This is a genomic window from Streptomyces sp. NPDC012888 (assembly GCF_042900645.1).
In the GTDB taxonomy this organism is placed as follows: domain Bacteria; phylum Actinomycetota; class Actinomycetes; order Streptomycetales; family Streptomycetaceae; genus Streptomyces.
In genome coordinates this window covers 1-57,671 of the sequence record NZ_JBIBBM010000002.1, presented here as the reverse complement: position 1 = coordinate 57,671, position 57,671 = coordinate 1, and the positions used below count along the sequence as shown (strand labels likewise).

Sequence of the window (57,671 nt, the reverse complement as noted above, 5' to 3'; positions counted from 1 at the left end):
CGAGCACCGTCAGCGCGACCGACGCCGAGCTGGTCGTACGGGTCCGGGTCGGCTTCCCCGTGCTCCGGCTCGGTGACCTCGCCCGACGCCAGCTGGCCTGTACCGTGGGCCGCGCCGGCCCCTCCCCGATCGCCATGGACGGCGACATCTCCGCAGTGGTCGTCACCGGCCCCGACGGCAGCCTGCCCCAGCAGCTCTGCGGCGCCGGCGGCGAAGGGCCCGGCGCCGGCGGCTGACGGCGCCCTTGCGGCCGGCGCCGCCCGCCGCCACGGTGGCGGCCATGGAACCCGCCGCCGCCCCCGCCCCGGTCCCCGACCCCGCCGCAGGCCCCGCCGTCCCCGTCCCTGACGTCTTCGACCCGCGCCTGTACGCCCGCGGCGTCCCGCACGACCGCTACCGGCTGCTGCGCACGCACCACCCCGTGGCCCGGCAGGCCGAGCCCGAGGTGCTCGGCTGGCCGGCCGGCCCCGGCTTCTGGGCGGTCACCCGGCACGCCGACGTGGTCCGCGTCCTGCGCGACCACCGCACGTACTCCTCGTACCTCGGCGCCACCCAGATCCGCGACCCCGACCCGGCGGACCTGCCCTTCATCCGCCGCACCATGCTCAACCAGGACCCTTCCCCGGGGCCACGCCGGCCCGGGGAGGCCCCCAACGACCACGGCCGGCTCCGCCGCATCGCCGCCCGCGCCTTCACCCCGCGCCGGACCGAGGCCTTCGCCGGCCGCGTCCGGGACCGTGCCCGCACCCTCCTCGCGGCCGCCCGGGACGCCGCCGAGGACGGCACCGCCGACATCGTCCGGACCGTCACCGACGAGTACGCCCTGCTCAACCTCACCGACCTGCTGGGCGTGCCGGCCGCCGACCGGGGACTGCTGCTGGACTGGACCGTACGGATCATCGGCTACCAGGACCCCGAGGACGCCCCCGAACCCGTCCTCGGCCCCGACGGCCGGCCCGTCAACCCCCGCTCGCCCGCCCTGCTCGGCGAGATGTTCGGCTACGCCCGCGAACTCGCCGCGCACAAGCGCGCGCACCCCGCCGACGACCTGATGACCGCGCTCGCCTGGGCCGGCCTCGACGGGCCCGAACTGGAGATGTTCTTCTTCCTGCTGACCGTCGCGGGCAACGACACCGTCCGCAGCGCCGCCCCCGGCGGCCTGCTCGCCCTGGCCGGCGACCCGGACGCCTACCGGCGCCTCGCCTCGGGCGCCGCGGACACCGGCCGCGCGGTCGAGGAACTCCTGCGCGTCCACCCGCCCGTGCTCAGCTTCCGCCGCACCGCAGCCCGGGACACCGTCCTCGCCGGGAGGCACGTCCGCGCGGGCGACAAGGTGGTGGTCTTCCACGCCTCCGCCAACCACGACGAACGCGTGTTCACCGACCCCGGCCGGATCGACCTCGACCGCGCCCCCAACCCGCACGTCTCCTTCGGCGACGGGCCGCACGTCTGCCTCGGCGCCCACTTCGCCCGGCTCCAGCTGCGCACCCTCTACGAGGAGTGGCGCGCCCTGATGCCCGCCCCCGAACTCGCCGCCGAGCCCCGCCGGCTGGTGTCGAACTTCATCAACGGCGTCACACGGCTGCCGCTGCGGGTGTCCGGGTCTGCCGGGTGACGTCCGCGACCAGCTCCGTCACGTCGGGGCCGTACGCGTCCGAGTTGACCACCTTCAACACCAGGCAGAACGAGTCCGCCCCGTACGTCCTGGCCAGCCGCTCGTGGTGCCGGGCCAGGTAGCGGGCGGCCGCCTGGTTGCTGACCGCCGTCTGGCCGGACAGCAGGAACACCGGCCGGCCGCCGTCACCACCGGTCAGCCGGGCCAGCAGCACGTACTCCTCCTCGCCCTTGCGCCACCGGTAGGTCTCCCCGCCCACGACGATCGCCCCGCGGTCCTCGTGCTGCTCGGTGTCGACGTTCACCCGCACCCCCGGCAGCATCGACGCCAGGTGCGCGACCGTACGGGCGTTGGAGGAGGGGCCGCCGACGCAGAACTCCGCGCGCTCGCCGAAGCCCTGGCGGGCCTCGTCGTGCGTGACGATCCGCACGTTCGCCCCGCAGTCCTTGATCAGCGCGGATATCTCCAGCAGCGCGAACGCGTCGTAGCGGTGCACGGAGGTCTCCGCGCCGCCCCGCTGCCGGTTGACCACGAACAGGCAGTCGGAGCCGCTCGGCAGCCCGAAGAACGCCTGCTTGCGCCGCAGCCTGCGCCGCCACAGGTACGTACGGGCGAACCACCCGAAACCGCCGCTGAGTGCCGCGGCCACCACCCCGAGCAGGATGTCGCGCACGTCGTCGTTCATGCGGCGGATCGTATCCGCGCCCGTGCGCTCCTGACGCGGGGGGTGCGGTGAAGTTACAGTGCCGAACCTGGCTCTGACCGGCCGTCGACTGGAGGTACGGGATGCGACGTCCCGCCGCACGTCAGTTAGCGCTCGCCGCCGCCCTCGCCGGGGCGCTCGTCTCCACCGGGGCCGCCGCGCCCCCGTCCCCCGCCGCCGGCCCCGCCACCGACCCCGCCAAGGTCCCGGTCGCGGTCGGTCACGGCGGGGCCGTCGCCAGCGTCGACGCGGACGCCTCGGCGGCCGGCATCGCCGTCCTGCGCTCCGGCGGCAACGCCGTGGACGCGGCCGTCGCGACCGCCGCCGCGCTCGGGGTGACCGAGCCGTACTCGGCCGGCATCGGGGGCGGCGGGTACTTCGTCCACTACGACGCCCGGTCGCGCCGGGTGCACACCATCGACGGCCGGGAGACCGCCCCCGCCACCGCCACCGCCGGGCTCTTCCAGGAGAACGGCCAGCCCATCCCGTTCGCGGAGGGCCAGACCAGCGGCCGGGCCGTCGGCGTGCCCGGCACCCCGGACACGTGGCGGGCCGCTCTCGACGCCTGGGGCAGCCGCCCGCTGGCGCAGCTCCTGAAGCCGGCGGAGAAGCTCGCCCGGGACGGCTTCACGGTCGACTCCACGTTCCGCGCGCAGACCGCGGCCAACGAGGCCCGGTTCCGGGACTTCCCGGCCACCCGCGAGCTGTTCCTGCCGGGCGGGGCGCTGCCGGTGGTCGGCTCCACCTTCAAGAACCCCGACCTGGCCGACACGTACGCGGAGATCGCACGCAAGGGCACCGGCGCCATGTACCGGGGGCCGATCGCCGAGGACATCGTCCGGACCGTCCGCACACCGCCCGTGGACCCGGCCGCCACCCGGAACGTCCGGCCCGGGGACCTGACGGCCGGCGACCTCCGCGGCTACCGGACCGAGTGGCAGGAACCGACCCGGGTCCGCTACCGCGGCCTGGACGTCTACAGCATGGCGCCGTCCTCCTCGGGCGGCACGACGGTCGGCGAGGCCCTGAACATCCTGGAGCGCACCGACCTCGCCGGCCTGACCGACGCCCAGTACCTGCACCGGTTCATCGAGGCCAGCCGGATCTCCTTCGCCGACCGGGGACGCTGGGTCGGCGACCCCGCCTTCGAGGACGTGCCGACCCGCGGCCTGCTCTCGCAGCGGTACGCCGACTCCCGCGCCTGCCTGATCCGGCCGGACCGGGCGCTGACCAGCCCGCTCGCCCCCGGCGACCCCCGCCACCCGGTCCCCTGCGCGAGCACCGGGCAGACCGCCCCCACCACGTACGAGGGCGAGAACACCACCCACCTGACGGTCGCGGACCGCTGGGGCAACGTCGTCTCCTACACCCTGACGATCGAGTCCACCGGCGGCAGCGGCATCACCGTCCCCGGGCGGGGCTTCCTGCTGAACAACGAGCTGACCGACTTCTCCTTCGCCCCGGCCGCGCCCGGGGTGCCCGACCCCAACCTGCCGGGGCCGGGGAAGCGGCCGCGCTCCTCCATGTCGCCCACGATCGTGCTGGAGCACGGGCGGCCCGTCCTGGCCGTGGGCTCGCCGGGCGGCGCGACCATCATCACCACGGTCCTGCAGACGCTGACGGGCCACCTCGACCGGGGGCTGCCGCTGGTGGAGGCGATCGCCGCGCCGCGGGCCAGCCAGCGGAACCAGACGACCACCGAGCTGGAACCGGGGCTGTGGGAGAGCCCGTTGCGCGCGGAGCTGGAGGCGCTGGGGCACGGCTTCCGGGCGAACCCGGAGATCGGGGCGGCGACCGGTGTGCAGCGGCTGCCGGACGGCCGCTGGCTGGCCGCCGCGGAAAAGTCCCGCCGGGGCGGCGGCTCCGCCATGGTGGTCCACCCCAGCCCCTGACCGTCGCCGTGTGGCCGCCACCGGACACCCGCCGCCGCCCGGGCCGGCTGCGCCGCCGGCCCGGGCGCCGGGCCGCCGCGGTGTGGGCCCGGCCCGGGCGCCGGGGCGGGCTACGGGCCCCCGGGCCCGGGGGAGTACCCCGGGGCGGGGGCCCCGCGCGGGCGGGCCGGGCTGCGGCCGGTCAGGCGGTGAGGACGCGGGGACCGGCCGGGGTGATGGCGACCGTGTGCTCGGCGTGAGCCGCCCGGCTGCCGTCCACCGTCCGCAACGTCCACCCGTCCCCGTCCGTCACGTAGTCGTCCCCGCCACCCCCGATCACCATCGGCTCGATCGCCAGCACCATCCCCGCCCGCAGCCTCATCCCCCGCCCCGCCGGCCCCTCGTTGGGCACGCCCGGGTCCTCGTGCATGGAGCGGCCCACGCCGTGCCCGCCGAACCCGTCCGGGATGCCGTAGCCGGCCCCCCGGCACACCCGGGCGACCGCGTGCGCGATGTCCCCGATCCGCTTGCCGGGCCGGGCCTGCTCGATGCCCGCGGCCAGCGCGGCCTCCGCGGTGCGGATCAGGCGGAGGTCGGCGGGCCGGGCCCGGCCGACGGCGAAGCTGACGGCCGCGTCCCCGACCCAGCCGTCCAGCTTGGCCCCGCAGTCGACGGAGAGCAGGTCCCCGTCCCGCAGGCGCCGCCCGTCCGGCACGCCGTGGACGATGGCGTCGTTCACGGAGGCGCAGATCACGCCGGGGAACGGCACCGGGGCGAACTCGGGCCGGTACCCGAGGAAGGGCGACTCCGCTCCCGCCTCCCGCAGGACCTCCCTGGCCACCGCGTCCAGTTCCAGCAGGGACGCGCCGGGCCGTGCGGCGGCCCGCACGGCGGCCAGGGCCCGGGCGACGACCCGGCCGGCCGCCCGCATCCGTTCGATCTCGCGTTCGGTCTTCAGTTCCACCATTCCAATAACTATACCGGTATAGAAATCCCGTCCGGACGCGCTAGCATGGCCGCATGGTCCGAACCCCCCTCACCCCCGAAGAGCGCGAGCGTGGCGAGCGGCTGGGCGCGCTGCTGCGCGAGGCGCGGGGTGCCCGCAGCATGGTCGAGGTGGCCGCGGCCGCCGGCCTGTCCGCCGAGACCCTCCGCAAGATCGAGACGGGCCGCGCCCCGACCCCCGCCTTCTTCACCGTCGCGGCGCTCGCCCAGGCCCTGGAGCTGTCGATGGACGACCTGATGCGCCGCTGCGCCCTCGTGGCGGCGGCCTGACGGGCCGATCGGCCCAATCGGCGGTGACCGGCCGGGCAGGCGGGGCACACCTCAAGCCGTGTCTGCAATGAACACGGCCAAACGGCTCGGTCTCGGACTCATCGGCGCCCTGCTCGCGGGCGGTCTCCTGGTCGCCGCCTGCGCGGCCCCGGAGGACCGCGGTCCCGACGACCCCGCACGCACCGGCCGGCCCAGATGACCCGGACGGGCCCTAGGGTGGACGCCATGGACCCGAACCCGACCGCGACCCTCGAAGAACTCGGCAGGGGCAAGTACGTCAGCCTCACCACGTTCCGCAAGGACGGCACCCCCGTCGCCACCCCGGTGTGGGCGGTGGCCGACGGCGGCGAACTGTACGTGTGGACCCGCACCGACAGCTGGAAGGTCAAGCGGATCCGCAACGACGCGCGGGTCGCCCTGTCACCGTGCGACGTGCGCGGCCGGGTGACGGACGGCGCGCCCGTGGCGGAGGGCACGGCCAGGCTGCTGGACGACCAGGGCCTGCACCGGGTGCGGAAGCTGATGGCCCGCAAGTACGGCTGGCAGTTCTGGATCGTGGACGTGCCGGCCGCCCTCGCCCGGCGCGGGCGGCGGCCGCACACCGGTATCGCCGTGAAGCTTTGAGGTTCCCGTAGCCCGCCCGTAACACGGGTGCGCTGCAATGCCGCCATGGAGACCGCGACTTCCCCGGACGGCGCGACCGCGATGGCCCGCCTCGCCCTGAGGCTCCGGGCGCTCACGGAAGCGCTCGACCCGGCATCCGGCTGGTACGGCGAGTTCCTGCGGCGGGACCCCGAGGGCATGCGGGCCTGCCTGGACGCGGTGGCGGTGCCGCCCTGGGACGTGCTGGAGTCACTGCTGGCCGACCTCGCGGCGGCCCTCGGCCCGGAACACGCGGCGGCGGAGGCGGCGGTGCTGGCCCCGCTGCGGGCGGCCGCCGCGGCCGCATACGACCGGCGGCCCGCCGCCGCCGGGGAGTTGCGCGGCACGCTCGCCCGGACCGGGGCGCAGCGGGCCGCCTCCGAGGCCGCCGTGCACGGCCTCGCGGCCCGGCTGGCGGCGGCGGGGGACCCGGAGGAGGCGCGGTTCCTGTCCGGGGAGCTCGCCTGGACCCGCGACGACCTGGCCCGCGCGGAGTCCCGCTGCGCCGATCTGTCCGCCCGCCTGTCCGCCCTCGCCCGCCCCGGGCCCGCCGCACGGGAGGCTTCCCCCCGGGCCGCCGGCCCGCCGCCCCGGACCGGCCTCCCGGGCGTACCCGCCCAGCCGGGCCCCACCACGGCCCCGGACTCCACCCCGACGCCCACCCCCGGCGCCCCCCAGGTCCCCGCCCCGGCACACGAGCTCGCCCGGCCCCCGGGCCCCGGTCCGGACCCCGACCCGGGCCAGACGTACGGGTCCGGGTCCGGGTCCGGGTCCGGGCCCGGACCCGGCGCCGGCGCGGCCGCCGCCGGGCAGCCCGTGCCGCGGCTGGTGGCCGGGCTGACCGCGTTGCGCGGGCAGGGGCGCACCGGAGAGGCGCACGCCCTGCTGTGCGAGGCCGCCGGCTGGCCCGCGGCCCTGCTGCCGGGCCTCGCCCGGGAGCTGGAGCGGGCCGGGCTCGCCGCGGACTGGGCCACCCTGCTGTGGGAGGCGGCGGCCGGCCTGCCGCCCGAGCGCCTGGCCGAGTCCGCTGCCGCCCTGGGCGCGGCTGGCCGCGAGGAGGACCGGGACCGGCTGCTGCGCCTGGGCGTGGCCCGCCCGCCCGCGGAGATCGCGGAGGCCGCGCTGGCGCTGGACGCCGCCGGCCGCGCGGCCGAGGCGGAAGCGCTGCTCGACGCCTTCGTACGGGTGCGGACCGCCGAGGAGGCGGCCCGGCTGGCCCGCCGGGACCCGCAGTGGTTCGGCCCCCGGCTGCTGGAGGCGGCCCGCCGGGCCTCCGGGAACCGCCACCGGGACCTGAAGCACGCGCTACGGGTGGCGGGGATCAGGTAGCGGGACCCAAGAGCCATCCGCTGCCCGGCCGTTGACCGGATCCGACCACCGCGGGACCTGATCTGATCGACTACTCCGACCGTGCGCGGTGGTCTTGCCCCGGAGTGTGACGAGGCTTACGGTCTCGTACCTACGCACACCGTCTACGTGCGTAGAGGCGAGGAGCAGCTCATGGCCCACATCGTCCGCGCCGCGCTGGTCCAGGCCACCTGGACCGGCGACACCGAATCGATGATCGCCAAGCACGAGGAGCACGCACGCCGGGCCGCCGCCCAGGGCGCGCAGGTCATCGGCTTCCAAGAGGTCTTCAACGCGCCGTACTTCTGCCAGGTCCAGGAACCCGAGCACTACCGCTGGGCCGAGCCCGTCCCCGACGGCCCGACCGTACGGCGGATGCAGGACCTGGCCCGCGAGACCGGCATGGTGATCGTCGTACCGGTCTTCGAGCTGGAGAGCGCCGGCTTCCACTACAACACCGCCGCCGTGATCGACGCCGACGGCCGGTACCTCGGCAAGTACCGCAAGCACCACATCCCCCAGGTCAAGGGCTTCTGGGAGAAGTACTACTTCCGCCCCGGCAACCTCGGCTGGCCGGTGTTCGAGACCGCCGTCGGCAAGGTCGGCGTGTACATCTGCTACGACCGCCACTTCCCCGAGGGCTGGCGCCAGCTCGGCCTCGCCGGCGCCCAGCTGGTCTACAACCCGTCCGCCACCCACCGGGGCCTGTCCTCCTACCTCTGGCAGCTGGAGCAGCCCGCCGCGGCCGTCGCCAACGAGTACTTCATCGCCGCCATCAACCGCATCGGCCAGGAGGAGTACGGCGACAACGACTTCTACGGGACCAGCTACTTCGTGGACCCGCGGGGCCAGTTCGTCGGCGACGTCGCCAGCGACAAGGAGGAGGAACTCCTCGTCCGCGACCTGGACTTCGACCTGATCGACGAGGTCCGCACCCAGTGGGCCTTCTACCGCGACCGCCGCCCCGACGCCTACGGAGGGCTCGTACAGCCGTGACCGCCGCACCACACAGCCCCGTCGCCCTGCACTCCCGCCACCAGGCGGTGCTCCCCGACTGGCTCGCCCTGTACTACCAGCGCCCCATCGAACTCACCCACGGCGAGGGCCGCCACGTCTGGGACGCCGAGGGCAACCGCTACCTCGACTTCTTCGGCGGCATCCTCACCACCATGACCGCCCACGCCCTGCCCGAGGTCACCAAGGCGGTCGCCGACCAGGCCGGACGGATCATCCACTCCTCCACCCTGTACCTCAACCGGCCCATGGTGGAACTCGCCGAGCGCGTGGCCCAGCTGTCCGGCATCCCGGACGCCCGGGTCTTCTTCACCACCTCCGGGACCGAGGCCAACGACACCGCCCTGCTGCTCGCCACCGCCCACCGCCGCTCCAACCAGATCCTGGCGATGCGCAACAGCTACCACGGCCGGTCCTTCGCCACGGTCTCCATCACCGGCAACAGGGGCTGGTCCCCGACCAGCCTCTCGCCGCTCCAGACCCACTACGTGCACGGCGCGGTCCGCACCCGCGGCCCCTTCGCGCACCTGGACGACGCCGCCTTCACCGCCGCCGCCGTCGCCGACCTGGAGGACGTGCTAGGCCAGACGCGCGGGGGAGTGGCCGCCCTGATCGCCGAACCCGTCCAGGGCGTGGGCGGGTTCACCTCCCCGCCCGACGGCCTCTACGGAGCCTTCCGGGAGGTCCTCGACCGGCACGGCATCCTCTGGATCAGCGACGAGGTGCAGACCGGCTGGGGCCGTACCGGCGACCACTTCTGGGGCTGGCAGGCACACGCCCAGAACGGCCCGCCGGACATCCTGACCTTCGCCAAGGGCATCGGCAACGGCATGTCCGTCGGCGGGGTCGTCGCCCGTGCCGAGATCATGAACTGCCTGGACACCAACTCCATCTCCACCTTCGGCGGTTCCCCCGTCACCATGGCCGCCGGACTCGCCAACCTCGGCCACCTCCTGGAACACGACCTCCAGGGCAACGCCCGCCGGGTCGGCGGCCTGCTGCTGGAACGCCTGAGGGCCGTCGCCGCCGCCGTGCCCGCCGTACGCGAGGTCCGCGGCCGCGGCCTGATGGCCGGCATCGAGCTCGTCCGGCCCGGCACCGACGAGGCCGACCCGGAAGCGGCCGCCGCCGTACTCGAAGCCGCCCGTGAGGGCGGACTGCTGATCGGCAAGGGAGGCGGGCACAACACCAGCGTGCTGCGCGTCGCCCCGCCGCTGTCCCTCACCGTCGCCGAGGCGGACGAGGGCGCGGACATCCTCGAACAGGCCCTGCACAGCCTCCGGTAGAGGGGGAACCGTGACCAACCGCACCCTGATCCGCGGCGGCCTCGTCATCACCGCCGCCGACGAACTCCACGCGGACGTCCTGATCGAGGACGGCCGGGTGGCGGCCCTGGCAGCCACCGGCTCCGCGGCCGCGGCGAGCTGGACGGCCGACCGCACGATCGACGCCACCGGGAAGTACGTCATCCCGGGCGGGGTCGACGCCCACACCCACATGGAACTGCCCTTCGGCGGCACCTCCGCCTCCGACACCTTCGAGACCGGCACCAGGGCCGCCGCCTGGGGCGGCACCACCACCATCGTGGACTTCGCCGTGCAGAGCGTCGGCCGGCCGCTGCGCGAGGGACTCGACGCCTGGTACGCCAAGGCCGACGGCAACTGCGCCGTCGACTACGGCTTCCACATGATCCTCTCCGACGTCAACGAGCACACCCTCAAGGAGATGGACCTGCTCGTCGAGGAGGGCGTCAGCTCCTTCAAGCTGTTCATGGCCTATCCCGGCGTCTTCTACAGCGACGACGGGCAGATCCTGCGCGCCATGCAGCGGGCCTCCGGCAACGGCGGGCTGATCATGATGCACGCCGAGAACGGCATCGCCATCGACGTCCTCGTCGAACAGGCCCTGGCCCGCGGCGAGACCGACCCCCGCCACCACGGCGAGGTCCGCAAGGTCCTGCTGGAGGCCGAGGCCACCCACCGCGCCGTCCAGCTGGCCCGCGTCGCGGGCTCCCCCCTCTACGTCGTGCACGTCTCGGCGGAGGAGGCGGTGGCGGAACTGGCGGCGGCCCGCGACAAGGGGCTCCCCGTCTTCGGCGAGACCTGCCCCCAGTACCTCTTCCTGTCCACCGACAACCTCGCCGAGCCCGACTTCCAGGGCGCCAAGTACGTCTGCTCCACCCCGCTGCGGCCCAGGGAGCACCAGGCCGCGCTGTGGCGGGGGCTGCGGACGAACGACCTCCAAGTGGTCTCCACCGACCACTGCCCCTTCTGCTTCCGCGGCCAGAAGGAGCTCGGCCGCGGCGACTTCTCCAAGATCCCCAACGGCCTGCCGGGCGTCGAGAACCGCATGGACCTCCTCCACCAGGCCGTCCTGGACGGCCACATCACCCGCCGCCGCTGGATCGAGATCGCCTGCGCGACCCCGGCCCGGATGTTCGGCCTCTACCCGCAGAAGGGCACCATCGCGCCGGGCTCCGACGCCGACATCGTCCTCTACGATCCGCACGCCGAGCAGGTCATCTCCGCCGAGACCCACCACATGAACGTGGACTACTCGGCGTACGAGGGCAAGCGGATCACCGGACGCGTCGACACCGTCCTGTCGCGCGGGCGGGCCGTCATCGACGCCCGGCAGTACACCGGCAAGGCCGGCCAGGGCGCCTTCGTCCACCGGTCCACCTGTCAATACCTGTAAGGCTGCACCGTCCTAAGGAACTGGCATGGACTTCGGTCTCGTCCTGCAAACCGACCCCCCGGCCTCCCAGGTCGTCAGTCTGATGAAACGCGCGGAGCGCAACGGCTTCCGGTACGGCTGGACCTTCGACTCGGCCGTGCTCTGGCAGGAACCCTTCGTCATCTACAGCCAGATCCTCGCCAACACCCAGAAGCTGACCATCGGTCCGATGGTCACGAACCCGGGCACCCGCACCTGGGAGGTCACCGCCTCCACCTTCGCCACCCTCAACGACATGTACGGCAACCGCACCGTGTGCGGCATCGGCCGCGGCGACTCCGCCATGCGGGTGGCCGGCCGCAAGCCCAACACCCTGGCCCGGCTCGGAGAGGCCATCGAGGTCATCCGCGACCTCGCCGAGGGCCGCGAGGCGGAGGTCGACGGCAACCCGGTCCGCATCCCGTGGATCAGGAACGGCAGACTGCCCGTCTGGATGGCCGCGTACGGCCCGAAGGCCCTCGCCCTGGCCGGCGAGAAGGCCGACGGCTTCATCCTCCAGCTCGCCGACCCCTACCTCACCGAGTGGATGGTCCGCGCGGTCCGCGAGGCCGCCGTCCGGGCCGGCCGCGACCCGTCCGCGATCACCATCTGCGTGGCCGCCCCCGCGTACGTCGGCGACGACCTGGCCCACGCCCGCGACCAGTGCCGCTGGTTCGGCGGCATGGTCGGCAACCACGTCGCCGACCTGGTGGGCCGCTACGGCGAGCACTCGGGCATGGTCCCGGACGCCCTCACCGACTACATCAAGGCCCGCCAGGGCTACGACTACAGCCACCACGGCCGCGCCGGAAACCCCTCCACGGACTTCGTCCCCGACGAGATCGTCGACCGCTTCTGCCTGCTGGGCCCGCCCGAGGCCCACATCGACAAGCTCCGCGCCCTGCGCGACCTGGGCGTCGACCAGTTCGCCGTCTACGACATGCACGACGCGAAGGAGGCGACGATCGACGCGTACGGGCAACATGTCATCCCGGCGATCAACGGCTGACGCGGACCCCTGCGCGGGGGTGGCCGGCCGTGGCCGCGGGAACGCCTGTGCGGGGGTCGGGGCCGGCCGGCACCGGCGACGGGGACCCCGCCCACGTGGACGGGCTCGTCGAGGTCTGGACGCGCGACTGAACGGACGAGGGGGTTCACCCGCCGTCCACCCGGAGCGGTGGGGTTCGTCGGCCCGGCATGGTGTGATGGACCCATGATCGATGAATTTCTCGCCAGCCGGCTCGGTGACGTCGAGGAGGCCGTCCGCAAGGCGGCCGCGGTCGAGATCATGCCGAGGTTCCGGCAGCTCGCCCGGCACGACATCGACGAGAAGAGCGGCCCGCACGACCTGGTGACCGTCGCCGACCGGCGGGCCGAGGAGCACCTGACCGCCGCCCTCACCGCCCTCCTGCCCGGCTCCGTCGTGGTGGGGGAGGAGGCCGTGCACGCCGACCCCACCGTGTACGAGGCGCTGCGCCGTGAAGCGCCCGTGTGGGTCGTCGACCCGGTCGACGGCACTCGGCAGTTCGTCAACGGCGACCCCGCCTTCTGCACCCTCGTGGCCCTCGCGCTGCGCGGGGAGGTCCTCGCCTCCTGGACGTTCGCCCCGGCGCTGGAGGAGCTGGCCACCGCCGTCCGCGGACAGGGTGCGTACCTCAACGGCGAGCGCCTGGCGGCAGGTTCGCCCCGGCCGGGCGACGAGCTGCGGGTCGCCATGGCCCACCCGCTCTACACGAGCGAACATGACAAAGCGGTGCTGGCCCGGCTGGAGGTCCCCGGCGTGGCGCCGCGCCCCTGCGGATCGGCCGGCCTGGAGTACCTGAAGGTGGCCCGAGGGGACGTCGACGCGCTGGCGTTCACCTGGCCCTCGGCCTGGGACCACGCGGCCGGACTCCTGCTCGTCGCCGAGGCCGGCGGCGCCCAGACCACCGTGGCCGGCGAGCCCTTCCGCATCGACCGGGACAACGTCCTGCCGTTCGCCGTGGGCCGGGACGAGGCCACCGCGCTCCGCGTGCGCGACCTGCTGCGCGGAGACCGGTAATACCCTTGAGCCCCAGCCGCCGGGCAGGTGAAGCAGACGAGCAGGCGAAGGAGTCGTATGGTGCCGTCCATCCTCGATGCGGTCGTCGTGGGGGCGGGCCCCAACGGGCTGACGGCCGCCGTCGAACTCGCCCGGCGCGGTTTCTCGGTGGCCGTGTTCGAGGCGGCGGACGGCGTCGGCGGCGGTGCCCGCACCGAGGAGCTCACCCTCCCGGGCTTCCGGCACGACCCCTGCTCGGCCGTGCACCCCCTCGGCGCCGGCTCGCCCGTCTTCAAGACCATGCCGCTGGCGCGCTACGGCCTGGAGTGGGTGCACGCCCCGCTGCCCATGGCGCACCCGTTCGACGACGGGCCGGCCGCCGTGCTGTCCCGCTCGGTGGCCGAGACCGCCGCCTCCTTCGGGCCGCGCGACGCAGGTGTCTACCGCCGTCTCGTCGAGCCCTTCCTCGGCCGCTGGGACACCCTGGCCAGGGACTTCATGTCCCTGCCCTCCACCGCCCTGCCCCGCGACCCGGTCACCCTGGCCCGGTTCGGGCTGGCCGGCCTGCCCCCGGCCACCTGGCTGCTGGGCCGGTTCCACGAGGACCGTGCCCGCGCCCTGTTCGCGGGCCTGGTCGCACACGTCATCGCCCCGCTCGGCGGGATCGGCACCGGAGCCGTCGGCCTGGTCTTCGCCCTCGCCGCCCACGCCGGCGGCTGGCCGATGGCCCGCGGCGGGTCCCAGTCCCTCTCGGACGCCCTCGCCGGATACCTCCGCGACCTCGGCGGCACCGTGCACACCGGCTTCGAGGTCAAGCGGCTGGACGACCTCCCGCCGGCCCGCGCGTACGTCTTCGACACCTCGCCCACCGCCCTCGCCAGGATCGCCCGGCTCGGCCGGGCCTACGAGGGCTACCGCTACGGCGCGTCCGTGTTCAAGCTCGACTACGCCCTGTCCGGGCCCGTCCCCTGGACCGACGAGGCCGCGCGCCGCGCCGGCACCGTCCAGATCGGCCCCCGCACCCGGGACATCGACGCCGCCCTGCAACTGGCCTCCGGCGGCCGGGCCCCCCGCACCCCGTTCCTCATCACCGCCCAGCCCAGCCTGGCCGACCCGAGCCGCGCACCCGAGGGCAAGCACGTGTTCTGGGCCTACGGGCACGTACCGCACGGCTGGGAGGGCGACCTCACCGAAGCGGTGGAACGCCAGCTCGAACGTTTCGCCCCCGGCTTCCGCGACCTCGTCCTCGCCCGCGCCACCGCCGGCCCGCCCCAGCTCGCCGCCCGCAACCCCAACTACGTCGGCGGCGACATCGCCTGCGGCGCCGCCTCCGGCCTCCAGCTCCTGCTGCGCCCCAAGCTCTCCGCGTTCCCCTACGAGACCTCCCACCCGGCCGTCTTCCTCTGCTCCTCCGCCACCCCGCCCGGTCCCGGCGTCCACGGCATGTCCGGCCACAACGCGGCCAAGGCGGTCTGGCGCCACCTGCGAAAGGCCCGCTGATCCCGATGGTCCGCATCACCCTCGTCCAGGGCGACATCACCGCCGAGAAGGCCGACGTGATCGTCAACGCCGCCAACTCCTCGCTGCTGGGCGGCGGCGGGGTCGACGGCGCCGTCCACCGGCGCGGCGGACCGGAGATCCTCGCCGCATGCCGGGCCCTGCGCGCCTCCCGCTACGGCAAGGGGCTGGCCACCGGGCAGGCCGTGGCCACCACCGCCGGCCGCCTCCAGGCCGGGCACGTGGTCCACACCGTGGGCCCGGTCTGGTCCCGCGAGGAGGACCGCAGCGCGCTGCTCGCCTCCTGCTACCGCGAGTCCCTGCGCGTCGCCGACGAGCTGGGCGCCCGTACGGTCGCCTTCCCGGCGATCTCCACCGGGGTGTACGGCTGGCCGATCGACGACGGCGCCCGGATCGCGGTGGAGACGGTACGGGCGAGCGGCACCGCGGTGGAGGAGGTCCGCTTCGTGCTGTTCGACGAGCGCGCCTACGCGGCCTTCGAGGCCCGGCTGGCCTGAGCCGCGCCCGCCTCCGGGCCGGTCACCCGGGCCTGCCTCCGGGAGTGCCTCCGGGCCTGCCTCCGGGAGTGCCTCCGGGCGTGCCTGCGGCCGCGGCGGCGGGTGTTCGTGGGACGGTCGTGGGGGCGACCGGAACCGGTCTGCCGAGGGCGCCGACGGGCGGCGGAAGCCTCGCCCCGGCCTACGGACGGGATGGCTGTATGGCGGGATCGGCCGCAGGGGAGGCCGCAGGGCGTGCGCCGGCGTCGCGCCGGGTCCTCGCCCCACTGGCGTTGGCCCAGTTCATCTGCAGTTTCGCGGGCTCGAACATGAACGTGATGATCAACGACATCAGTGATGACCTGGACACCACCGTCCAGGGCGTGCAGGTCGCGATCACGATCTTCCTGCTGGTGATGGCCGCGCTGATGATCCCGGGCGGCAAGCTGACCGACAAGTGGGGCCGCAAGCGCTGTCTGATGACGGGCCTCGTGGTGTACGGGGTGGGTACCGTGCTCAGCGCGGCCGCCCCGGGACTGGGCGTGCTGATCCTCGGCAACTCGATCCTGCAAGGGGTGGGGACGGCGCTGCTGATCCCACCGGTCTACGTCCTCACCACGCTGCTGTTCTCCGACACGGCCTCCCGGGCCCGGGCCTTCGGCGCGATCATGGCGATGGGCGGCATCGGCGCGGCCGCCGGCCCGCTCATCGGCGGACTGATCACCAGTGCGATCGGCTGGCGCGCGGCATTCCTGTTCCAGGCGCTGGTGGTCGTGGTGATCGTGGTGCTGTGCCGGGGGCTCGACGATCCGCTGCCGCCCGATCCCGCCCGGCCCTTCGACACTTTCGGGGCCGTGCTGTCGGCGGCCGGCCTGGTCATGCTGGTCACCGGCATCCTGGCGGTGGACGACGACGGCCGGCTCGCCCTGGGGCTGCTGCTGGCCGGTGCGCTGGTCCTGGCCGGGTTCTTCCTCTGGGTGCGCGGCCGCGAGCGGGCCGGCCGGGAGGCGCTGCTGTCGACGTCGCTGTTCCGCGACCGCACCTCCGACCTGGGCCTGGTCACCCAGAACGCGCAGTGGCTGCTGCTGATGGGCGTCTCCTTCACCGTCGCCGCGTACCTGCAGGTCGTCCGCGGCTACGACGCGATCGGGACCGGGGTCATCTTCACGGCCGCGACACTCGGCATCCTCGCCTCCTCGCTGGCCGCCGGGAGGCTGGCCCGGCGGCGCCCACAGCGCACCCTGATCATGGCCGGCTTCGTCACGACGGTGGCCGGCATCGCCGTCCTGCTCGCCCTGGTCGCCCGGACGCCCGGTGCCTGGGCGTTCGCCCCCGGTCTGCTGCTGATCGGGCTGGGCCTGGGCGTGATGCTCACCCCCTCGGTGAACGTGGTCCAGTCGTGCTTCCCCGAGTCACGGCAGGGCGAGATCTCCGGACTCTCGCGCAGCGTCTCCAACCTGGGGTCCTCGCTCGGCACGGCCATCGCGGGCACCATCCTCGTCGCGGGTCTCAGCGGCAGCGCGTACGCCGCGGCGATGGCGGCCCTCGCCTTGGTGGGCCTGGGCGGGCTGGCCGCCGCGGCGCTGCTGCCGCGCGCCCGACCGCCCGCGGCGGCCGGACCGGGTTCCGAGGGGTCGTCGGCGGCGCCGTCCGGGGGGCGGTGACGCCGGCGGCGCGGTCAGGAGGTCAGCGGGGCAGCCGTTCGGCGCGGTCGAGTTCGTCGTCGAGGGCGAGGGCGGCGTCGATGAGGGCGAGGTGGGTGAAGGCCTGCGGGAAGTTTCCGAGCTGCTCGCCCGAAGGGCCGATCTCCTCGGCGAACAGGCCGACGTGGTTGGCGTAGGTGAGCATCTTGTCGAAGGCGTAACGGGCCTGGTGCAGGCGTCCGGCGCGGGCGAGGGCCTCGACGTACAGGAAGCTGCACAGGTTGAAGGTGCCCTCGGAACCGCGCAGGCCGTCCGGGGAGGCGGCGGGGTCGTAGCGGTAGACGAGGCTGTCGCTGACGAGCTCGGCGCCCATGGCGTCGAGCGTGGTCAGCCAGTCGGGGTCGGTGGGCGTGAGGAAGCCGACCTTCGGCATGAGGAGCAGGGACGCGTCGAGGACCTCGGTGTCGTAGTGCTGGACGAAGGCGCGGCGGTTCTCGCTCCAGCCGCGGTCGGTGATCTGGCGGAAGACGGCGTCGCGCACTCCCCGCCAGCGGGAGAGGTCCCCGGGGCGGGAGTGGGTGGTGGCCAGGCGGACGGCCCGGTCGAAGGCGACCCAGGTCATCAGGCGGCTGTAGGTGAAGTCCTGTCGGCCGCCGCGGGTCTCCCAGATGCCTTCGTCCGGCCGGTCCCAGTGCTCGGTGAGCCAGTCGACGACATCGGTGAACGCACGCCAGCCCCTGATGCCGCCGATGTCCTCGGCCTGGGCGAGGGCGTAGGCGGCCTCGCCGTAGATGTCGAGCTGGATCTGGTCGGCGGCGGCGTTGCCGGCGCGCACCGGCCCGGACCGCCGGTAACCCTCCAGGTGGTCCAGCACCTCCTCGCCGAGCTGCGGATCGCCGTCGACGCGGTACATGATCTGCAGCGGTTCGCCGGAGGTGGTGCCGCCGGCGGCCAGGCGCTCCCGCAGCCACCGGCGGAAGGCGTCGGCCTCCGCGGTGAACCCGAGGTCGATCAGTGCCCGCACCGACAGCGAGGCGTCGCGCACCCAGGTGTAGCGGTAGTCCCAGTTGCGCTCCCCGCCGATCTGCTCGGGCAGGCCCATGGTGGCGGCGGCGATCGGGGCCCCGGTGGGGGCGTACGTCAGCAGCTTGAGGGTGATCGCGGAGCGGCTGACCATCTCGTGCCAGCGGCCCCGGTAGCGCGAGGACCGCAGCCAGGACAGCCAGAACGCGCTGCACGCGTCGAACTCGGCGAGCACCGCCTCGGTGGTGGGGACCGGACCGCCGGGCCCGCCGCCGGGTTCCGGCGGTCCGCCGCTCTGGCTGGTCAGGACGATCGCGGCGCGCTCCCCGGCGTGCAGGGTGAACCGCGACGAGACGTCGGTGCCGTCCGGGTGCAGCACGATCGGTGTGGTGGCCTGGAGGTGCAGGTCCGTGCCCGGGCCGCGGAACAGCACGGACCCGTCGTCGAGGCGCCTGAGGTCGTGCGGCGCGCGGCCGTAGTCGAAGCGCGGCCGGCACAGCAGCTCGAACGGGAGGCTGCCGCGCACCACCCGGGCGGCCCGGACCAGGCGGTGCCGGGCGGAGGGCGTCCGGGTGGTGTCGGGGGGCATGAAGTCGACGACCTCACCGACCCCGCCCGGTGCCATGAAGCGCGTGATGAGGACGGCGGTGTCGGGCAGGTACAGCTGGCGGACGGCGGCTTCCTCGCCGACGTCGGCCCGCAGGCGGCACTGCCCGCCCCGGTCGCTGTCGAGCAGCGACGCGAACACGCTGGGGGAGTCGAACCGGGGGGTGCACCACCAGTCCACGGTTCCGTCCGCGGCGATCAGCGCCGCGGTCTGCAGGTCGCCGACGATTCCGTGGTCCGCGATCGGAGGGTAGTCGTTCACAGCGCCTCCTCGGCCGTTGCGCCGACCGGGACGGGCGACCACAGGGGTCCACACGGCGGGTGGCGCCGGACGGGCCGGGTGCCGTGCCGTGGGCCGGTGTTCCGCGGGGAGCGGCCGCCCGTCTCGAGCGGGTCGGGGGCGTCGGCCGGTCTGCCCATCATCGCCGCGGCGGATGTTCCCGGCCACTTCGCGGGCCGGTGCCGGCCCCGCGGGCGCCCCTAGCGCGGCCGGCCCGCGGAACGCGGCGACGGCCGGGGGTAGGTCCGGGACTGCTTGACGCTGCCGTAGGCGAAGCTCGACTCGATCGACGCGATCCCCGGAATGGCGTGGATCCGGTCACGGACCAGCGACTCGTACGCTTCGAGGTCCTCGATCACCACGCGCAGCAGGTAGTCGCTGCTGCCCGCCATCAGGTAGCAGTCCTGGATGTGCTCGATGACGGCGACGTGCTCCTCGAACAGGCGGACGGCCTGCGCGGTGTGGCGCTCCAGCCGGATCCGCACGAACACGGTGATCGGCAGGCCGAACGCGACCTGGTCGACCACGGCCGTGTAGCCCCGGATCAGGCCCGCCTCCTCCAGCCGGCGGACCCGGCGCAGACAGGGTGACGGGGACAGCCGGACGCGGTCGGCGAGGTCCTGGTTGGACAGCCGCCCGTCGGCCTGCAACTCCCGCACGATCTGCAGATCGACCGCGTCCATGACCACTCCTCGGCGTTTCTCGGCGTTTCTCGGCGTTCCTTGGCATTCCTTGGCAGATTCTGCCCCAAACGTATGTCCGAGCGGCAGAACTGGCAATCGGCTGCCCCGGCGGAGGACCTACCGTTGCCTGGAACGGACGGACCGGGTCTCTAGAGGGCGGAGCACACTCCTTGGCCGCGACCAACCCCACCGGCGTGGCGACGCCTCCCCCCGCCGCGCCCGCCGACCCGGTAGTCGCGCCCGCCGCGCCCCCGGACCCCGCCGCGCCCCCGGACCCCGCCGCGCCATCGGACCCCGCCGCGTCCGTCGGCCCCGCCGGCCCGCGCGCCGGGGTCGCCGCCCGCCTGCGGATGTCCCCGCAGGCCGTGGGCATGGCGGCCCTGCTGGCGACCGTGGCGATCTGGGCCGCCTTCGCGCTCAGCGCCCGCGCCCTGGGCTCCTCCACCCTGCTGCCCGCCGACGCCGCCCTGCTCCGGTTCGGCGTCCCGCTGCTCGTCCTGGCCCCGGCGCTGTGGCGGCGCCGCCGGCGCATCGCCGCGGTCCGGCCCGCCGCCGCCGCGAAGATCATCTGCGGTGCCGGAGTGCCGTTCTTCCTCGCCGCCATGCACGGCGGCTCCCTCACCTCGGCGGCGTTCGTCGGCTCGATCGTCCCCGGCATGGTCCCGCTGTTCGTCTCCGCGATCATGGTCGCCGGCGGGCGGGGCGCCCCCCGCGGCACCCAGGTGGCCGGCCTCGCCCTGATCGCCGCCGGTGTCACCGCCCTGGTCTGGCGCTACGTCGTACCGGTGGACACCGACGTCCTGGCCGGCTCCGGCACGCTCCTCGTCGCCAGCGGACTGTGGGCCCTGTACACGGTCGGCCTGCGCGAGGTCGACCTCGACCCGGTCGGCTCCATCGGCCTGCTCTGCCTGCCCTCGTTCGCCGTGATCGCCGCCCTGGCCCTGACCGGCGTCCTGCCCACCGGACTCGCCCACGCCGCCGGCTCCGACGTGCTGCTCTTCCTGGTCGTCCAGGGCCTGGGCGTGGGCCTGTGCGCGGGCCTGCTGTACGCCTTCGCCATCCGCCGGCTGGGCGCCGAGCGCGCCTCCACGGTCGGCAGCCTGAGCCCTGTCGCCGTCGTGCTCCTCGCCGTCCCCCTGCTCGGGGAGACCCCCACCGCCGCCGTGCTGATCGGCGTACCCCTCATCACCGCGGGCGTCGTGCTCGCCAACCGCCGCCCGCGTCCCCGCCCACGACCCGAGGTTCCCGCAGATGCTTGAGCTCCTCCCGCCGCCCCCCGCCGACCCGCTGTGGGAACTCACCTCCGAGTACGGCACCGACCCGCGCCCCGAACGCCTCGACCTCGTCCTCGGCGTGTACCGCGACCACACCGGCGGCACCCCCGTCATGGCCGCCGTCCGCGAGGCCGAGATCCGGCTCGCCGAACGGTCCGAGTCGAAGGAGTACCGGGGCCTGTCCGGCAACACCGCCTTCAACACCGCCCTGCTGGAGCTCGTCCTCGGCGCGGACGGCCCGACCGGGCGGGCGGCCGCCGTACAGACCGTCGCCGGCACCGGCGCCCTGCGGCTGCTGGCCGACCTGGTCTGCCGCACCCGCCCCGGCGCCACCGTGTGGATCAGCGACCCCGCGTACGTCAACCACCGGCCGATCCTGGAGGCCGCCGGGCTGAAGGTCCGCACCTACGGCCTGCCCGGCGCCGAAGGCGGCTCCGACACCGCCGGCATGCTGCGCGACCTGCGCGGCGCCGGGCGCGAGGACGTCGTACTGCTCCAGGGCTGCTGCCACAACCCCACCGGCGTCGACCCCTCCCGCGAGGAGTGGGAGGAGCTGGCCGGGCTGGCCGCCCGCAACGGCTGGGTGCCGTTCGTGGACCTCGCCTACCACGGCCTCGGCGACGGCCTGGAAGCCGACCTGTGGGCCACCAGGATGCTCGCCGACCGCCTCCCGGAGGTACTCGTCGCGGTCAGCTGCTCCAAGAACTTCGGCCTCTACAGCGACCGCACCGGCTGCGCCATCGTGCTCGGCGCGTCCCCGCAGGCGGTCCGGCACGCCGAGACCGCCCTGCAGAACGCGGCCCGCACCCTGTACTCCATGCCCCCCGAGCACGGTGCCGCCGTCGTCACCACCATCCTCCGGGACCCGGGCCTCCGTCTCGCCTGGCGGGCCGAACTCGACGCCATGCGCGGCCGCATCGAAGCCAACCGGGCCGACCTCACCGCCCAGCTGGGCGCCCTCGGCCGGGAAGCGGAGGCGCGGGCGCTGGCCAGGCAGAAGGGCATGTTCTCGATGCTGCCGCTCACCGCGGACCAGATGCTGCGGCTGCGCAAGGAGTTCGCGATCTACGGCACCACCGCCGGGCGGATCAACATCGCGGGCATCCCCGCCCACCGCATCCCCTGCCTGGCCAAGGGCGTCGCGGCGGTCCTCGCCCGCTGACCCGGCGGGGACGGAACGGCCCGGACCGCCACGGCGCGGGCCCAAGGCGTTCCCTTGGGCCGAAATCGCTCTAGCCGCCCTCCGCCAAGGGTGATCGAATCGTTGGTGTGACACCGGGACGGACGAGGACGGAGGGCAGACGGCTGAGGCGGCGCCTCAAGAAGGTGCGCCGCAGCTGTGAACTGCTGCTCGGCCAGTGGGGGATGGAACACGGCTGCGGGATCGAGGAGTTCCGCGCCTACCTCAGTACCCGGCGCCGGCGTCCCATCCACCTGCTGCCCACCGCGTTCCCCGACCCCCACCTCTTCGGCATGTGGCTGAAGATGGACGACTTCGACATCGTCGCGTTCGAGGAGTCGGCCTCGCCGTCGCACAAGGAACACATCATCGCCCACGAACTGGCCCACATCGCCCTGGACCACAACGGCACCGCCCTGATGCGCTCCAGCTACAGCGAGGACGAGGAGCAGGAGGCCGAGACCATGGCCTCCCTGATCCTCGCCCGGGCCGCGAAACGGTGGGCCGAACCGGCCTGGGGCGTACCGGCGGAAGCCGCCGACGTCGTCGCCCGCATCGAGGAGGGCCTCGGCAGGAACGTCGGCGCCGGCGGCAACGGCCCGGGCAACCTCGGCACCGGTGGCAACGGCCTCGGCGCCGACGGCCCGGGCGGCAACCTCGGCGCCGGCGCCAACGGCCTCGGCGGCAACGGCTCCGGCGCACCCGGGCAGGGCCGCGCGTGATCTACACGGTCCTCGCCTGGATCTGCACCGCGGTCGGCCTCGCCGCCTTCGCCTACCGGCTGCCCGACCTGGTCCGCCGCCCGCACGACATTGCCCTGTGGGCGCTGTGCGTGTACTTCCTCTGCTCCGGCATCAGCTTCCTCGTCGACCTCGACCTGCTGCGGCTGCACATCTCCGCCTTCTTCGGGCTGCCCAACATCACCTCGCTGATCACCCAGGTCGCGGTGGTGGTGCTCACCGCCGCCCAACAGGTCGTCCTCGTGCACTGGTCCGCCCCACCGGACCGGGCCCGCCGGATGGCCCGCAACCGGGTGCTGTTCTTCGGCACCGCGCTCGTCGTCCTGGTCGTCGCCTCCTTCGTGGCGGGACCGGTGTCCCACTCCGAGACGGCGACCTCCACCATCCTGCTCAGCATCCAGAACGCCGACTACGCCCTCTACATGACCTTCTACCTGGTCATCTGCGCGGTGGGGCAGTTCGAGACCGTGCGGCTGTCGCTGCGCTTCACCAAGGTCGTGGGCCGGCAGTGGCTCAAGGTCGGCATGCTGACCGTGACCGTCGGCGCGAGCCTGATCCTCGTCTACTGCGTCACCCGCGGCATCCAGATCGCCGGCACCCGCCTCCACTACGACGCGGCCGTCCTCGACCCGATCCAGTGGACCTGCGGCAGCGTCGGCGCCCTGCTCCAGGTCACCGGCTGGACCATCCCCTCCTGGGGCATCCACGTCACCAAGGCCCTGGGCTGGTTCCGCAGCTACCGCGCCTACCTGCGGCTGCGGCCCCTGTGGTGGGCCCTGCACCAGGCCACCCCCGACATCGCGCTGGACCCGCCGCGGTCCTGGCCGCGCGAACTCGTGCCGCCCCGCGACCCGCACTACCGCCTGTACCGCCGGGTCATCGAGATACGCGACGGGCAGCTCCTGCTCCGCACCTCCCTCTCCCTCGCCGAGTTCGCCCGCATGGCCCGCGCCCTTGACCTGCCCGAGGACCCCACCTCGCCGCTGGGCGAAGCCCTCCAGGTACGCGCCGCGCTGAGCCGCTGCGCCGACCCCGCGCCCCGCACCGAGGCGGACGGCTCCGGCTCCGAGATCCCCTCCCGCCCGCCGTACGAGGACTTCCGCGACGAGGTGGAGTGGCTGACCCGGGTGGCCACCGCGTTCACCGCGCTGGACCGGCGGCGCGGCACGGCCGCGGACGCGACGTGGTGACCGGCTGGGCGGCCCGCACCACCCGGCACCTGGTCGCCCTCGACGCCGCGCACGGCGCCACGGCTGCCGAGCCCGCCGCCCGCGCCGCCGTGCGCGAGGCCGCCCGCCACCTGCCCGGCCCCGCGGCCGCACCGCGCGCCACGGGGAGCGACCGGCTCGCCGCGCTCGCCGAGCTGTACGAGGTGGCCGGCTGGATCCTGTTCGACGCCGGCCGGTACGGTCCGGCCCGCCGGCTCAACGCCCGCGCGCACGCCCTGGCGGAACGCTGCGGCGACCGGTGGACGGCCCGCCTGGTCGAGCTCAACCACAGCATGCTCCAGGCCCACACCGGCCGGCCGCGCGCGGCCCTCCGTACCGCGGCCAGGGTCACCGGAGCGCGCCCGCTCCCGCCCCGCGTGGAGAGCCTCGTCCTCATCCGCCGGGCCCACGCGACGGCGATGCTGGGCGCCCACCGGGAGCCCCTCGACCTGATCGCCCGGGCCCGCAGCCGGTTCCTGGACGGCGTCTCGGACCGCGACCCGCACTGGGCCTGGTGGATCGACCGGGCCGAACTCCGCGGCCACCAGGGCTGGGTGGAGGCCCGGCTGCGCCGCTGGGACCGCGCCGTACCCCTGCTGCACGAGGCGGCCACCGCCCCCGGTCCCTCCTACCGCCACCTGTTCACCGCGGAACTCCTCGCCGCGCTCGCCGCGGCCGGCGCCTGGCGCGAGACGGAGGCCCTGATCGCGGACATCGCCCCGCGCGCCGCCGGCATCGGCTCGGTGCGCACCACCGAGTCCCTGGCCCGGACCGCGCGCATGCTGCGCGACACCCCGGACCGGATCCCGCCCGCCCTCCGCGACGCGGCGTTCCACCTGCTCGCCGAACTCCGCACAGCCCGGTTACCCCACCCACCCGACGAACTCCCCGGACTCACCCCCGGGGGCCACAGATAGGGACCCCATGCGCCACATCCGCGTCTCCGTGCCCACGGCCGCCGCCTTCGCGGCGGCCTCGCTCTTGCTCGCCGCCCAGGGCCCGGTCTCAGGCCTGCTCCAGGACACCCCGCCGGTGGCGGCAGCGGCCGCACCGGCGGCCGCGCAGCCGACCGCCGGCCGCGGCAGCCCGTACGTCTCCACCCACCTCTACTTCGGCACCGGCCGCCACGACGGTCTCCCGCCCATCACCGACGAACAGTTCATGAAGTTCGTCGCGGACGTCGTCACCCCGAGATTCCCGTCCGGCCTGACGCTCCAGGAGGGCCGCGGCCAGTGGCGCGACAAGGAGGGCGACATCAACCGCGAGCGCTCGTACGAACTGACCGTCCTCTACCCGGCCGCCGAGTTCCGCCGCCGCGACACCGACATCGAGTTCATCCGCCGCCTCTACCGCGAGACCTACGGCCTGGAGTCGGTCGGCCGCGCCGACGTACGCGCCCAGGCCAGCTTCTGACCCTCCGTCACCAACCGTACGGCCGGAGCCCGGCCGGGACGCCGCCCCGGCCGGGAGCTCCGGCGCGCGTACCCGCTCCGGCCCGGCCGCAAGGATCCGACCGGAAGCCGGACCGGAAGCCGACCGGACGGGTCCGGCCGGTGACCGGAGTGCGACCACCGCGGACCGGAGGATGGTCCCAGGAGGGCCGGATCAGGGTTGTCGGGGTGGGGTGGCGGTGCGATCCTTTGCGCCATGTCGCTGAGTCAACTGCCGGATCACGGGGCGGTCCTCTCGGAGGTGAGGGAAGTGCGGCGGGCCGGGATCGTGCGACTGCGGGAGCTCCGGCTGCCCGTGCTCGCCGGACTCGCCGGATGCGGGGACGAGCCGCACTTCCCCGCCGTCGAACGGCTGCTGCGCGCCGCCGTCGCCGCGCTGGACGACGGCACCCTGCGCGAGGCCGCCGAGTACAGCCTCGGGCTCGCCCGGGGAACCCGCGACTGGCCCGGCTCCGACCGGCGCAGACGGGCCGCGCAGGTGTACGGGCTCAGCGTCGAGAGGTTCCGCCGGGACCCCGAGCGGCGGGTGCTCGGCCAGGTCGCCGAGCAGCTGCTCCGGCTCGCCGCCGGGGAGGAGGGCGAGGCCACCGGTGCCGGGCCCGGACTCGCGCCGAGGCACCGGGAGTTATCCGTCACCGCGGGCCGGCGCACGGCCCGCGTCACCCTGCACGTCCACCCCGTCGACCTGCTCCGCGACATCGACGCCGTCGTCTCCCCGGTCAACACCCACCTCGCGCTGCCCGAGCCCTACAAGTCCTCCGTCGCCGCCTCCCTCCGCCGCGCCGGAGCCGACCGCGACCCGGCCGGCCGGATCACCGAGGACCGCATCGGCGCCGAACTCCGCGCCTGGGCCGCCCGCAACGCCCCGCACGGCCTGCCCGTCGCCGCCGGCACCGTCGCCGGCACCGGCGCCGGCGCCCTCGCCGCCCAGGGCGTCCGCCGCGTCTACCACGCCGCCGTCGCCGTGCCCCGCCCCGGCACCAACGACTACGACGTCCTCCCCGGCGACGTCACCCGCGCGGTGACCCGCGTGTTCCGGCTGCTCGCCGACGACCCCGGCGGGCTCCGCTCCGTATGCCTGCCGCTGCTCGGCGCCGGACGCGGCGGCCTGAGCCCCGCCGCCAGCTTCGCCGCCGTCTGGGCCGCCGTCGAGGCCGAACTGGCCCGCGGCGGCCCCTGGGACGTGCACTTCCTGGTACGCCGGCCCGAGCGGGCCGACCTGCTGGCCCGGCTGCTGCCGGCCGCCGCACCCGGCCCGAGCGGAGACCGACCGTGACCGACCCCTACGCCCGTCTCGCCGCCGCGGCCGCCGAATGGGACCTGCTGCGACCCCGCCTCGACGCCGAGGCCCTCCACGGGCTCGAACTGCTGCTGGCCGCCCTCCGCACCGCCGGGGACCAGCCCGCCGGCCACCGCGCCGCGCTGCTCGCCGCCCGGCTGCTGGGGGAGCGGCTGCCCGACCGGTTCCCCGGCGAGAGCCGGCTCACCGCCGCCCCGCCGGACCGCCCCGTCGGCCACCTCGGCTACTCCGCCGAGGACCTGGCCGTGCTGGTGCTCGACGGGCACCGGATGGTCGGCCCGGTGCTCGGCGAGGTCCGCGACCGGCTGCTGGCCGCGCCCGCACGCGGCGACGCCGAGACCCTGGAACGCGGCAGCGACCCGTACGCGCCCGGTCTGATCCGGCTGCGCGGCCCCGGCGGCCTCGTCCGGCTCCCCGACTTCCAGTTCACCGCCGACGGCACCGTCCACCCGGTGGTCCGCGAGGTCAACCTGCTGCTCGACGCCGACGAGGACCCCTGGGGCGCCGCCGACTGGTGGCTCTGCCCGAACGCCTGGCTGGACGCCGTCCCCGCCGCCCTCCTCGGCACCCCGCACGAAGCGCGCCTTCCCGACACCGCCCGGCTCCTGACCGAGGGGGAGTAGCCCGTGCCCAACTACCGGCCCCCGGCGAAACCGGCCGGCAGCCCCGCCCGGCTGACCCTGCCCGCCGGCACCCCGCTCTACCGGGTGCACTCCGCGCGCCGCACCGCCGACGCCTTCAACCCCGTCCCCGCCCACTGCCTGTACGGCGGCGGCCGCTTCGACGCCACCGCCTGCGACCCGTACGGCTACCTGTACGCAGGCCTCACCGCCGGCGCCGCCGTCAGCGAGACCCTGCTGCACTCCCTGCCGTTCGACCCGGACGGCGGTGCCCGCCTGGTGCCCCACGCGGCGTTCACCGGCCGCCGCCTGTCGGTACTCCGGCCGGCCGCCGACCTGGAACTGGTCTGCCTGGTCACCGGCCCGGACCTGGCCGCCGTCCACCAGGACAGCTGGCTGGTGCAGGCCGAGGCCCGCGACTACCCGTACACCCGCGACTGGGCCCACTGGATACGCGGCCACACCGGCCCGTGGGCCAAGGGGTTCCTCTGGGCCTCCAAGCGGGACCCCGGCGAGCGGGCCCTGGTGCTGTTCGCGGACCGCTGCCCGCCCGGCCTGCTCACCGCGGCGACCGCCGAGGACGGCGTGGACTTCGGCACCGAGCAGGGCCGCGCCTGGCTCGACCAGGCCCTGCTCCCGTACCACGCGCGGCTCGCGCCCTGACCCGCCCGCCCCCGACCCATCGGAGCGCCCGTGGACGACCCTGCCGAGCTGCGCGCCCGGCGCGAGGCGATCCTCGCCGAGCTCACCACCCTGCGCGCGACGGACCCGGCAGCCGCCGAACTGTGCGCCGAGGCGGGGGAGATCGGCTACCGGCTCGTCACCCTGCACGGCGAGACCGGGGAAGCCGACGCCGCCGCCGAGGCGTTCGCGCACGCCTTCCGGAACCCCGACGGCCCGGCCCCGCACTGGCCGGTCTGGCGGATCCTGTACGGCCACGTCATGGCCTTCCAGTACGACCTCCACCCCGACCCCGACCTCGTGGACCGGGCCTCGACCCTGCTGTCCGACGGCCTGGCCGGCCTCGCCGGGGGCGGGGACCTGGAGACCGACCCCGACCGCGTCGCCACCGCGGCCCTGGCCCGCCGCCTGCTCGCCAACCTCGCCTGGGTCCGCTGGTTCGGCGCCCAGCACGACCAGGACCTGCTCGCCGCCGCCCTCCCCCTGAACGAGCGCGCCGCCGCAGCCGATCCGGACGACCCGGACCTGCTCCTCCACCTCGCCCACATGCGGCTCGTCCACGGGTCGCTGACCCGCGAGGCCGACTCCTACGCCGAGTCCGCCCGCCTGTACGCCCGGGCACTCCCGGCCGCGGCGGCACATCCGCCGCACCCCGAGCGGGAACCGGAGGCCATCCGGTACGGGCGCGCCGTCGCCCTGACCATGCTCGGCACCCTCACCACCGACCGCTCCGACCTGGAGGCGGCCCGAGACGAGGGCCTGCGCACCCTGGCCGCCGTACGGGCGCGGGGCGCCGGCAGCCCCGTGACGGAGCGCGACGTCCGGCTGCTGGTGGCGCAGGCCCGCGCGCTGATCGACGACGACCGGGAACGGGAACTCGCCAGGGCGGACGTGGCCGCACTCACGGCCACGCCCGAACAGATGGACGCCCTCGACGACTTCCGGCTCGACCTCTTCGGCAGGCTGTTCTGGCAGGCCGGTACGTTCCAGGCCGCGGCCGACGACCTGGAGCGCGCCATAGCCCTGCTCACCAGGGCCGTCGACCGGCAGACACCAGGGAGCGCGCCCGTCCCGAACGTGCCCGCGATGTACCTCGCCGGCGCGCAGTACTTCCGGCACCAGCACGACGCGGACCCGGCCCGGCTCCCGGTGGCCATCCGCGCCGCCAGGCTCGTCCTCCAGGACGACGGAATCCCTTCCGGGGTCCGCGCGGGGATGACGATGCTGCTCGCGGTCGCCCAGCACCTGGCGGGCACGGAACCGGACCTGTCCTTCGCGGAACTCCTGCCGCTCTACCAGCAATGGCGGCGCGGACTCGACGCCGCCGGCAACCCCTACGACTTCGGGCTGTACCACCCCACCCTCGCCGACAACCCGCAGGCCCGGGCGAACTGGGAGCGGAACTTCACCACCATCCTCATGCGGGAATGGCGCGACGACGTCCCCGAATCCCTCCGGGGCGAGTACGCCGCCCAACTGCTCGAAGTGGGGGACTGGCTGGACCCGCACCGCGACCGGCTCGGACCGGAACGCGAGGCCGAGTTCGTCGACGCCGTCATGCGCCAGGCCGAACGGGACCCGGCCTGGCGCGCCCGCGGCCGCGCCGTCCTCGGGCACTACCGGCTCGCGCAGGGCCTCCAGGGGTCCGACGCGCTCCTGGAGGAGGCCCTGGCCCACTTCGAGGCGGCGATCGAGGCGGGCAACGACAGCTCCTCCGTGGAGTTCGGGGCGCGCTCGGCCGCGGCCCTGCTGCAACGGAGGCAGGGGATCATCGGGGGTCCGGCAGCCGAGGACGACTGGGAGGGCCTGTTCTCCGCCATGCACGAACAGCCGATGCTGGCCCGGCGGTACAGGTGCGCACGGGAGCGGGACGCCGCGGTCCTCGCCGGGCACCGTGGCGATCTGGCCGCCGTCGACCGGCACCTCGCGGCCATCGCCGGTCACCTGGCCGGCCTGGCCGGGGACGAGGACATGCTGCGCGTGGAGGCATGGGCGATGCTGGAGGAAGTCAGGGTGGTACGCCGCCCGCTGGCGGAGCGGCTCGGCCACCCGGCCCTGCCCCCGTCCCAGGGCCGGCCCACCATGGACGAAGTACGCGCGACGGCGGCCAAGTTCCCCCGGGGCCGGCGGGCCGACCTCCTCGCCTCGTTCTCGCGTGCCTGGCGGGTCGAGGCACTCGACTCCGACGACCTGGTCCTGTTGCGCAGCACGCTCGCCCTCAGCGAGGAGGCCCTGTCCCTCACGGCCGCGGGCACCGACGACTGGACCGACCTGCTCACGGACCTGGGCACCTCGTACTGCGCCCTCGGCACGATGGAGCCCGATCCCCGCACCGGACGGCCCGGCCCCGACCTCGACCAGGGCATCTCCCGGCTGGAAACCGCCACCGAGGCCATGCGCGGCCCCGAGCACCGCCTCTGGGCAGTCGCCGCCGGCACGCTCGCCAAGGCCTACCGGATGCGCCACCCCCACGCCCCCGCCGAACTCGCCCGCGCCCGCCGCCTCGGCCTGGACGCCCTCCGCGGCATCGCCTGGTCCGCCCTGCTCCAGTCCGGAGCGGACGACGTGGCCGCCGCCGTCCGGGAGGCCACCTTCCTCTCCCAGCAGGTCACCGCCTGGTGCGTCGCTGACGGCGCCCCCGGGGACGCCGTGCGGGCCCTCGACTCCTGCCGGGCCCTCATCCTGCACGCCGCCACCACCGGCCGGTCCGTCACCGAGCGGCTGACCGCCGCCGGCCGCACCGACCTCGCCGACGCGTGGCGGCGGGCCGCCGCCGAGTCCGGTCCCGACGGCGTGCCCGGCCCGCTGCGCCTCCAGGCCGTCCGGGCCCTCACCGAGGGCGGCGACCGGCTCCTCGTCCCACCCGACGTCGCCGAGATCGCACGCGGACTGCGCGCCCAGCGGCAGGACGCCCTCGTCTACCTGGTCCCCGGCACCGCCGAATGCCCCGGCACCGCCTACGTCGTCACCTCCGCCGGCGAGGTCCGCGAACTGCCCCTGCCCCGGCTCCTGGAAGACGCCCGGCCCCTGCGCGAGTACCGCCCCGCCGGCCGTCCCGGCCGGCGCGACCTGCTCCCCGTCCCCGGCTACGGCGACGGGCCGAGCCCCGCCCCGCCCCTGCGCGACCAGCTGGACCGGCTCTGCGCCTGGGCCTGGCGGGTCGCGGTCCGGCCGCTGCTCGACCTGTTCGAGACCCCCGGACGCAACCCCCGCCTGGTGCTCGTACCCATGGGTGCCCTCGGCCTCGTGCCCTGGCACGCCGCGTGGACCGGGGCCGACCCCCGGCCGGGCGCCGACACCGGCACCGGCCGCCGGTACGCCCTCCAGGACGCGGAGTTCTCGTACGCGGCCTCCGCCCGGCTGCTGTGCGAGGTCGCCGCACGCCCCGCCGCACCCCACACCGGCACCGCCCTCGTCGTGGGCGACCCGACCGGCGACCTGCCGTACGCCGGCGAGGAGGCCGCCGCCGTCCAACGCGCCTTCTACCCGGACGGGACCTTCCTCGGCCTGCGCACCGGCGACGGCACCCCCCGGCAGGTCACCGACTGGCTGCACCGGCACGGCGACGGCGGCGGCGTCCTGCACCTGGCCTGCCACGGCACCGTCGAGGAGAACCGGGCCCACAGCTCCTACCTCACCCTCAAGGGCGGCGAGCTGCCGGCCGAGGAGCTGGCGGCGTCCCTGCCCGGCCGGCTCGGCCTGGTGGTGCTCGCCGCCTGCCGCAGCCAGGTGTCCGGCCGCGGCAACAACGAGGCGTACAGCCTGTCCTCGGCCTTCCTGGCGGCCGGCAGCCGCTCCGTGATCGGCTCGCTGTGGCCGGTCCCGGACGACGCCACCTCGGTGCTGATGTACATGACCCACCACTACCTGCGCCGGGAGGGCGAACCTCCCGCCCGGGCCCTGCGCCGCGCCCAGTTGTGGGTGCTGGACCCGGCCCGCCGGGCGCCGGACGGGATGCCGCCCGTCCTCGCCGGGCGGCTGCACCGACTCGACCCGCACGACCTGAGCGCCTGGGCGGGCTTCACCCACCTCGGCCAGTAGCGGTCGCCGGTCGGGTACCGCTCAGGCCTGGGCGGGCGTACGCGACAGGGCCGTGCGCAGCGCGAACACACCGAGCAGGCCGCCCGCCGCGAACCGCTGGGCGGTCATCACGCGGGGCCGGGCGGCCAGGAATCCCGACACCCGCGCCGCACCCAGCATGACCAGGCCGTTCACACAGACGCCCACGACGATCTGCACGGCACCGAGCTGCAGCAACTGCGCCCGGGCGGGCCCCGCCTGCGGGTCCATGAACTGGGGGAGCAGGGCGGCGTACATGAGGGCGATCTTGGGGTTGAGCAGGTTGGTCAGCAGCCCCGTCGAGAACAGGCGGGCGTCGGAGACCGGAGGCAGGTCGCCGGCCGGGGCGAAGGGCGAGCGGCCACCGGGCCTGAGCATGTCCCAGGCCAGGTAGGCCAGGTAGGCGGCCCCGGCGAGCTTGACCACCGTGAATGCCGGCGGCACGGCTGCGAACAGCGCGGACAGCCCGGCGGCCGCCGCCAGCAGGTAGCACACGAACCCCACGGCGGTCCCGCTCAGGCTGACCAGGCCCGCCCGGCGGCCCTGGGTGATCGCGCGGGACGCGAGGTGGATCATGTTCGGTCCCGGGGTCAGTGCCATGCCCAGTTCGACCAGGGCCACTCCCCCCGCTGCGGCCAGACTGATCACCGGTCGACTCCTGATCGTTCGCCGGGTACCGGGTACCCGGAGGGGGCGGCGCCCGCCCACGACGGACGGCGTCGGTACACCGGCGCGCCCGCCTCGCTAGCACGCGTGTACGCGGGCACGTGTGTACGTGTGTAAGCGTGTACGCGTGCCTCAGGATACGGTCCGGCCGTTCGCCGTCCTCGCGCGACCCGGTGCAGGCCGGCCGACGGCACCGGAACGTCCGGGCACGACCGTCCGGAGGGCCAGGCTCGCCGCCGCCCACTGCCCGGCGGTCCCCGGGCCCGCGCGGAGCAGGTCCCGCGACCCCGCCGCGGTCCCCCCGCGCGGGGACTCCAGCCGCAGCAGGTCGCCCGACGGGGCCCGGCGCGTGCCCGCGCCGGCCTGGGCCGGATCCCAGGAATCCAGGTGGAACGGCACGGTGTTGAGCTCGGCCTCCGCGACGATCAGCGTCAGCCAGTCCCGCACCACCGCTCCCGGCCGCGCCGGACGGGACTCCGGCAGCGCCATCCGCACCGGATCCCCCTCCCAGACCTGCGCGCTCAGCCCGGCCCCGACGTACTGTCCCGGGAACAGCGAGGTGCCCGCGCCGAACTGGTCGTCGAGGTCGACCAGTACGCACCACAGGGGCCGGTGCCCGGTGTTGCGCAGCCGCACGCTCACCCAGGGCGGCTCCCCGTCGGCGTACTCCAGCCCGATCTCGCCCCGGCCGTCCGGTACCAGTGGCGGCCCCTCGCGGTCCGCCCACGGACGGATCTCCAGCCGCACGTGCCCGCCCAGCGGGGACAGGCCCGAGCTGAGGTCACGGATGCGGTGCCAGTGCGTCAGGTGGGCCAGGCAGGCCGCGACCAGCGGCACGTCCGCCGGCCCGGACATCTCCAGCGGCTCCACGTACGGGGACCCGTCGGGCCGCAGCACGTGCGCCACGCGGCCGCGCAGCGAGACCCGGAACCGCAGCGCCGCCGGGTCCGCCCCGGCCGGGTCCTCGGGGAGCACCCGCAGCAGCGGCGACGTCAGGCCCGCGGCCAGCAGGGCGGCCGCCTCCGCCCGCTCCGGCGGGGCGTCGACCAGCACGGCTGCCGGGGGCAACGCCAGCGCCGACAGCACCACCGGACGCACCGAGCCGCGCTCGGGTGCCCAGCCGACCGGCTCGACCAGGGTCCGGTCGGCCCGCACCGCCACCGCCCGCACCACCCGCGGCCCGTCCCCGGCGCCCGGCACGGCTCCCGCGTCGGCCCCGGCCCGGGCGCCCGGTACGGTCCAGGCCCCGGCGCCCGCCGCCGCCCCCGTCGGCTCCGCTCCGGCAACCGTGAACTCGGTGCCCGCCTCCCCGGTCAGGCCGTGCACCCGTCCGCAGTCCACCTCCCAGCCGTCCGGCCCCTCCCGCAGCAGGTACGCGTCCGGAGTGCGGGCCGGACCGCCCAGCAGCGGCCGGTCAGCGAGCCCACCCGCCTCCGCCGGCCACAGCACCGGGTGCTGGCCGTCCAGCAGCCGCCGCCGCACCTCCGCCTGCGCCCCGGCCAGCAGCTCCCGGGCCGTGGCCCGCGGCGGAGCGGCCCGTACCGCGGTCGCCAGGGAGTGGCTGAACACCCCGCGCACCACGGCGCGGCCTTCGGGGCCGTTCACCGGACGCTCGAACGCCGGGCGGTCGATCCGGCTCGCCGCCAGCAGCACGTGCCGGGCCCGTGGAGCCGGGCCGGCCGGGTCCCGGGACACCACGGGTGCGGGCCAGTGCGCCGCCCAGGGCGCGACCCGGGCCCGCGCACCCTCCTCGCGGGTGGCGCCCGCCGAGAAGCAGCAGTCCAGCACGGCCACCACGTGCGCCCCGCCGGCCGCCACCCCGTCCAGCAGCGCCCCCAGCGTCTTGTCCGGCAGCGGCCCGTCGGCGCAGACCAGCGCCTGGCACCGCCCGGTGGGTTCGGCGGCCAGCTCCGCGGCGGTGACCGCGGCGTACTCGGTGCCGTGCCCCGAGAACCACAGCAGAGCCGTGTCCCGCGGGCCGGCCTGCCCCAGGTGGGTGCGGACCGCCGACGCCACCGCCGTCACGCCGGCCTCGCGGTCGAGCAGCTCCAGGACATCGATCCGGCCAGCGGTCCGCTCCTGAAGCACCTCCCGCGCCAGCCGCACGTCGTTGACGCAGCCGCGCAGCCGCCCGTACGCGGATCCCCCGTACTCGTTGACGCCCACCAGCAGGGCGTACACCGTCCCCGTTCCGTCTCCCGTTCCCATCCGGCCAGTCTCACAGCGCACCGCCCGCCCCCTGGCCGAAATCCGGCCGAACGCCGGTCGGATCCAGGAGAGGGATGGCTCAAACACGTGAGGCGTTCGCATGATTGACGGAGCATCACTAGTCTGCGGGAACCGCGTGCCGGCCGCCGCGCACGCACACCGGGGGAGAACATGGAGCACTGGGAGCGTCCGCGCCGTCTCGTGGGGCCGGCGCAGGGCCTGCGCAACGACCTGGGCGGGGCCCTCGGCCCCGCACCCGCCACCGGGAGCGCCCCGCGCCACCCCGGGACGGCGGCCGACCGCTACCGCGAGCGCTCCGCGGCCCTGCGCGAAGCCTGCGCCCGCCTCGACGCCGGCGTGGACGACGCGACCCGGCGGCAACTCGCCGACTGGATCCGCGAACAGTACGAGGTCCACCACCACGGCGCCCCCGTCGGCTGGGTCGCCCGCTGCCTGCTCGGCCCGCCCTACGTCGACCACACCCTCGACCTGTTCGGCTCCATCCTCGTCCACTACGCCCCCGCCGACCCCATGCCGGAGCCCTGCGCCTCCGCCAGGACCCTGGCCCGCAACAGCGCCTACGCCTGGGTCGAGGTGTACTCGGACGGCAGCCTGGTCCCGGTCCTCACCGACGGGCGCCCCGTACGCTCACCCGGAACCCGATCGGAGAACAACCGGTGACCGACACCGACTACGCCCTCCACCGCAAGGTCGCCGAGGTCGGCCGGCTCGTCGGCCGGGTCGCCGACCAGGTCGGCCAGGTATCCGGCCAGGTCACCGCGGTCCAGGCCAAACAGCAGCAGACCCGCGACGAACTCCAGGCGCTGCGCGCCGAGTTCCTCGACTTCGTGCAGCAGGCCCGGCGCACCGCCGCCCTCCAGCGCGCCGAGACCAGGATCGGCGTCATCCAGGACCAGCTCGACCACGAGTTCGGCCACCACAAGGTGGTCCGGCGCACCGCCGTCGGCATGCTCCAGGCCTTCGACCTCGGCCTGGTGTCCGAGGACACCGTCCGCACCGTCGGCGACGAGCTGATGCTGCAGACCCCCCGGTACTGGCTGGCGCCCGCCCTCGTCGCCCTCGCCGCCTGGTCCGCCGACGACCCCGGCCTGTGCGAGCGCGCCGTGGAGGAGGCCTTCCGCCGCTCCCCGGACCGCACCTCACTGTTCTTCGCGCTCGTCCTGCGCCGCCAGGGCCGGACCGGCGAATCGGTGCGCTGGCTGCGCCACTACCTCATGGCGCAGGACCCGGCCCGCCTCGGCCGCGAGTTCGCGGTGATCCTGGAGGCCGTGGCCCAGGGCGCCTTCGGCGCCGACGGACGCGCCCTGCTGCGCACCACCCTGGACTCCTGGCAGGCGTCGATGGCCCAGGACACCGCGGCCCAGGACGCCCAGATCGAGCGCTGGACCGCCGAACTGAACACGCTCGCCCCGGCCGTGCAGAGCACCGAGTTCCCGCTGCTGTGCCAGATCTCCCCGCAGGCGCCCGAGCTGACGAGGGTGCTCTCCGGCGCCCGCACCCACCAGCAGGTCCTCGACAAGTACACGGCGATCATGGACGCCGAGCACCGGCCCTCGGGCCGCATCGAGGACGCCGTCGACGACATCCTGGACCGCCTCGTCTCCGAGTACGACAACGAGGAACTCCCGCTGCGCCGCGACCTCGCCTACCAGGAGGCGGTGGTCTCGCACGACGGCGACACCACCCGCGCCCGGACCGTCGCCGACGCGGACTCGGCCTCGTACGACGAGACGCTCGACTACCTGACCGTGCAGACCACCGCGGCCCTCAACCCGGGAGCCCTCGGCACCTCGGAGGCCACCCGCCGCCTGGCCGTCGCCGCCTGCCGCGAGTGGTTCCACCACGCCCACCAGCACTTCGCCGCCGGCTACCGGGCGGCGGTGCCGCAGGACGTCGAAGCCCGCTTCGACGCGGCCTACCCCATCGCGGGCGCCGGCCGGTTCCAGCTGCCGGCCTGGTCCGGCTCCTTCCGCACCCCGCTGCCCGAGCTGGAGCAGCGGCTGGGCGAACACTGGGACCGGTTCACCCGGCCGTTCCTGGACGCGCTCGGCTACCGCTACGGCAAGCCGGTCACCATCGCCGCCCTCATCGCACTGGCGGCGCTGGTCATCGGTGCGGCGATCGGCCCCGCCCCCGGGGTGCTGCTGCCCCTGGTGGCCGCCGGGGTGGCGGCCCTGGTCATCACCCAGGGCGCCGGCCGCGCCCGTACCCTCCAGCAGAGCGCGGAACGCGTCCTCGCCGAGGCCCGCCGCGACGCCCTCCACCGGCTGCGCGGTGCCTCCGCCGAACTCACCCAGTGGCAGGCGGGCTACGCCGAGGCGGACGCCGTCGAGGCGCGGGTCCGGGAACTGATCGCCTCCCTGGACACCGCCACCCACGCCAACTCGCCGTTCACCGGCCGCACCGTCACCCCGGAGGGACCCGGCGCATGACCACCCCGCCCACACCCCCCACCCCTCCCGCCCCTCCCGCCCCTCCCGCCCCTCCCGCCCCTCCCGGCGAACCGGGTACCGGCCGGCGCCTCTGGGCCGCCACCGCGCCGGCCGCCGAACGCACCACCGTCCGCGCCCGCAAGATCGCCCAGGGCCTGCCCGACTGGTCCCCGCTGCCCCCGGGCGAACAGCTCGTACGACGCCCCGGCGCCAAGCGGGAGCCCTGACCGTGGCCGGATTCTGGGGCCACGGCGGCACCTACCAGACCTGGGCGGACCACCTGCGCCGCTGGGCGGAGGAGGCGGACACGGCCGCCGCCGACCTCCCCGTACTGCGCCCGGAGGACTACCACCAGGACACCTGGGTCCGGTTCACCGAACTGATCACCGCCGCCCTGGACCGCCGGCTGCGGGCCTGGGGCCACCGGCTGACCACCGCCCTGACCGAGGCGGCCGACGAGTTCGCCGTGGGCCGGGCCCTGGTGCAGGCCCGCCCTGGCCTGGCCGCGGTCCGCGCCCTCGCCGCCCACCCCTCGCTGCCCGCCGACCTCCGCGAACGCCTCAGCGGAATCGTCGACCGGCAGATCGCCGACCTCCAGCGGCAGCTGGAGGACCAGCTGGACCGGGAGGCCCGGGCCGGCGCCGACCCCCGCTCCGTCGGGGCCCGCCGCCGCACCTACCGGGAGAACCCCCTGACCGCGGCCGCCGGCCCCGCCGCGCCCCCGGCACCACCCGCCTGGTCCTACGACCCGGCCGCCCCCGCCCGCCGCCGCATCGTCACCGACCGAGACTGAAGAGACCACCACACCATGCCCAACTACGCCGACAGCCACCGCGATCTCGACAGCTACGTCTCCGCACGGGTCCCGGTCATCTGCGTACGCACCATCGAGCAGCAGCGGGCCCTGCGCCTGGTCCGGGCCACCGCCACCCAGCCGCGCCGTTCCAACATGCCGTTCTGGATCTACACCCGTGCCACCGGGCTGCGCGACCTGCGCTCCAACACCCCGGTGATGGACGACCGGTCCCTCACCGGAGCCATGGAGTTCGCCGCGGCCCAGTTCACCTCCCGCCCCAACGCCACCCTCGTCCTCGTCGAACCCGACGACCTGGACGCCGACACCCCGCTCACCCGTCACATCGCCGAGCTCGCCCGCCTCGCCGACACCAACATGGGCAGCATCGTGCTGATCACCGACAGCCCGGTCTGGAGCGGCCTCCAGCGCCTGGGCATGAGCCTGACCCTGGACCTCCCCGACGCCGACGAGATGTACGCCACCCTCTCCGGCTTCCTCGGCGACCACCGCGGGCACATCCCCATCGCCTGGACCGAGCAGGACATCCGGCGCGCCGCCGAGTTCCTGGTCGGCGTCACCGAGGGCGAGGCGGTCAACCTGATGGCGACGGTCGCCGCCAAGGGTTCCGTCGAGGAGGGCGACGTACTGCGCCTGGCCGCGTCCAAGGACCGCATCTTCAGCGACCTCAGCGGCCTGACCCGGGTCCCGCTCCACGCCTCGGACCACGCCGTCGGCGGGCTGACGAACCTCCGCGACTGGCTCGGCCGCCGCAACCTGCTGATGCAGGCGGACCTGCGCAGCACCGACCTGCGCCCGCCGCGCGGGGTGCTGCTGGTCGGCGTGCCCGGCTGCGGCAAGTCCCTCTCCGCGAAGGCCGTGGCCGCGCAGTGGCAGCTGCCGCTCTACCGCCTCGACATGGGCTCCATCCACGGCAAGTACCTCGGCGAGTCCGAGGGGCGGTTCCGGGAGGCCCTGGAGACCGCCGACCGGGTCGCGCCCTGCGTCCTGTGGATCGACGAGATCGAGAAGGGACTGGCCGGGGCGGGGGACAGCACGGGCGTCCCGCAGCGGATCATCGGCCAGTTCCTGTTCTGGCTGCAGGAGTCCCGGTCCCGGACGTTCGTCGTGGCCACGGCGAACGACGTCCGCGGCCTGCCGCCCGAACTGCTCCGCAAGGGCCGCTTCGACGAGCTCTTCTTCGTGGACCTGCCGGACGCGCGGGACCGCGAGGAGATCATCGGCATCTACTACCGCCGCTACCTGAAGGCGGAGCCGGACCCGGCGCAGCTGGCCCGCCTGGTCGACCTGTCGGAGGGGTTCGCCGGCTCCGACATCGAGGCGGCGCTGCACGACGTGGGCGCGGAGGTGTACCTGGCCGGGGGGATCGGGAACCTGCGGCCGGCGTTCGTGGAGGACACGTTCGCGAACACGGTGCCGCTGAGCCGGAACAACCCGGAGCAGATCGAGGAGATCCGCGCCTGGGGCCGCGACCGCGCCGTCCCCGCCGGCCGCGCCGCCCCCACTCCCGGCCGCCCGTCCACCACCCGCCGCATCGTCTTCCTGGACGACTGACCCCCGCCGGCCGTCCGCGAGACCCGCCCCGCGGGTGGGGCGGGGACGTGCCGGAGGCCCGGGGCGCTGGGCGGCGGCCCGGGCCCCGGGGTGGATCAGAGCACGTCGGCCGCGAGGTTCGCCGCCACCCGCTCCAGCAGCGGCCCCGCGTTGGGGATGGACTTGGCCGGGTCCGGCTCCAGGTCCGTCAGCGGGTACGCGCGGCGGATGCCCGCCGCCTGGAGGGCCTCCTGCTCCAGCAGCAGACGGCCGCACACCGCCACCACCGGCTTGCCCGCCGCCCGTGCCGCCGCGGCCACGCCCGCCGGCGCCTTGCCGTGCAGGGTCTGCTCGTCCAGCGAACCCTCGCCGGTGATCACCAGCGTCGCCCGCTCCAGGGCCGGCGCGAAGCCCAGCACCTCCAGCATCAGCTCGATGCCGGGGCGGAAGCTCGCGCCGAGCAGCAGCGCGCCGTAGCCGATGCCGCCCGCGCCGCCGGCGCCGGGGGAGGCCGCCAGCTCGGTGGCCTTCGGGCCGATCGCCTTCTCCAGCACCCGCGCGTAGTGCGCCAGCGCCGAGTCGAGCGTCGCCACGTCCTCGGGCGAGGCGCCCTTCTGCGGGCCGTAGACCGCCGCGCAGCCCTTCGGGCCGGTCAGCGGGTTGTCGACGTCGCTGGCCAGGACGAAGTCCACCTCCGCGAAGCGGGGGTCCACGCCCGACAGGTCCGCCGAGGCCAGCTCGGCCAGGGCGCCGCCGCCCGGGCCCACCGGCCGGCCGTCCGCGTCCAGGAACTCCGCGCCCAGCGCGGCCAGCATGCCGGCGCCGCCGTCGGTGGTGGCGCTGCCGCCGACACCGAAGACGATCGTCCGCGCACCTGCGTCCAGCGCGGCCTTGAGGACCTCGCCGGAGCCGTACGTGGTCGCCGTCAGCGGCGCGAACACGCCCTTCGGGAGCAGCTGGAGCCCGGAGGCCTCCGCCATCTCGACCACGGCGGTGCCGTCGCGCAGCGCGAAGGCAGCCGTGACCTGCTCGCCGAGCGGACCGGTGACCCGGACCTCCCGGCGTTCGAAACCGGCCGCCACGGCGGCCGCCACGGTCCCGTCGCCGCCGTCCGCGACGGGGAGGGTCTCGACCTCCACGCCCGGGACGGCCTTGCGCAGGCCCGCCGTCACCCGCTCCGCGACCTCTACGGCCGTGAGCGAGCCCTTGAATTTGTCCGCGGCGATGAGAACGCGCGCGGCCTCAGTTACTGCTCCGTCCGCCACCTTGCTGATCCCTTGCTTTCCGAACGTGCAGTCGCGCCACCCCGAGCCTATCCGGAGGATCCTCCTATGCCCATGGGTGGCCTGGGCCACACACGGCGCGCCATCCCCCTAAATGGGGATATTCACCCCATAGTGGTGCCACATGAGTGCGGATTCACCGGACCGGCCACGCCCCGACCCCTCCGTCCAGGACGGCGCTCCCGACCGCACCGTCGTCACCACCGGCGTGGCCGCCGTGCTGGCCGTCGTCGCGTGGGCCGCCCTCGGCGAGGACTCCTTCGACTCCGCCTCCTCCTCCGCCCTGGCCTGGGTCCTCGCGAACTTCGCCTGGCTGTTCGTGATCGCCGCGGACGTCTTCCTCGTGATGTGCGTGGTCCTCGCGACCAGCCGGTACGGCCGGATCCGGCTCGGCGCCGACGACGCCGAACCCGAGTTCGGCAACCTCGCGTGGATCGCGATGATGTTCAGCGCCGGCATGGGCATCGGCCTGATGTTCTACGGCGTCGGCGAGCCGCTCACCCACTACCTGAACCCGCCGCCCGCCTCCGGCGCCGCCCCCGGGACCGGCGGCGCGGCCCGCGCCGCCCTGGAGTACTCCTTCTTCCACTGGACCCTCACCCCGTGGGCCATCTACGGCATCGCCGGACTCGCCCTCGCCTACGCCACCTTCCGCAAGGGCCGCGGCAACCGGCTGAGCTCAGCCTTCGTCCCCCTCATCGGGCAGCGGCGGGCCGACGGCACCCCCGGCAGGGCCGTCGACCTGCTCGCCGTCTTCGCCACCGTCTTCGGCACGGCCACCAGCCTGGGCCTGGGCGCGCTCCAGGTCGCGGAGGGCCTGGAGATCACCGTCGGCGTCCCGGCCTCCACCTCCGTCGAACTGATCATCATCGGCTCGCTCTCCGCCGCGTTCGTCCTCTCCGCCTTCTCCGGCCTGCACAAGGGCGTGAAATGGCTGAGCACCATCAACATCGTGGTCGCCGCCGTCCTGATGCTCTTCGTCTTCCTGCTCGGCCCGACCGTCTACGTCCTCGACGCGATCCCCGCCGGCGTCGGCGGCTACCTCCACCAACTGCTGCCCATGGCCACCCGCACCGGCGCCTTCACCGACAGCGCCTGGCTCGGTGCGTGGACGATCTTCTACTGGGCCTGGTGGCTGTCCTGGGCGCCGTTCGTCGGCACGTTCATCGCCCGCATCTCCCGCGGCCGCTCCATCCGAGAGTTCCTCGTGGGCGTGCTGTTCGTCCCCTCCGGTGCCACCGTCGTCTGGTTCTGCGTCATGGGCGGCACCGCCATCCGCCTGGACTCCACCGGCGCCGCCGACCTCGCCGCCGCCGTCGCGGACGGCGCCGAGGCCTCCCTCTTCGCCATGCTCGACGCCCTGCCGCTCGGCACCGTCACCTCGTACCTCGCCATGATCCTGGTCATGACCTACTTCGTGACCAGCGCCGACTCCGCCTCCCTGGTCATGGGCTCGCTGACCAGCCGCGGCTCCCTGCACCCGCCGACCTGGCTGGTCGTCACCTGGGGCGTGCTGATGGCCGCGGTCGCGGCCGTACTGCTGGTCGCCGGCGGCCTGAAGTCCCTCCAGACCGCCACCATCCTGGTCGCCCTGCCCTTCGCCGTCGTCATGCTGGTGCTCTGCTGGGCGCTGTTGAAGGAACTCCGCGAGGACCCCGGCGCCGGCCCGGCGCCCCACCCCGCCCTGCACGGTCTGCGGGACGCCGTACGCGCCATGGTCGGCGACGCCGTCTCCGAGGCCGGATCCGCCCGCCACCCGCGCCTGCGCCGCGCCGCCGAGTCCCGCACCCGCCCCCCGCAGGCATGACCGCCGACGATGATCACCCGCGGCCCCCGCAGCCCGTTAGGGTGGGCGCCGTGACCTCCACCCACACCACCGCCACCACCCCCGCCACCGACGCCGCCGCCTCGGCCGACTACGCCGACTACATCGCGAGCCTGCCGCGGGTCCTGGCCGGCGCCGCCGCCCTGTTCCGTGACGACCGGGGCCGCGTCCTGCTCGTGGAGCCCAACTACCGCGAGGGCTGGGTCCTCCCCGGCGGCACCATCGAGTCCGACGAGGGCGAGTCCCCGCGCACCGCCGCCCGCCGCGAGAGCGCCGAGGAGATCGGCCTCGACCTCCCCCTCGGCCGCCTCCTCGCCGTGGACTGGGTCCTCGGCCCGGCCCGGCCCCCGCTGGTCTCCTACATCTACGACGGCGGCGTCCTCGACGAGTCGCAGCTCGCCTCCATCAAGCTCCAGGAGGCGGAACTGATCTCCTGGAAGCTGGTCGAGCCCGCCGAACTCGCCGCGCACCTCCCCGGACCGCTCGGCCCGCGCATCGAAGAGGCCTACCGCGTTCTCCAGTCGGGCGCGAACACCGCCGAACTGGAGAACGGCCGCCCGGTCCACCCCTGAACGCACGGGTGTCCCTCCCCGGGGACGCGGTAACACGGCGCCTACACCACGCAGGACAGAATCAGACGATGATCACCATGTACGCCTGGCCCAGCACCGCCGACGGGCCCGACGCCCTGCCGATGGTCCACTTCACCACCGAGGAGCAGTCCGGGAACGAGTTCACCCCGGACGGACAACCCATCTGGCTGTTCGACACCGCCATCAGGGAAGGCGGCTGGGCCCACTTCACCGACTACGACGGCTGGGCCCGGGCCGCCCCCGGCTGGATGGCCGAGTACCGCCGCCACGACGACGTCCTCCTCGTCAGCGGCCCCGGCGCCTGCGAGGGCTGGTACCAGGGCACCATCGGCGCCCCCGCCGAATGGATAGAGGCGGCCGCCGGCCAGCAGAGCATGGTGATCCTCGCCGCCCCCGTACCCCACCCCTCCATGTACGGCTACGCCGTCGAGATGGGCGTCGGCTTCGCCCTGCTGGTCCCCGTCAACGTCGTCTGACACCCGACGCCACCGGCAGGACGGGCACAACGGTCAGACGGGCAGAACGGGCGGGACGGAACCATCCACCACCCACCGCCCGCCTGCCCGCCGCTACCCCGCGGGCAGGAACCGCTCGCCCGCCTCGAAGGCCAGCAGACGCTGCTTGCGCTCCAGCCCGCCGCCGTAGCCCGTCATCGACCCGGTCGACCCGATCACCCGGTGGCAGGGCACGATGATGCTGACCGGGTTCTTCCCGTTCGCCAGCCCCACCGCCCGCGAGGCGTTCGGCTTGCCCAGCCGCGCCGCCAGCTCCCCGTACGACCAGGTCTCCCCGTACGGGATGCGCTGGAGCTGCGCCCACACGCTGCGCTGGAACTCCGTCCCCAGGAGCCGCACCGGCACGTCGAACTCGGTCAGCTCCCCGGCGAAGTACGCCTCCAGCTGCCGGACCACCTCCGGGAACGGCCCGTCCGAGGCGGCCACCCGCTCCCCGAACGACTCCTCCGCCGGCCGGTGCCGCTGCTCGGTCATGTAGAGGCCGCTCAGGACGCCGTCGGTGGCCACCAGGGTGAGCGGACCGTACGGGCTGTCGACGACGGCGTGCTGCTTGCTGTTCACGTTCTTCTCCTCGGTGGGTGGTCAGACGGGCAGACGGTTGACCGGGTGGTCGTCCGTCGCCCACAGGTACTGCACGGCGTACGCCCGCCAGGGCCGCCAGCCCGCCGCCCGCGCGGTCAGTGCGGCCGGCGAGGACGGCAGCCCGAGCCCGGCGGCGGCCCGCCGCACCCCCAGGTCGGACGGCAGGAACGCGTCCGGATCGCCGAGCGCCCGCATCGCGATCACCTCGGTGGTCCACGGACCGAACCCGGGCAGCGCCGCGAGCTGCGCCCGCGCCGCCTCCCAGTCGCTGTCGAACCCCAGCGGCAGCGAACCGTCCGCCAGCGCCGCGACCAGCGTCGTCAGGGTCGTCCGGCGGCTGCGGGGCAGCGCCAGTCGTTCCGGGTCCAGCCCCGCCAGCGCCTCCGGCGACGGGAACAGGTGCGTCAGCCCGCCCTCCGGGTCGGGATCCTCCACCGGTTCCCCGTGCGCGGCGACCAGCCGGGCGGCGTGCGTGCGCGCGGCCGCCGTCGACACCTGCTGCCCGAGCACCGCCCGCACCGCGAACTCCGCCGCGTCGACCGTACGCGGCACCCGCCGCCCCGGAGCCCGGTCCACCAGCGGCGCCAGCAGCGGGTCCGCCCGCAGCTGTCCGTCCACCGCCTCCGGATCCGCGTCCAGGTCCAGCATCCACCGGCACCGGCTGATCGCGATCGTCAGGTCCCGCAGGTCGGTCAGCGCCAGCTGGCACCCGATGTGGTCGGGCATCGGCGTCAGCGCCACCACGCCCGTCCCGTACGGCAGCCTGAGCGTCCGCCGGTACGCCCCGCCGCGCCACTCCTCGACCCCGGGCACGGCGGTCGCCGCGAGGTGGCCGAACAGGTTGTCGGGGTTGAGCGGCGCCCGGTAGGGGAGCCGCAGCGACAGCGTGCCCGGCACCCGCGGCGCCGCTGCACCGCCGCCGCGCGCGGCCCGGATCCGCAGCTCGCCGGGGGCGAGGGCGAAGACCTCGCGCACGGTCTCGTTGAAGGTGCGGATGGAGGAGAACCCGGCGGCGAACGCGATGTCGCCCATGGGCAGGGCGGAGGTCTCGATCAGCAGCCGCGCGGTCTGCGCGCGCTGCGCCCGGGCCAGGGCCAGCGGGCCCGCGCCGAGCTCGGCGTTCAGCTGCCGCTCCACCTGCCGGGTGGAGTATCCGAGCCGCGCCGCCAGCCCGGGCACGCCCTCCCGGTCCACGACCCCGTCCCGGATCAGCCGCATGGCCCGCGCGACGGCGTCGGCCCGCGCGTTCCACTCGGGCGAGCCCGGGCTGGTGTCGGGCCGGCACCGCTTGCAGGCCCGGTACCCCGCCTGCTGGCACGCGGCGGCGCTGGGCAGGAAGGTCATGTTCTCGACCTTGGGCGGCACCGCGGGGCAACTCGGCCGGCAGTAGATCCCGGTGGTCCGGACGGCGGTGAAGAACCACCCGTCGAACCGCGCGTCCTTCGACTGCACGGCCCTTACGCAGCGCTCGGTGTCGGTGTGCATGGATCCAGCATCAGGGGTGGTCACGATCACGGCTGGCGACTTTCCGACATCAAGCCTATGCCGCCGGCGAGGTTGCCGGCCCCGGGCCGCGGCGGCACCCCGTGAGCTCGGGCGGAGCTTCGGGCCCATGGGTGCGGGCCCGGGCCGGGGTACGCGGAGGGCCCCCGGGGGCCGATCGGCACCCGGGGGCCCTCCACACGTACCGCAGGGTCACGGCTGGGTCGCGCGCGCCTCACGCCGGTTGTGGCGGATCGTGTTCACCCGCCGCGTCGTGGCGAACAGCGGGATCGTCGCCGCCAGGACGATCTGCAGCGCACAGCCCGTCTGGAGCAGCAGCTGACCGCCGGGCGCGTCGAACGCCCACGCCGCCAGCATGCCCATCGCCCCGACGATCCAGCTGAGCATCGCCGCCGCGAGGACGCCCCGCGGCTTGGGGTACTCGACCCGGCTCACCATCAGCCAGGCCACCCCGATGATCGCCAGCAGGGTCGGCACGAACGGCAGCTCCAGCAGCACGATCGAGACGACCGTCAGCGCGCCGAAGGGGCTCGGCATGCCCTGGAACATGCCGTCCTTCATCGTCACGCAGCTGAATCTCGCGAGGCGGAGCACGACCGCCAGCAGCACCACGATCGCCGCCAGGGCCGAGACCCGCTGGTGGGCGTCGTCCGCGACCATTCCGTACACGAGCACGAAGTACGCGGGGGCGAGCCCGAAGCTGATCAGGTCGGACAGGTTGTCCAGCTCCGCGCCCATCGGCGAGCTGCGCAGCTTCCGCGCCACGAGCCCGTCGAACAGGTCGAAGACGGCGGCGAGCAGCATCAGTATCACGGCGGTGGCGGCGCTGTGACGCGCCATTCCCGTCTCGTCACTGCCGGTGAGGTGCGGGATCAGGATGCCGGTGGTGGTGAAGTACACCGCCATGAACCCGCAGGTGGCGTTGCCGAGGGTGAGGGTGTCCGCTATCGACAGCCGCAGCGAGAGGGGCATCTCCTCGCCGTCGGTCTCCTCCTCGGCCGCCTCCGGGACCCAGTCGGTGCGGTCGGTCCGGCCGGCCGGTGTTTCGGGATCAGTCACGGTCAATGCGAGTCACCCCCGCGGTCGTGGCCTGGCCGACCTCGACCGCGACCTCGACGCCCTCGGGGAGGTAGATGTCGACGCGCGAGCCGAAGCGGATCAGGCCGATCCGTTCGCCCTGCTCCACCTTCGTGCCGGCCGGCACGTACGGCACGATCCGGCGGGCGACCGCACCGGCGATCTGCACCATCTCGATGTCGCCGAGCTCGGTGTCGAAGTGCCAGACGACGCGCTCGTTGTTCTCGCTCTCCTTGTTGAACGCCGGGACGAACCCTCCGGGGATGTGCTCCACGGACGTCACCGTGCCGGCCAGCGGCGCGCGGTTGACGTGGACGTTCAGCGGGCTCATGAAGATCGCGACGCGGGTCCGGCCGTCCTTCCACGGCATGATGCTCTGCACCACTCCGTCGGCCGGCGAGATGACCCGGCCCTGGGCGATCTCTCGCTCGGGGTCGCGGAAGAACCACAGCATGCCCGCCGCGAGAGCGGTGGTGGGCACGGCCGCCGCGGCCCAGCGTCCGGACTTGCGGGCCCGGGTGAGGCTGAGCGCCGCGGTGGCGACGGTCGGCAGAAGCCACGGCGATGCTCCGCGCGCGAGGCGTACGCCGAAGAGGCTGTCGCGAGGTGCAGAGGTTTGGCTGTGGGGCATGGATGACCTTCGTAGCGGGGTGATTGCCGCGCCGCAAACGGGGGGACGGGACGGCGGCTTACTGGAATGCTATCGGTTGCGCGCAACAACTGGGCAAGCCAGCAGCCGAGTCGGTGTCCTCCGGCCAGGGGCCGAGTGTGACACTTTTCGCCCCCAGATGGGGGCGAAAAGGACTTTCAGCCCTGGATCCGGTACTCCTCCAGCAGGCGTCGCCCAATGATCATTTTCTGGATCTCGGCGGTACCTTCACCGATCAGCAGCATCGGCGCCTCCCGGTAGAGCCGCTCGATCTCGTACTCCTTGGAGAAGCCGTAACCGCCGTGGATGCGGAAGGCGTCCTCCACCACCTCCTTGCAGTACTCGGAGGCGAGGTACTTCGCCATCCCTGCTTCGAGGTCGTTTCGTTCCCCGGAGTCCTTTTTGCGTGCTGCGTTGACCATCATGGCATGCGCGGCCTCGACCTTGGTAGCCATCTCGGCCAGCTTGAACTGAATGGCCTGGTGCTGGGCGATCGGCTTCCCGAAAGTGTGACGTTGCTGGGCGTACCCGACACCCAGTTCGAAAGCACGCTGCGCGACACCGCAGCCACGCGCCGCCACGTTGACGCGGCCGACCTCGACCCCGTCCATCATTTGGTAAAACCCTCGGCCGGTGGCCCCGCCGAGCACCCGATTGGCCGGAATGCGCAGTCCGTCCATGATGAGCTCGGTCGTGTCGACGCCCTTGTAGCCCATCTTGTCGATCTTGCCCGGGATGGTCAGGCCCGGACGGACCTCGCCGAAGCCGGGTTCCTTCTCCACCAGGAAGGTGGTCATCGACTTGTGCGGGGCGGTGCCCTCGGGGTGTCCTTCGTCACTCCGCACCAGAACGGCCACCAGCGTGGACGAGCCGCCGTTGGTCAGCCACATCTTCTGACCGTTCAGGACGTACTCGTCGCCGTCCCTGACCGCCTTCGACGTGATCGCCGACACGTCCGAGCCGAGCGCCGGCTCGGACATCGAGAAGGCGCCGCGGACCTCGCCCAGCGCCATCCGGGGCAGGAAGTGGTCCTTCTGCTCCTGGGTGCCGTGCTGCTTGAGCATGTACGCGACGATGAAGTGCGTGTTGATGATGCCGGAGACCGACATCCAGCCGCGCGCTATCTCCTCCACGCACAGCGCGTAGGTGAGCAGCGACTCACCCAGACCGCCGTACTCCTCCGGGATCATCAGCCCGAACAGGCCGAGCTCCTTGAGGCCGTCGACGATCGCCTGCGGGTACTCGTCGCGGTGCTCCAGCTCCGTCGCGACCGGGATGATCTCCTTGTCGACGAACTCCCGGACGGTCTTGAGGATCTCCTGCTGGACGTCCGTGAGCCCGGCGGTCTGGGCGAGTCGTGCCATGGCTACTTCCCCTGTTCCTTCAGCTGGGGGCGGCCGGGCTGCTCGCCGCCGCGCTCCTTGATGTACGTCTCGGTCGGGACCATCACCTTGCGGCGGAAGACGCAGACCAGGGTGCCGTCCTGCTTGTAGCCCTTGGTCTCCACGTACACGATCCCGCGGTCGTTCTTGGACTTCGACGGGGTCTTGTCCAGAACGGTGGTCTCGCCGTAGATGGTGTCGCCGTGGAAGGTCGGTGCCACGTGCCGCAGCGACTCGATCTCCAGGTTCGCGATCGCCTTGCCGGACACGTCCGGGACGGACATGCCGAGCAGCAGCGAGTAGATGTAGTTGCCCACGACCACGTTCTTGCCGAAATCGGTGGTGTTCTCGGCGTAGTTCGCGTCCATGTGGAGCGGGTGGTGGTTCATCGTGAGGAGGCAGAAGAGGTGGTCGTCGTACTCCGTGACCGTCTTCCCGGGCCAGTGCTTGTACACCGCACCGACCTCGAACTCCTCGTACGTGCGTCCGAACTGCATGGCCTCAGGCCTCCGGGATCTCGAACTTGCTGGTGCGCTGCATGCCGGCCGCCCGGCCCTTGCCCGAGATGACCAGCGCCATCTTCCGGCTGGCCTCGTCGATCATCTCGTCGCCGAGCATCGCCGAGCCCTTCTTGCCGCCCGCCTCGGACGTGTAGTAGTCGTACGCGTCCAGGATCAGCTCGGCGTGGTCGTAGTCCTCCTGGGAGGGGGAGAAGACCTCGTTGGCCGCCTCGACCTGGCCCGGGTGCAGCACCCACTTGCCGTCGAAGCCCAGCGCCGCGGCACGGCCGGCCACCTCGCGGTACCCGTCCACGTTCTTGATCTGGAGGTAGGGGCCGTCGATCGCCTGCAGGTTGTTCGCGCGTGCGGCCATCAGGATCTTCATCAGGATGTAGTGGTAGGCGTCCGCCGGGTAGCCGGGCGGCTGCTCGCCCACGACCAGCGACTTCATGTTGATCGAGGCCATGAAGTCGGCCGGCCCGAAGATGATCGTCTCGACGCGGGGGGACGCCTGCGCGATCGCGTTGACGTTGTTCAGGCCCTGCGCGTTCTCGATCTGCGCCTCGATGCCGATCTTGCCGACCTCGAAGCCCATGGTCTTCTCGATCTGCGTCAGCAGCAGGTCCAGCGCCACGACCTGCTCCGCGTTCTGCACCTTCGGCAGCATGATGCAGTCCAGGTTCTGGCCGGCGCCCTCCACGACCGTGACCACGTCGCGGTAGGTCCAGTGGGTGGTCCAGTCGTTCACCCGCACGACCCGGGTCTTGCCGGTCCAGTCGCCCTCGTTCAGGAACTTGACGATGGTGTGCCGGGCCTCCGGCTTGGCCAGCGGCGCGCAGGCGTCCTCCAGGTCGAGGAAGACCTGGTCGGCCGGCAGGCCCTGGGCCTTCTCCAGGAAGCGCGGGTTGGAACCGGGCACCGCGAGGCAGGAGCGGCGCGGGCGCAGACGGTTCACGGGGCTGGTCATGCGGGGACCTCCAGGGGGTCGAGCTTGTTCGCTTTCCGGATCTCGTCGACGATACGGCCGATGATCTCCGTGATACCGAAGTCCTTCGGGGTGAATACTGCGGCCACACCGGCGGCCTTGAGCTCCTCGGCATCGGCGTTCGGGATGATGCCGCCGACGATGACGGGGACGTCGGCCGCCCCCGCCGCGCGCAGGCGTTCCAGCACGTCCGGCACGAGCGCGCTGTGCGAGCCGGACAGGATGGACAGTCCCACGCAGTGCACGTCCTCGGCCAGCGCCGCCGAGGAGATCTGCTCGGGAGTGAGCCGGATGCCCTGGTAGACCACCTCGAACCCGGCGTCCCGGGCCCGTACGGCGATCTGCTCGGCCCCGTTGGAGTGCCCGTCCAGGCCGGGCTTGCCCACCAGCAGCCGCAGCCGCCCGGCACCGAGCTCCTCCGCGGTCCGGGCGACCTTCTCGCGGACCACCGCCATCGGGGTGCCCGGCTCCGCGGCCACCGCGACCGGGGCCGAGGAGACCCCGGTCGGCGCACGGAACTCGCCGAACACCTCGCGCAGCGCGCTCGCCCACTCGCCGGTGGTGACGCCCGCCCGGGCGCACTCCAGGGTGGCCCCCATCAGGTTCTCGGTCCCGGCCGCCGCCTCCTTCAGCCGGTCCAGGGCCTGCCGAACGGTCGGGAAGACGAACGGGTCGCCCTCGCCCTGCCGGTCCGAGGACTCCTGCCGCTCCGCCCGCCAGCGGACGATGCGCTCGACGGTCAGCGCCTCGACCGCCCCGTCCACCGTCATGATCGCGCCGTCCAGGTCGGCGGTCAGCGGGTTCGGCTCGGTCTGCTCGAAGCAGTTCACGCCGATGATCTTGTCCTCGCCGGCCTCGATCCGGGCCCGCCGCTCCGCGTGCGAGGCGACCAGCTGGGACTTCAGGTAGCCGGACTCCACGGCGGCCATCGCCCCGCCCATCTCCTGGATCCGGTCGATCTCCGCCAGGCACTCCGCGACCAGCGCGTCCACCTTGGCCTCGATGACGTGGGACCCCGCGAAGATGTCCTCGTACTCCAGCAGGTCGCTCTCGTGGGCGAGCACCTGCTGGATGCGCAGCGACCACTGCTGGTCCCAGGGCCGGGGCAGACCCAGCGCCTCGTTCCAGGCCGGCAGCTGCACCGCGCGGGCGCGGGCGTCCTTGGAAAGGGTGACCGCCAGCATCTCCAGCACGATCCGCTGGACGTTGTTCTCCGGCTGCGCCTCGGTCAGGCCGAGCGAGTTGACCTGGACGCCGTACCGGAAGCGGCGCTGCTTGGCGTCCTCGATCCCGTAGCGCTCCCGGGTGACCTGGTCCCAGATGCGGCCGAAGGCGCGCATCTTGCACATCTCCTCGATGAAGCGGACGCCCGCGTTCACGAAGAAGGAGATGCGCGCGACCACCTCGCCGAACCGCTCCGCGGGGACCTGCCCCGAGTCGCGGACCGAGTCCAGCACGGCGATCGCGGTGGACATCGCGTACGAGATCTCCTGGACCGGAGTGGCCCCCGCCTCCTGCAGGTGGTAGCTGCAGATGTTGATCGGGTTCCACTTCGGGATGTTGTTGACCGTGTACGCGATCATGTCGGTGGTCAGCCGGAGGGAGGGCCCCGGCGGGAAGACGTGCGTCCCGCGGGAGAGGTACTCCTTGACGATGTCGTTCTGGGTGGTGCCCTGGAGCTTGGAGATGTCCGCGCCCTGCTCCTCGGCGGCCACCTGGTAGAGCGCCAGCAGCCACATGGCCGTGGCGTTGATCGTCATCGAGGTGTTCATCTGCTCCAGGGGTATGTCCTGGAACAGCCGCCGCATGTCACCCAGGTGGGAGACCGGGACCCCGACCCGGCCGACCTCGCCGCGGGCGAGGATGTGGTCGGGGTCGTATCCGGTCTGCGTCGGCAGGTCGAACGCGACCGACAGGCCGGTCTGGCCCTTGGCGAGGTTGCGGCGGTACAGCTCGTTCGACGCCTCGGCCGTGGAGTGGCCGGCGTACGTCCGCATGAGCCACGGACGGTCCTTCTGGCGCTCAGTCATCTCAGGCGTTCCCTTTGGCCCTCAGACGTGTCCGACGTGGACGGACGGGTCAGACGTTGCGGAAGCGGTTGATCGCGTCGAGGTGCTTGGCGCGCATCTCGGCGTCGCGGACGCCCAGGCCTTCCTCGGGGGCGAGGCAGAGCACGCCGACCTTGCCCTGGTGGGCGTTGCGGTGGACGTCATGGGCGGCCTGGCCGGTCTCCTCCAGGGAGTAGACCTTCGACAGGGTGGGGTGGATCTTGCCCTTGGCGATGAGGCGGTTGGCCTCCCAGGCTTCGCGGTAGTTCGCGAAGTGCGAGCCGATGATCCGCTTGAGCGACATCCACAGGTAGCGGTTGTCGTACTCGTGCATGTAGCCGGAGGTGGAGGCGCAGGTGGTGATGGTGCCGCCCTTGCGGGTGACGTACACGGAGGCGCCGAAGGTCTCGCGGCCGGGGTGCTCGAAGACGATGTCGATGTCCTCGCCGCCGGTCAGCTCGCGGATCTTCGACCCGAACCGCTTCCACTCGCGGGGGTCCTGGGTCCGCTCGTCCTTCCAGAACTTGTAGCCCTCGGCGTTGCGGTCGATGACCGCCTCCGCGCCCATCTTGCGGCAGATCTCCGCCTTCTCCGGGGAGGAGACCACGCAGATCGGGTTGGCGCCGCCGGCCAGGGCGAACTGGGTGGCGTACGAGCCGAGGCCGCCGCTGGCGCCCCAGATGAGGACGTTGTCGCCCTGCTTCATGCCGGCGCCGTTGCGGGAGACCAGCTGGCGGTAGGCGGTCGAGTTGACCAGGCCGGGGCTGGCGGCCTCCTCCCAGCTGAGGTGGGCGGGCTTGGGCATCAGCTGGTTCGACTTGACCAGGGCGATCTCGGCGAGGCCGCCGAAGTTGGTCTCGAAGCCCCAGATCCGCTGCTCGGGGTCGAGCATGGTGTCGTTGTGGCCGTCGGAGGACTCCAGCTCGACGGAGAGGCAGTGCGCGACGACCTCGTCGCCCGGCTTCCAGGAGTTGACGCCCGGCCCGGTGCGCAGGACCACGCCCGCGAGGTCGGAGCCGATGATGTGGTACGGCAGGTCGTGGCGCTTGGTGAGCTCCGACACGCGGCCGTAGCGCTCCAGGAACCCGAAGGTGGACAGCGGCTCGAAGATCGAGGTCCACACGGAGTTGTAGTTGACCGAGGAGGCCATGACGGCCACCAGGGCCTCGCCCGGGCCGAGTTCGGGGACCGGGACCTGGTCGAGGTGCAGGGACTTGCGGGGGTCCTTGTCGCGGGTCGAGAGCCCGGCGAACATCTCCGTCTCGTCCTTGTGCACGGTGATCGCGCGGTACGAGTCGGGGAGCGGCAGGGCCGCGAAGTCGTCGGCCGTCGCGGCCTGCGACTGGATCGCGTCCAGGATGTCCTTCACGGTAGTGCCTCCGGCGAGCGCTGGATGAGGGGGCGCTGAAGAGAAGTGCTGAGCTGGCTTGTGGGTGTGCCGTCGGTTCGGCGGTGCGTGGTGCTGGTGGTGTGGCGACGCCCGTGGTGGGGCGTGGGGGTGCCTGTGACGCAGGCGTCCGGGGCGCGTTCCCATGCCGTGTTCGACGGGGCCGCGGGGACATCCGGACAGGTTCAACGTATGGCACCCCGTGTCACTCGACAAGGCACCGCGTGCCAAAAATTTCTCTCATTTGCCGATTGACCTGCGCGTATGAGCGATGATCGATCAGAGTTACCCGTGAGTAGGGCCAATTTCGGACAAACGAAAGCGGCCGCCCCCGAGACGGGAGCGGCCACTGTGACGAGTGTCGCTTCGCGAGCCGAGCCGGCTCCGGCCGGCCGCGGCCTACTTGTTGCGGAGTGCCTCCTCGATCGTCCGCATGACCTCCTCGAGGGGAGCGTCCGTACGCGCCACCGCGACCAGGACCTCGCCCTCCGCCCGCACGGCCGCCGGCGCCGCCACCGGCTCCGCCGCGGCGAGCTGCGTGCGCCCCGCACCGATACCGGTGCCGAACGTCTTCCGCACGATCGCGAAGGCGTGGTCCAGCTGAGCCTCCACGTCCCCCTGCCCGCCGGCCCGCAGCCAGCGCCGCAGCACGTGGTTGTGGGCCGTGACCACGGCCGACGCCGCCACCTCCGCCAGCAACGGGTCGTCGTTGCCGTCGTGCGGCTCGTGCTCGTCGAAATGCGCCAGCAGATAACGCGTGAACAACCGCTCGTACCGGGCCACCGAAGCGATCTCCCGCTCCCGCAGCGCCGGCACCTCCCGGGTCAGCCGGTACCGCTCCACCGACACCGCGGGCGAGGCCGCGTACATCTTCATGACCTCCTTGATCCCGCGGCACACGGTGTCGAGCGGGTGCTCGTGCGCCGGAGCCGCGTCCAGCACGGCCTCCGCACGGATCAGGGTGTCGTCGTGATCGGGGAAGATCGCCTCTTCCTTCGACCGGAAATGGCGGAAGAACGTACGCCGGGCCACCCCGGCCGTCGCGGCGATCTCGTCGACCGTCGTCGCCTCGTAGCCCTTGGTGGCGAACAGCTCCATGGCCGCGGTGGCCAGCTCACGGCGCATCTTCAGCCGCTGGGCGGCCGCCCGGGAGCCCGCGGCGCTCTCCGGGGCGTCGGCGGCCGAGGTGGCGCGGGTCGAGGTCTTGACGGGCTGGGACATAGTGCGAACGTACTGCATGCGGCCGGTGGAGCGCGCCGCAGGTCCCGCGGGGTCCAGGGACCGGGATGGATGCGGGGGAGGGCCCGCACTGGGCTCGGGAGGGTTCGTCCGCCTCGCCGAGGGTGCTGCGGCGGACCCGAGCAGCCCTCCCCACGCATCCGGCTCGTGTGCCCGCGGCCGATTACCGCCGGGCGTACTCACGGAATCCGCGACCGGTCTTCCGGCCCAGGCAGCCCGCCGCCACCAGGTGCTCCAGCAGCGGGGACGGAGCCAGACCCGGCTCGCGGAACTCCTTGTGGAGCACCTTCTCGATGGCCAGCGACACGTCCAGCCCGACCACGTCGAGCAGCTCGAACGGACCCATCGGGTAGCCGCCGCCCAGCTTCATCGCGGCGTCGATGTCGTCCAGCGACGCGTAGTGCTGCTCGACCATCTTGACCGCGTTGTTCAGGTACGGGAACAGCAGGGCGTTCACGATGAACCCCGCCCGGTCCCCGCAGTCCACCGGGTGCTTGCGGATCCTGGCGCACACCTCGCGGACCGTGGCGTGCACATCGTCCGACGTCAGGACCGTCCGCACCACCTCGACCAGCTTCATGGCCGGCGCCGGGTTGAAGAAGTGCATCCCGATCACGTCCTGCGGACGCGAGGTGGCCCGCGCACACGCCACCACCGGCAGCGAGGACGTCGTCGTGGCCAGCACCGCCCCCGGCCGGCAGATCTTGTCCAGCGCCGCGAACAGCTCCTGCTTCACCGCGAGGTCCTCGGCCACGGCCTCCACGGCCAGGTCCACCTCCGCGAACGCCTCCAGGGAACCCGCCGGCACGATCCGCGCCAGGACCTCGTCCGCCGCCTCCTGCGACAGCCGGCCCTTCGCGACCGACCGCCCCAGGGACTTGCCGATCGCCGCCTTCGCGGCCGCCGCCTTCTCGTCGCTGCGCGCCGCCAGGACCACCTCGTAACCGGCCTGGGCGAAGACCTGCGCGATCCCGCTCGCCATCGTCCCGGACCCGGCCACACCGACCGACCGCACCGGCCGGCCCGGACCGAGCCCGGCGTCCGCCGCCCGGACGCCGGGCTCGGGGATCGTGGTGCCGCTGCCCGGAGCCTCGTACGTGTAGAACCCGCGCCCCGCCTTGCGGCCGGTCAGGCCCGCCTCGGCGAGGTGGCCCAGGATCGGCGCGGGGGCGTGCAGCCGGTCGCCGGAGGCCGCGTACATGGCCTCCAGCACGGTCCGCGCGGTGTCCACGCCGATCAGGTCGAGCAGCGCCAGCGGCCCCATCGGCAGGCCGCAGCCCAGCCGCATCGCCGCGTCGATGTCCTCGCGCGAGGCGTACTTCGACTCGTACATGGCGGCGGCCTGGTTCAGGTAGCCGAACAGCAGCCCGTCGGCCACGAAACCGGGCCGGTCGCCGACCGCCACGGGCTGCTTGCCCAGCGCCCGGGCCAGCGCGGTGACCGCCTCCACGGCGGGCGGCGCGGTCAGCACCGAGGACACCACCTCGACCAGCTTCATGGCCGGGGCGGGGTTGAAGAAGTGCAGACCGAGCACCCGCTCGGGGTGCTGCGACTCGGCGGCGAGCCGGGTCACCGACAGCGCGTTCGTGCCGGTCGCCAGGATGGCGTCCGGCCGGACGATCGCGTCCAGCTCGCGGAAGACCCGCTGCTTCAGCTCGTACTGCTCGGGGACCACCTCGATGACGAGGTCGGCGTGGACGGCCGCCTGGAGGTCGGTGAACGTCCGCAGGCGGGAGAGCACGGCCTGCCGCTCCTGCTCGGTCAGCCGCTCCTTGGCGACGGACCGGGCGGTGGCGGCCTCCAGGGCGGCGCTACAGGCGAGCCCAGCGGCCTCGCTGACATCGATGCCGATGACCTCGTGACCGGCCCGGGTGAGCACCTCGGCGATGCCGGTGCCCATGGTGCCGAGGCCGACGACGGCCACGGTCTGCAGGGTGTACGGGGACGGAGAAGACTGACTGGACGTGGACGGACGGTCCATCGCGGGACTCCAGTGAGGGTGAAGTGAAGAGGGTGACGGCTGAGGGCCGAGGGCGCGCGCAGAGAATCCGCACGGGGCGCGCGCAGCGCGTGGCATACGGGCGTGAGAGTGGCGATCCGACGGAGCCCTGTCCCGGGGCGACCGCCGTACAACATGCCGAACCGACCTACACGAGCGCGGCTGCGTCACCAGGCCGCACTCAAACGCCCCGCCCACGGTTGGTGGTCCGCGAGGACGCGTTGCCCCGACATTAACCGGTGAGTAACTGCTTGGCCAGAGGGCGGGGGATGTGATGTGGACGATGTGGGGGGAGGGAGGGAGGGAGGGAGGAGGGGAGGGGGTGCGGCGGGGCGGGGCCTGGATCCCGGGCGGGGGTGGGGGTGGGTGGGCCTTGCTGGGGCGGGGGCGTTGGTTGCGTCGGGGTGGTTGCCCGTCCGTCCCATCGTCCTTCCGGGGCGTGCGTCGGCGTCAAGGGCGCTCCTTCGTCGCGTCGCTGCGCGATGG

Annotated in this window: 51 protein-coding genes (1 of these 51 running past the window's edge); 33 read left to right on the top strand and 18 right to left on the bottom strand. The window is 73.9% G+C overall.

All coding sequences use genetic code 11. The annotated features are described in order from the left end of the window. Both ACFY61_RS02760 and ACFY61_RS02755 read left to right on the top strand, forming a co-directional pair. Positions 1-236 carry the end of a hypothetical protein gene (locus ACFY61_RS02760; RefSeq protein ID WP_389466067.1) on the top strand. 346 nt of this gene lie to the left of the window's left edge, so the window shows 236 of its 582 coding nt (coding positions 347-582); its start codon lies beyond the left edge, outside the window; it ends in the stop codon at positions 234-236. 44 nt (positions 237-280) lie between these two features. Then, positions 281-1,615 (top strand): cytochrome P450, encoded by a 1,335-nt coding sequence (locus ACFY61_RS02755; protein WP_389466065.1) that lies wholly within the window; start codon positions 281-283, stop codon positions 1,613-1,615. On the opposite strand, the gene ACFY61_RS02750 is transcribed toward ACFY61_RS02755, so the two are convergent. Then, entirely contained in the window at positions 1,575-2,300 is a 726-nt protein-coding gene (locus tag ACFY61_RS02750; protein WP_389466064.1) for a hypothetical protein, read from the bottom strand. The genes ACFY61_RS02755 and ACFY61_RS02750 overlap by 41 nt on opposite strands. A gap of 101 nt (positions 2,301-2,401) precedes the next feature. Between ACFY61_RS02750 and ggt the strand changes: the two genes are divergently transcribed. Then, positions 2,402-4,210, top strand: coding sequence for a gamma-glutamyltransferase (ggt, locus tag ACFY61_RS02745; protein ID WP_389466061.1), 1,809 nt, complete (start codon positions 2,402-2,404; stop codon positions 4,208-4,210). Between the two features lie 181 nt (positions 4,211-4,391). On the opposite strand, the gene map is transcribed toward ggt, so the two are convergent. Further along, on the bottom strand, positions 4,392-5,156 hold the full coding sequence (gene map / locus ACFY61_RS02740) for a type I methionyl aminopeptidase (protein WP_389466059.1): 765 nt from the start codon (positions 5,154-5,156) through the stop codon (positions 4,392-4,394). A 53-nt stretch (positions 5,157-5,209) separates the two neighbouring features. Between map and ACFY61_RS02735 the strand changes: the two genes are divergently transcribed. From ACFY61_RS02735 to ACFY61_RS02680, 12 genes are all read left to right on the top strand, one after another. Then, positions 5,210-5,464 (top strand): helix-turn-helix domain-containing protein, encoded by a 255-nt coding sequence (locus ACFY61_RS02735; protein ID WP_389466057.1) that lies wholly within the window; start codon positions 5,210-5,212, stop codon positions 5,462-5,464. Between the two features lie 58 nt (positions 5,465-5,522). Continuing rightward, positions 5,523-5,663, top strand: a complete 141-nt coding sequence (locus tag ACFY61_RS02730) for a hypothetical protein (RefSeq protein ID WP_389466054.1) — start codon at positions 5,523-5,525, stop codon at positions 5,661-5,663. Between the two features lie 26 nt (positions 5,664-5,689). Next, a complete protein-coding gene (locus ACFY61_RS02725; protein WP_389466052.1) occupies positions 5,690-6,088 on the top strand; it encodes a PPOX class F420-dependent oxidoreductase in 399 nt (132 codons plus the stop codon). A 45-nt stretch (positions 6,089-6,133) separates the two neighbouring features. Continuing rightward, positions 6,134-7,435 carry a hypothetical protein gene (locus ACFY61_RS02720; RefSeq protein ID WP_389466050.1) on the top strand — a complete coding sequence of 434 codons (1,302 nt, stop codon included), beginning with the start codon at positions 6,134-6,136 and terminating at the stop codon, positions 7,433-7,435. Between the two features lie 171 nt (positions 7,436-7,606). Next, on the top strand, positions 7,607-8,449 hold the full coding sequence (locus ACFY61_RS02715) for a nitrilase-related carbon-nitrogen hydrolase (protein ID WP_389466047.1): 843 nt from the start codon (positions 7,607-7,609) through the stop codon (positions 8,447-8,449). Continuing rightward, entirely contained in the window at positions 8,446-9,753 is a 1,308-nt protein-coding gene (locus ACFY61_RS02710) for an aspartate aminotransferase family protein (protein ID WP_389466045.1), read from the top strand. The genes ACFY61_RS02715 and ACFY61_RS02710 overlap by 4 nt, the downstream gene beginning before the upstream one ends. Before the next feature lie 10 nt (positions 9,754-9,763). Then, the gene (hydA, locus tag ACFY61_RS02705; protein WP_389466042.1) at positions 9,764-11,164 is read left to right on the top strand and encodes a dihydropyrimidinase; all 1,401 of its coding nucleotides are present in this window, start codon (positions 9,764-9,766) and stop codon (positions 11,162-11,164) included. Positions 11,165-11,189: 25 nt separating this feature from the next. After that, positions 11,190-12,191, top strand: a complete 1,002-nt coding sequence (locus tag ACFY61_RS02700) for a TIGR03842 family LLM class F420-dependent oxidoreductase (RefSeq protein WP_389466039.1) — start codon at positions 11,190-11,192, stop codon at positions 12,189-12,191. Between the two features lie 204 nt (positions 12,192-12,395). Continuing rightward, on the top strand, positions 12,396-13,223 hold the full coding sequence (locus ACFY61_RS02695; RefSeq protein ID WP_389466037.1) for an inositol monophosphatase family protein: 828 nt from the start codon (positions 12,396-12,398) through the stop codon (positions 13,221-13,223). A 60-nt stretch (positions 13,224-13,283) separates the two neighbouring features. Next, positions 13,284-14,702, top strand: coding sequence for a phytoene desaturase family protein (locus tag ACFY61_RS02690; RefSeq protein WP_389466983.1), 1,419 nt, complete (start codon positions 13,284-13,286; stop codon positions 14,700-14,702). Between the two features lie 5 nt (positions 14,703-14,707). Beyond that, complete coding sequence (locus ACFY61_RS02685) at positions 14,708-15,217, top strand: O-acetyl-ADP-ribose deacetylase (protein WP_389466035.1); 510 nt, start codon at positions 14,708-14,710, stop codon at positions 15,215-15,217. Positions 15,218-15,417: 200 nt separating this feature from the next. Next, positions 15,418-16,860 (top strand): MFS transporter, encoded by a 1,443-nt coding sequence (locus ACFY61_RS02680; protein ID WP_389466032.1) that lies wholly within the window; start codon positions 15,418-15,420, stop codon positions 16,858-16,860. Between the two features lie 22 nt (positions 16,861-16,882). On the opposite strand, the gene ACFY61_RS02675 is transcribed toward ACFY61_RS02680, so the two are convergent. Continuing rightward, positions 16,883-18,730 carry a glycoside hydrolase family 15 protein gene (locus ACFY61_RS02675; RefSeq protein WP_389466029.1) on the bottom strand — a complete coding sequence of 616 codons (1,848 nt, stop codon included), beginning with the start codon at positions 18,728-18,730 and terminating at the stop codon, positions 16,883-16,885. Positions 18,731-18,948: 218 nt separating this feature from the next. Further along, positions 18,949-19,431, bottom strand: coding sequence for an Lrp/AsnC family transcriptional regulator (locus ACFY61_RS02670; RefSeq protein WP_389466026.1), 483 nt, complete (start codon positions 19,429-19,431; stop codon positions 18,949-18,951). A gap of 170 nt (positions 19,432-19,601) precedes the next feature. Between ACFY61_RS02670 and ACFY61_RS02665 the strand changes: the two genes are divergently transcribed. From ACFY61_RS02665 to ACFY61_RS02620, 10 genes are all read left to right on the top strand, one after another. Then, the gene (locus ACFY61_RS02665) at positions 19,602-20,690 is read left to right on the top strand and encodes an EamA family transporter (RefSeq protein WP_389466023.1); all 1,089 of its coding nucleotides are present in this window, start codon (positions 19,602-19,604) and stop codon (positions 20,688-20,690) included. Then, a complete protein-coding gene (locus tag ACFY61_RS02660) occupies positions 20,683-21,867 on the top strand; it encodes an aromatic amino acid transaminase (RefSeq protein WP_389466020.1) in 1,185 nt (394 codons plus the stop codon). Before ACFY61_RS02665 ends, ACFY61_RS02660 begins: the two co-directional genes overlap by 8 nt. Positions 21,868-21,974: 107 nt before the next feature. Beyond that, a complete protein-coding gene (locus tag ACFY61_RS02655) occupies positions 21,975-22,607 on the top strand; it encodes an ImmA/IrrE family metallo-endopeptidase (RefSeq protein ID WP_389466018.1) in 633 nt (210 codons plus the stop codon). After that, positions 22,604-23,815: an MAB_1171c family putative transporter gene (locus ACFY61_RS02650; RefSeq protein ID WP_389466016.1), complete on the top strand. Its 1,212-nt coding sequence runs from the start codon at positions 22,604-22,606 to the stop codon at positions 23,813-23,815. The genes ACFY61_RS02655 and ACFY61_RS02650 overlap by 4 nt, the downstream gene beginning before the upstream one ends. Then, a complete protein-coding gene (locus ACFY61_RS02645; RefSeq protein ID WP_389466013.1) occupies positions 23,809-24,750 on the top strand; it encodes a DNA-binding protein in 942 nt (313 codons plus the stop codon). Before ACFY61_RS02650 ends, ACFY61_RS02645 begins: the two co-directional genes overlap by 7 nt. A gap of 7 nt (positions 24,751-24,757) precedes the next feature. Next, entirely contained in the window at positions 24,758-25,246 is a 489-nt protein-coding gene (locus tag ACFY61_RS02640; RefSeq protein ID WP_389466011.1) for a DUF3574 domain-containing protein, read from the top strand. A 234-nt stretch (positions 25,247-25,480) separates the two neighbouring features. After that, positions 25,481-26,560 carry a hypothetical protein gene (locus ACFY61_RS02635; RefSeq protein ID WP_389466008.1) on the top strand — a complete coding sequence of 360 codons (1,080 nt, stop codon included), beginning with the start codon at positions 25,481-25,483 and terminating at the stop codon, positions 26,558-26,560. Beyond that, positions 26,557-27,207, top strand: a complete 651-nt coding sequence (locus ACFY61_RS02630) for a hypothetical protein (protein WP_389466005.1) — start codon at positions 26,557-26,559, stop codon at positions 27,205-27,207. Before ACFY61_RS02635 ends, ACFY61_RS02630 begins: the two co-directional genes overlap by 4 nt. A gap of 3 nt (positions 27,208-27,210) precedes the next feature. Beyond that, a complete protein-coding gene (locus tag ACFY61_RS02625; protein WP_389466002.1) occupies positions 27,211-27,867 on the top strand; it encodes an RES family NAD+ phosphorylase in 657 nt (218 codons plus the stop codon). A gap of 30 nt (positions 27,868-27,897) precedes the next feature. Then, positions 27,898-31,926 carry a CHAT domain-containing protein gene (locus tag ACFY61_RS02620; protein WP_389466000.1) on the top strand — a complete coding sequence of 1,343 codons (4,029 nt, stop codon included), beginning with the start codon at positions 27,898-27,900 and terminating at the stop codon, positions 31,924-31,926. A 21-nt stretch (positions 31,927-31,947) separates the two neighbouring features. Here the strand turns inward: ACFY61_RS02620 and ACFY61_RS02615 are convergent, their stop codons facing one another. Both ACFY61_RS02615 and ACFY61_RS02610 read right to left on the bottom strand, forming a co-directional pair. After that, complete coding sequence (locus tag ACFY61_RS02615; RefSeq protein WP_389465997.1) at positions 31,948-32,592, bottom strand: LysE family translocator; 645 nt, start codon at positions 32,590-32,592, stop codon at positions 31,948-31,950. Between the two features lie 150 nt (positions 32,593-32,742). Continuing rightward, on the bottom strand, positions 32,743-34,818 hold the full coding sequence (locus tag ACFY61_RS02610) for a caspase family protein (protein WP_389465994.1): 2,076 nt from the start codon (positions 34,816-34,818) through the stop codon (positions 32,743-32,745). 171 nt (positions 34,819-34,989) lie between these two features. On the opposite strand from ACFY61_RS02610, the gene ACFY61_RS02605 reads away from it, so the two are divergent. From ACFY61_RS02605 to ACFY61_RS02585, 5 genes are read left to right on the top strand one after another with little or no spacing between them, the layout of a single operon-like run. After that, positions 34,990-35,499: a hypothetical protein gene (locus ACFY61_RS02605; protein WP_389465992.1), complete on the top strand. Its 510-nt coding sequence runs from the start codon at positions 34,990-34,992 to the stop codon at positions 35,497-35,499. Next, positions 35,496-37,271, top strand: coding sequence for a hypothetical protein (locus tag ACFY61_RS02600; protein ID WP_389465990.1), 1,776 nt, complete (start codon positions 35,496-35,498; stop codon positions 37,269-37,271). Before ACFY61_RS02605 ends, ACFY61_RS02600 begins: the two co-directional genes overlap by 4 nt. Beyond that, positions 37,268-37,498: a hypothetical protein gene (locus ACFY61_RS02595; RefSeq protein ID WP_389465988.1), complete on the top strand. Its 231-nt coding sequence runs from the start codon at positions 37,268-37,270 to the stop codon at positions 37,496-37,498. Before ACFY61_RS02600 ends, ACFY61_RS02595 begins: the two co-directional genes overlap by 4 nt. Positions 37,499-37,500: 2 nt before the next feature. Continuing rightward, positions 37,501-38,064 carry a hypothetical protein gene (locus ACFY61_RS02590; protein WP_389465985.1) on the top strand — a complete coding sequence of 188 codons (564 nt, stop codon included), beginning with the start codon at positions 37,501-37,503 and terminating at the stop codon, positions 38,062-38,064. A gap of 15 nt (positions 38,065-38,079) precedes the next feature. Further along, positions 38,080-39,639 (top strand): ATP-binding protein, encoded by a 1,560-nt coding sequence (locus ACFY61_RS02585; protein ID WP_389465983.1) that lies wholly within the window; start codon positions 38,080-38,082, stop codon positions 39,637-39,639. Between the two features lie 95 nt (positions 39,640-39,734). Here the strand turns inward: ACFY61_RS02585 and ACFY61_RS02580 are convergent, their stop codons facing one another. Next, entirely contained in the window at positions 39,735-40,883 is a 1,149-nt protein-coding gene (locus tag ACFY61_RS02580) for a glycerate kinase (protein WP_389465982.1), read from the bottom strand. 142 nt (positions 40,884-41,025) lie between these two features. On the opposite strand from ACFY61_RS02580, the gene ACFY61_RS02575 reads away from it, so the two are divergent. The 3 genes from ACFY61_RS02575 to ACFY61_RS02565 all read left to right on the top strand — a co-directional run bounded on the left by ACFY61_RS02575 (position 41,026) and on the right by ACFY61_RS02565 (position 43,795). After that, positions 41,026-42,708 carry a BCCT family transporter gene (locus ACFY61_RS02575; protein WP_389465981.1) on the top strand — a complete coding sequence of 561 codons (1,683 nt, stop codon included), beginning with the start codon at positions 41,026-41,028 and terminating at the stop codon, positions 42,706-42,708. A 50-nt stretch (positions 42,709-42,758) separates the two neighbouring features. After that, complete coding sequence (locus ACFY61_RS02570) at positions 42,759-43,298, top strand: NUDIX domain-containing protein (protein ID WP_389465979.1); 540 nt, start codon at positions 42,759-42,761, stop codon at positions 43,296-43,298. 68 nt (positions 43,299-43,366) lie between these two features. Beyond that, entirely contained in the window at positions 43,367-43,795 is a 429-nt protein-coding gene (locus ACFY61_RS02565; protein WP_389465976.1) for a hypothetical protein, read from the top strand. Between the two features lie 93 nt (positions 43,796-43,888). Here ACFY61_RS02565 and ACFY61_RS02560 read toward each other — a convergent pair whose 3' ends face one another. The 11 genes from ACFY61_RS02560 to ACFY61_RS02510 all read right to left on the bottom strand — a co-directional run bounded on the left by ACFY61_RS02560 (position 43,889) and on the right by ACFY61_RS02510 (position 57,167). Next, on the bottom strand, positions 43,889-44,395 hold the full coding sequence (locus tag ACFY61_RS02560; RefSeq protein ID WP_389465973.1) for a methylated-DNA--[protein]-cysteine S-methyltransferase: 507 nt from the start codon (positions 44,393-44,395) through the stop codon (positions 43,889-43,891). 21 nt (positions 44,396-44,416) lie between these two features. Then, complete coding sequence (locus ACFY61_RS02555; RefSeq protein ID WP_389465970.1) at positions 44,417-45,901, bottom strand: AlkA N-terminal domain-containing protein; 1,485 nt, start codon at positions 45,899-45,901, stop codon at positions 44,417-44,419. 210 nt (positions 45,902-46,111) lie between these two features. Continuing rightward, positions 46,112-46,978, bottom strand: coding sequence for a CDP-diacylglycerol--serine O-phosphatidyltransferase (gene pssA, locus ACFY61_RS02550; protein WP_389465968.1), 867 nt, complete (start codon positions 46,976-46,978; stop codon positions 46,112-46,114). After that, complete coding sequence (locus ACFY61_RS02545; protein ID WP_389465965.1) at positions 46,971-47,627, bottom strand: phosphatidylserine decarboxylase; 657 nt, start codon at positions 47,625-47,627, stop codon at positions 46,971-46,973. Before ACFY61_RS02545 ends, pssA begins: the two co-directional genes overlap by 8 nt. A 176-nt stretch (positions 47,628-47,803) precedes the next feature. After that, positions 47,804-49,009, bottom strand: coding sequence for an acyl-CoA dehydrogenase family protein (locus ACFY61_RS02540; RefSeq protein ID WP_389465962.1), 1,206 nt, complete (start codon positions 49,007-49,009; stop codon positions 47,804-47,806). A 2-nt stretch (positions 49,010-49,011) separates the two neighbouring features. Then, on the bottom strand, positions 49,012-49,524 hold the full coding sequence (locus ACFY61_RS02535) for a MaoC family dehydratase (RefSeq protein ID WP_136212900.1): 513 nt from the start codon (positions 49,522-49,524) through the stop codon (positions 49,012-49,014). Positions 49,525-49,528: 4 nt separating this feature from the next. Then, complete coding sequence (locus tag ACFY61_RS02530) at positions 49,529-50,494, bottom strand: HpcH/HpaI aldolase/citrate lyase family protein (RefSeq protein ID WP_389465958.1); 966 nt, start codon at positions 50,492-50,494, stop codon at positions 49,529-49,531. Next, positions 50,491-52,542 (bottom strand): protein meaA, encoded by a 2,052-nt coding sequence (locus ACFY61_RS02525; RefSeq protein ID WP_389465956.1) that lies wholly within the window; start codon positions 52,540-52,542, stop codon positions 50,491-50,493. Before ACFY61_RS02525 ends, ACFY61_RS02530 begins: the two co-directional genes overlap by 4 nt. Positions 52,543-52,591: 49 nt before the next feature. Further along, complete coding sequence (gene ccrA / locus ACFY61_RS02520; protein ID WP_389465953.1) at positions 52,592-53,929, bottom strand: crotonyl-CoA carboxylase/reductase; 1,338 nt, start codon at positions 53,927-53,929, stop codon at positions 52,592-52,594. 417 nt (positions 53,930-54,346) lie between these two features. Then, positions 54,347-55,168 carry a TetR family transcriptional regulator gene (locus ACFY61_RS02515; protein ID WP_389465949.1) on the bottom strand — a complete coding sequence of 274 codons (822 nt, stop codon included), beginning with the start codon at positions 55,166-55,168 and terminating at the stop codon, positions 54,347-54,349. Positions 55,169-55,349: 181 nt separating this feature from the next. Beyond that, positions 55,350-57,167, bottom strand: a complete 1,818-nt coding sequence (locus tag ACFY61_RS02510) for a 3-hydroxyacyl-CoA dehydrogenase family protein (RefSeq protein WP_389465947.1) — start codon at positions 57,165-57,167, stop codon at positions 55,350-55,352. Positions 57,168-57,671 lie beyond the last annotated feature (504 nt).

What these genes read in the sequence shown, in the direction of transcription:
- ACFY61_RS02695 (WP_389466037.1), top strand. Translation starts at nt 12,396, where the DNA reads ATGATCGATGAATTTCTCGCCAGCCGGCTCGGTGACGTCGAGGAGGCC.
- ACFY61_RS02515 (WP_389465949.1), bottom strand. Translation starts at nt 55,168, where the DNA reads ATGTCCCAGCCCGTCAAGACCTCGACCCGCGCCACCTCGGCCGCCGAC.
- map (WP_389466059.1), bottom strand. Translation starts at nt 5,156, where the DNA reads ATGGTGGAACTGAAGACCGAACGCGAGATCGAACGGATGCGGGCGGCC.
- ACFY61_RS02700 (WP_389466039.1), top strand. Translation starts at nt 11,190, where the DNA reads ATGGACTTCGGTCTCGTCCTGCAAACCGACCCCCCGGCCTCCCAGGTC.
- ACFY61_RS02535 (WP_136212900.1), bottom strand. Translation starts at nt 49,524, where the DNA reads ATGCAGTTCGGACGCACGTACGAGGAGTTCGAGGTCGGTGCGGTGTAC.
- ACFY61_RS02525 (WP_389465956.1), bottom strand. Translation starts at nt 52,542, where the DNA reads ATGACTGAGCGCCAGAAGGACCGTCCGTGGCTCATGCGGACGTACGCC.
- ACFY61_RS02725 (WP_389466052.1), top strand. Translation starts at nt 5,690, where the DNA reads ATGGACCCGAACCCGACCGCGACCCTCGAAGAACTCGGCAGGGGCAAG.
- ACFY61_RS02670 (WP_389466026.1), bottom strand. Translation starts at nt 19,431, where the DNA reads ATGGACGCGGTCGATCTGCAGATCGTGCGGGAGTTGCAGGCCGACGGG.
- ACFY61_RS02755 (WP_389466065.1), top strand. Translation starts at nt 281, where the DNA reads ATGGAACCCGCCGCCGCCCCCGCCCCGGTCCCCGACCCCGCCGCAGGC.
- ACFY61_RS02530 (WP_389465958.1), bottom strand. Translation starts at nt 50,494, where the DNA reads ATGACCAGCCCCGTGAACCGTCTGCGCCCGCGCCGCTCCTGCCTCGCG.
- ACFY61_RS02595 (WP_389465988.1), top strand. Translation starts at nt 37,268, where the DNA reads ATGACCACCCCGCCCACACCCCCCACCCCTCCCGCCCCTCCCGCCCCT.
- ACFY61_RS02750 (WP_389466064.1), bottom strand. Translation starts at nt 2,300, where the DNA reads ATGAACGACGACGTGCGCGACATCCTGCTCGGGGTGGTGGCCGCGGCA.
- ACFY61_RS02680 (WP_389466032.1), top strand. Translation starts at nt 15,418, where the DNA reads ATGGCGGGATCGGCCGCAGGGGAGGCCGCAGGGCGTGCGCCGGCGTCG.
- ACFY61_RS02635 (WP_389466008.1), top strand. Translation starts at nt 25,481, where the DNA reads ATGTCGCTGAGTCAACTGCCGGATCACGGGGCGGTCCTCTCGGAGGTG.
- ACFY61_RS02640 (WP_389466011.1), top strand. Translation starts at nt 24,758, where the DNA reads ATGCGCCACATCCGCGTCTCCGTGCCCACGGCCGCCGCCTTCGCGGCG.
- ACFY61_RS02510 (WP_389465947.1), bottom strand. Translation starts at nt 57,167, where the DNA reads ATGGACCGTCCGTCCACGTCCAGTCAGTCTTCTCCGTCCCCGTACACC.
- ACFY61_RS02685 (WP_389466035.1), top strand. Translation starts at nt 14,708, where the DNA reads ATGGTCCGCATCACCCTCGTCCAGGGCGACATCACCGCCGAGAAGGCC.
- ACFY61_RS02605 (WP_389465992.1), top strand. Translation starts at nt 34,990, where the DNA reads ATGGAGCACTGGGAGCGTCCGCGCCGTCTCGTGGGGCCGGCGCAGGGC.
- ACFY61_RS02575 (WP_389465981.1), top strand. Translation starts at nt 41,026, where the DNA reads ATGAGTGCGGATTCACCGGACCGGCCACGCCCCGACCCCTCCGTCCAG.
- ACFY61_RS02545 (WP_389465965.1), bottom strand. Translation starts at nt 47,627, where the DNA reads ATGCCCCACAGCCAAACCTCTGCACCTCGCGACAGCCTCTTCGGCGTA.
- ACFY61_RS02555 (WP_389465970.1), bottom strand. Translation starts at nt 45,901, where the DNA reads ATGCACACCGACACCGAGCGCTGCGTAAGGGCCGTGCAGTCGAAGGAC.
- ACFY61_RS02610 (WP_389465994.1), bottom strand. Translation starts at nt 34,818, where the DNA reads ATGGGAACGGGAGACGGAACGGGGACGGTGTACGCCCTGCTGGTGGGC.
- ACFY61_RS02540 (WP_389465962.1), bottom strand. Translation starts at nt 49,009, where the DNA reads ATGGCACGACTCGCCCAGACCGCCGGGCTCACGGACGTCCAGCAGGAG.
- ACFY61_RS02565 (WP_389465976.1), top strand. Translation starts at nt 43,367, where the DNA reads ATGATCACCATGTACGCCTGGCCCAGCACCGCCGACGGGCCCGACGCC.
- ACFY61_RS02735 (WP_389466057.1), top strand. Translation starts at nt 5,210, where the DNA reads ATGGTCCGAACCCCCCTCACCCCCGAAGAGCGCGAGCGTGGCGAGCGG.
- ACFY61_RS02585 (WP_389465983.1), top strand. Translation starts at nt 38,080, where the DNA reads ATGCCCAACTACGCCGACAGCCACCGCGATCTCGACAGCTACGTCTCC.
- ACFY61_RS02720 (WP_389466050.1), top strand. Translation starts at nt 6,134, where the DNA reads ATGGAGACCGCGACTTCCCCGGACGGCGCGACCGCGATGGCCCGCCTC.
- ACFY61_RS02660 (WP_389466020.1), top strand. Translation starts at nt 20,683, where the DNA reads ATGCTTGAGCTCCTCCCGCCGCCCCCCGCCGACCCGCTGTGGGAACTC.
- ggt (WP_389466061.1), top strand. Translation starts at nt 2,402, where the DNA reads ATGCGACGTCCCGCCGCACGTCAGTTAGCGCTCGCCGCCGCCCTCGCC.
- ACFY61_RS02715 (WP_389466047.1), top strand. Translation starts at nt 7,607, where the DNA reads ATGGCCCACATCGTCCGCGCCGCGCTGGTCCAGGCCACCTGGACCGGC.